Annotated in this window: 51 protein-coding genes (2 of these 51 running past the window's edge); 34 read left to right on the top strand and 17 right to left on the bottom strand. The window is 55.9% G+C overall.

What is annotated here, in order from left to right:
* From Q0835_RS14590 to Q0835_RS14560, 7 genes are all read left to right on the top strand, one after another.
* On the top strand, nt 1–2,492 hold the 3' portion of the coding sequence (locus Q0835_RS14590) for a 2-oxoglutarate dehydrogenase E1 component (RefSeq protein ID WP_298962373.1). The gene continues 496 nt to the left of window position 1, outside the view; only the last 2,492 of its 2,988 coding nucleotides appear in the window; the start codon falls outside the window, past its left edge; it ends in the stop codon at nt 2,490–2,492.
* A gap of 73 nt (nt 2,493–2,565) precedes the next feature.
* Nucleotides 2,566–4,074: a 2-oxoglutarate dehydrogenase complex dihydrolipoyllysine-residue succinyltransferase gene (odhB, locus tag Q0835_RS14585; protein WP_298818822.1), complete on the top strand. Its 1,509-nt coding sequence runs from the start codon at nt 2,566–2,568 to the stop codon at nt 4,072–4,074.
* 37 nt (nt 4,075–4,111) lie between these two features.
* Nucleotides 4,112–4,726, top strand: coding sequence for a LysE family translocator (locus Q0835_RS14580; protein ID WP_298962371.1), 615 nt, complete (start codon nt 4,112–4,114; stop codon nt 4,724–4,726).
* Between the two features lie 20 nt (nt 4,727–4,746).
* On the top strand, nt 4,747–5,163 hold the full coding sequence (locus Q0835_RS14575) for a hypothetical protein (protein WP_298962368.1): 417 nt from the start codon (nt 4,747–4,749) through the stop codon (nt 5,161–5,163).
* 26 nt (nt 5,164–5,189) lie between these two features.
* Nucleotides 5,190–5,948, top strand: coding sequence for an SDR family oxidoreductase (locus Q0835_RS14570; RefSeq protein ID WP_298962365.1), 759 nt, complete (start codon nt 5,190–5,192; stop codon nt 5,946–5,948).
* Nucleotides 5,949–5,991: 43 nt separating this feature from the next.
* Nucleotides 5,992–7,395 (top strand): dihydrolipoyl dehydrogenase, encoded by a 1,404-nt coding sequence (gene lpdA, locus Q0835_RS14565; RefSeq protein ID WP_298962362.1) that lies wholly within the window; start codon nt 5,992–5,994, stop codon nt 7,393–7,395.
* Nucleotides 7,396–7,566: 171 nt separating this feature from the next.
* Nucleotides 7,567–9,042, top strand: coding sequence for a hypothetical protein (locus Q0835_RS14560; protein WP_298962359.1), 1,476 nt, complete (start codon nt 7,567–7,569; stop codon nt 9,040–9,042).
* Here Q0835_RS14560 and Q0835_RS14555 read toward each other — a convergent pair.
* Nucleotides 9,036–9,455, bottom strand: a complete 420-nt coding sequence (locus tag Q0835_RS14555) for a helix-turn-helix domain-containing protein (RefSeq protein ID WP_298818834.1) — start codon at nt 9,453–9,455, stop codon at nt 9,036–9,038. The genes Q0835_RS14560 and Q0835_RS14555 overlap by 7 nt on opposite strands.
* Nucleotides 9,456–9,543: 88 nt before the next feature.
* On the opposite strand from Q0835_RS14555, the gene Q0835_RS14550 reads away from it, so the two are divergent.
* Nucleotides 9,544–10,182 carry a cation transporter gene (locus tag Q0835_RS14550; RefSeq protein ID WP_298962356.1) on the top strand — a complete coding sequence of 213 codons (639 nt, stop codon included), beginning with the start codon at nt 9,544–9,546 and terminating at the stop codon, nt 10,180–10,182.
* A 60-nt stretch (nt 10,183–10,242) separates the two neighbouring features.
* Here Q0835_RS14550 and Q0835_RS14545 read toward each other — a convergent pair whose 3' ends face one another.
* The 3 genes from Q0835_RS14545 to Q0835_RS14535 form a co-directional block, all read right to left on the bottom strand.
* Nucleotides 10,243–11,202, bottom strand: a complete 960-nt coding sequence (locus Q0835_RS14545) for a metallophosphoesterase (RefSeq protein WP_298962497.1) — start codon at nt 11,200–11,202, stop codon at nt 10,243–10,245.
* 162 nt (nt 11,203–11,364) lie between these two features.
* Nucleotides 11,365–11,598: a hypothetical protein gene (locus tag Q0835_RS14540; RefSeq protein ID WP_298818839.1), complete on the bottom strand. Its 234-nt coding sequence runs from the start codon at nt 11,596–11,598 to the stop codon at nt 11,365–11,367.
* 118 nt (nt 11,599–11,716) lie between these two features.
* Nucleotides 11,717–12,121: a serine/threonine protein kinase gene (locus tag Q0835_RS14535; RefSeq protein WP_298818841.1), complete on the bottom strand. Its 405-nt coding sequence runs from the start codon at nt 12,119–12,121 to the stop codon at nt 11,717–11,719.
* Between the two features lie 142 nt (nt 12,122–12,263).
* Between Q0835_RS14535 and Q0835_RS14530 the strand changes: the two genes are divergently transcribed.
* Complete coding sequence (locus Q0835_RS14530; protein ID WP_298818843.1) at nt 12,264–12,767, top strand: GNAT family N-acetyltransferase; 504 nt, start codon at nt 12,264–12,266, stop codon at nt 12,765–12,767.
* Nucleotides 12,768–12,788: 21 nt separating this feature from the next.
* Here the strand turns inward: Q0835_RS14530 and Q0835_RS14525 are convergent, their stop codons facing one another.
* The gene (locus Q0835_RS14525) at nt 12,789–13,748 is read right to left on the bottom strand and encodes a tyrosine recombinase XerC (RefSeq protein ID WP_298818845.1); all 960 of its coding nucleotides are present in this window, start codon (nt 13,746–13,748) and stop codon (nt 12,789–12,791) included.
* A gap of 143 nt (nt 13,749–13,891) precedes the next feature.
* On the opposite strand from Q0835_RS14525, the gene Q0835_RS14520 reads away from it, so the two are divergent.
* Nucleotides 13,892–14,839, top strand: coding sequence for a sterol desaturase family protein (locus Q0835_RS14520; protein WP_298962353.1), 948 nt, complete (start codon nt 13,892–13,894; stop codon nt 14,837–14,839).
* A 14-nt stretch (nt 14,840–14,853) separates the two neighbouring features.
* Here the strand turns inward: Q0835_RS14520 and fsa are convergent, their stop codons facing one another.
* Nucleotides 14,854–15,507 carry a fructose-6-phosphate aldolase gene (gene fsa / locus Q0835_RS14515; RefSeq protein WP_298962350.1) on the bottom strand — a complete coding sequence of 218 codons (654 nt, stop codon included), beginning with the start codon at nt 15,505–15,507 and terminating at the stop codon, nt 14,854–14,856.
* 132 nt (nt 15,508–15,639) lie between these two features.
* Here fsa and Q0835_RS14510 point away from each other — a divergent pair, with 132 nt between their 5' ends.
* Complete coding sequence (locus tag Q0835_RS14510; RefSeq protein WP_298818850.1) at nt 15,640–15,792, top strand: hypothetical protein; 153 nt, start codon at nt 15,640–15,642, stop codon at nt 15,790–15,792.
* The gene (locus Q0835_RS14505) at nt 15,782–17,980 is read left to right on the top strand and encodes a primosomal protein N' (RefSeq protein WP_298962348.1); all 2,199 of its coding nucleotides are present in this window, start codon (nt 15,782–15,784) and stop codon (nt 17,978–17,980) included. Before Q0835_RS14510 ends, Q0835_RS14505 begins: the two co-directional genes overlap by 11 nt.
* A gap of 21 nt (nt 17,981–18,001) precedes the next feature.
* Here the strand turns inward: Q0835_RS14505 and Q0835_RS14500 are convergent, their stop codons facing one another.
* Nucleotides 18,002–18,448: a MarR family transcriptional regulator gene (locus Q0835_RS14500; RefSeq protein ID WP_298962345.1), complete on the bottom strand. Its 447-nt coding sequence runs from the start codon at nt 18,446–18,448 to the stop codon at nt 18,002–18,004.
* A 74-nt stretch (nt 18,449–18,522) separates the two neighbouring features.
* Here Q0835_RS14500 and Q0835_RS14495 point away from each other — a divergent pair, with 74 nt between their 5' ends.
* The 6 genes from Q0835_RS14495 (at nt 18,523) to Q0835_RS14470 (ending at nt 24,178) form a co-directional block, all read left to right on the top strand.
* Nucleotides 18,523–18,882 (top strand): DUF1428 domain-containing protein, encoded by a 360-nt coding sequence (locus Q0835_RS14495; protein ID WP_298962342.1) that lies wholly within the window; start codon nt 18,523–18,525, stop codon nt 18,880–18,882.
* A gap of 338 nt (nt 18,883–19,220) precedes the next feature.
* On the top strand, nt 19,221–19,781 hold the full coding sequence (locus tag Q0835_RS14490; protein ID WP_298818858.1) for a F0F1 ATP synthase subunit delta: 561 nt from the start codon (nt 19,221–19,223) through the stop codon (nt 19,779–19,781).
* On the top strand, nt 19,781–21,310 hold the full coding sequence (atpA, locus tag Q0835_RS14485) for a F0F1 ATP synthase subunit alpha (protein WP_298818860.1): 1,530 nt from the start codon (nt 19,781–19,783) through the stop codon (nt 21,308–21,310). Before Q0835_RS14490 ends, atpA begins: the two co-directional genes overlap by 1 nt.
* A gap of 33 nt (nt 21,311–21,343) precedes the next feature.
* Complete coding sequence (locus Q0835_RS14480; RefSeq protein ID WP_298818863.1) at nt 21,344–22,228, top strand: F0F1 ATP synthase subunit gamma; 885 nt, start codon at nt 21,344–21,346, stop codon at nt 22,226–22,228.
* Between the two features lie 16 nt (nt 22,229–22,244).
* Entirely contained in the window at nt 22,245–23,678 is a 1,434-nt protein-coding gene (gene atpD / locus Q0835_RS14475; RefSeq protein WP_298819161.1) for a F0F1 ATP synthase subunit beta, read from the top strand.
* Between the two features lie 92 nt (nt 23,679–23,770).
* On the top strand, nt 23,771–24,178 hold the full coding sequence (locus Q0835_RS14470; RefSeq protein WP_298962339.1) for a F0F1 ATP synthase subunit epsilon: 408 nt from the start codon (nt 23,771–23,773) through the stop codon (nt 24,176–24,178).
* Between the two features lie 73 nt (nt 24,179–24,251).
* Here the strand turns inward: Q0835_RS14470 and Q0835_RS14465 are convergent, their stop codons facing one another.
* From Q0835_RS14465 to Q0835_RS14435, 7 genes are all read right to left on the bottom strand, one after another.
* A complete protein-coding gene (locus tag Q0835_RS14465) occupies nt 24,252–27,611 on the bottom strand; it encodes a PAS-domain containing protein (RefSeq protein WP_298962336.1) in 3,360 nt (1,119 codons plus the stop codon).
* A 397-nt stretch (nt 27,612–28,008) separates the two neighbouring features.
* The gene (locus tag Q0835_RS14460; protein ID WP_298818869.1) at nt 28,009–28,218 is read right to left on the bottom strand and encodes a hypothetical protein; all 210 of its coding nucleotides are present in this window, start codon (nt 28,216–28,218) and stop codon (nt 28,009–28,011) included.
* A 255-nt stretch (nt 28,219–28,473) separates the two neighbouring features.
* Nucleotides 28,474–30,084, bottom strand: a complete 1,611-nt coding sequence (locus tag Q0835_RS14455) for a molybdopterin-binding/glycosyltransferase family 2 protein (RefSeq protein ID WP_298962333.1) — start codon at nt 30,082–30,084, stop codon at nt 28,474–28,476.
* Entirely contained in the window at nt 30,081–30,776 is a 696-nt protein-coding gene (locus Q0835_RS14450) for an XdhC family protein (protein ID WP_298962330.1), read from the bottom strand. Before Q0835_RS14450 ends, Q0835_RS14455 begins: the two co-directional genes overlap by 4 nt.
* A gap of 4 nt (nt 30,777–30,780) precedes the next feature.
* A complete protein-coding gene (locus tag Q0835_RS14445) occupies nt 30,781–31,410 on the bottom strand; it encodes a LysE family translocator (protein WP_298962327.1) in 630 nt (209 codons plus the stop codon).
* 14 nt (nt 31,411–31,424) lie between these two features.
* Nucleotides 31,425–31,757 (bottom strand): XdhC family protein, encoded by a 333-nt coding sequence (locus Q0835_RS14440; RefSeq protein WP_298818877.1) that lies wholly within the window; start codon nt 31,755–31,757, stop codon nt 31,425–31,427.
* A gap of 197 nt (nt 31,758–31,954) precedes the next feature.
* Nucleotides 31,955–33,565: a phosphoenolpyruvate carboxykinase gene (locus Q0835_RS14435; protein WP_298962324.1), complete on the bottom strand. Its 1,611-nt coding sequence runs from the start codon at nt 33,563–33,565 to the stop codon at nt 31,955–31,957.
* Between the two features lie 512 nt (nt 33,566–34,077).
* On the opposite strand from Q0835_RS14435, the gene Q0835_RS14430 reads away from it, so the two are divergent.
* The 16 genes from Q0835_RS14430 (at nt 34,078) to Q0835_RS14355 (ending at nt 55,724) form a co-directional block, all read left to right on the top strand.
* On the top strand, nt 34,078–34,776 hold the full coding sequence (locus tag Q0835_RS14430; RefSeq protein ID WP_298818881.1) for a response regulator transcription factor: 699 nt from the start codon (nt 34,078–34,080) through the stop codon (nt 34,774–34,776).
* 39 nt (nt 34,777–34,815) lie between these two features.
* On the top strand, nt 34,816–36,636 hold the full coding sequence (locus tag Q0835_RS14425) for a sensor histidine kinase (RefSeq protein ID WP_298962321.1): 1,821 nt from the start codon (nt 34,816–34,818) through the stop codon (nt 36,634–36,636).
* On the top strand, nt 36,633–37,100 hold the full coding sequence (locus Q0835_RS14420) for an HPr kinase/phosphatase C-terminal domain-containing protein (RefSeq protein WP_298962318.1): 468 nt from the start codon (nt 36,633–36,635) through the stop codon (nt 37,098–37,100). The genes Q0835_RS14425 and Q0835_RS14420 overlap by 4 nt, the downstream gene beginning before the upstream one ends.
* 136 nt (nt 37,101–37,236) lie before the next feature.
* Nucleotides 37,237–37,641: a PTS sugar transporter subunit IIA gene (locus Q0835_RS14415; protein WP_298818887.1), complete on the top strand. Its 405-nt coding sequence runs from the start codon at nt 37,237–37,239 to the stop codon at nt 37,639–37,641.
* A 10-nt stretch (nt 37,642–37,651) separates the two neighbouring features.
* A complete protein-coding gene (locus tag Q0835_RS14410) occupies nt 37,652–37,936 on the top strand; it encodes an HPr family phosphocarrier protein (RefSeq protein WP_298818889.1) in 285 nt (94 codons plus the stop codon).
* A gap of 57 nt (nt 37,937–37,993) precedes the next feature.
* Nucleotides 37,994–39,298 carry a class I SAM-dependent methyltransferase gene (locus Q0835_RS14405; RefSeq protein WP_298962315.1) on the top strand — a complete coding sequence of 435 codons (1,305 nt, stop codon included), beginning with the start codon at nt 37,994–37,996 and terminating at the stop codon, nt 39,296–39,298.
* A gap of 12 nt (nt 39,299–39,310) precedes the next feature.
* Entirely contained in the window at nt 39,311–40,405 is a 1,095-nt protein-coding gene (locus Q0835_RS14400; RefSeq protein ID WP_298818893.1) for a serine hydrolase domain-containing protein, read from the top strand.
* Between the two features lie 217 nt (nt 40,406–40,622).
* On the top strand, nt 40,623–42,011 hold the full coding sequence (gene ahcY, locus Q0835_RS14395) for an adenosylhomocysteinase (protein ID WP_298962312.1): 1,389 nt from the start codon (nt 40,623–40,625) through the stop codon (nt 42,009–42,011).
* 248 nt (nt 42,012–42,259) lie between these two features.
* Entirely contained in the window at nt 42,260–44,770 is a 2,511-nt protein-coding gene (locus Q0835_RS14390; protein ID WP_298962309.1) for a PAS domain-containing sensor histidine kinase, read from the top strand.
* Between the two features lie 21 nt (nt 44,771–44,791).
* Nucleotides 44,792–46,318 carry a tRNA (adenosine(37)-N6)-threonylcarbamoyltransferase complex ATPase subunit type 1 TsaE gene (gene tsaE, locus Q0835_RS14385; protein WP_298962306.1) on the top strand — a complete coding sequence of 509 codons (1,527 nt, stop codon included), beginning with the start codon at nt 44,792–44,794 and terminating at the stop codon, nt 46,316–46,318.
* Nucleotides 46,319–46,364: 46 nt separating this feature from the next.
* Nucleotides 46,365–47,099, top strand: a complete 735-nt coding sequence (locus Q0835_RS14380) for a nucleotidyltransferase family protein (RefSeq protein ID WP_298962303.1) — start codon at nt 46,365–46,367, stop codon at nt 47,097–47,099.
* Between the two features lie 3 nt (nt 47,100–47,102).
* On the top strand, nt 47,103–50,249 hold the full coding sequence (addB, locus tag Q0835_RS14375; protein WP_298962301.1) for a double-strand break repair protein AddB: 3,147 nt from the start codon (nt 47,103–47,105) through the stop codon (nt 50,247–50,249).
* Entirely contained in the window at nt 50,246–53,755 is a 3,510-nt protein-coding gene (gene addA, locus Q0835_RS14370; protein ID WP_298962298.1) for a double-strand break repair helicase AddA, read from the top strand. The genes addB and addA overlap by 4 nt, the downstream gene beginning before the upstream one ends.
* An 85-nt stretch (nt 53,756–53,840) precedes the next feature.
* Nucleotides 53,841–54,161, top strand: a complete 321-nt coding sequence (gene trxA, locus Q0835_RS14365) for a thioredoxin (protein ID WP_298962295.1) — start codon at nt 53,841–53,843, stop codon at nt 54,159–54,161.
* Nucleotides 54,162–54,300: 139 nt separating this feature from the next.
* Nucleotides 54,301–54,939, top strand: a complete 639-nt coding sequence (gene grpE / locus Q0835_RS14360; protein ID WP_298962292.1) for a nucleotide exchange factor GrpE — start codon at nt 54,301–54,303, stop codon at nt 54,937–54,939.
* A 173-nt stretch (nt 54,940–55,112) separates the two neighbouring features.
* Complete coding sequence (locus Q0835_RS14355) at nt 55,113–55,724, top strand: trimeric intracellular cation channel family protein (protein ID WP_298962289.1); 612 nt, start codon at nt 55,113–55,115, stop codon at nt 55,722–55,724.
* A gap of 352 nt (nt 55,725–56,076) precedes the next feature.
* Here the strand turns inward: Q0835_RS14355 and Q0835_RS14350 are convergent, their stop codons facing one another.
* From Q0835_RS14350 to ihfB, 3 genes are all read right to left on the bottom strand, one after another.
* Nucleotides 56,077–56,985 (bottom strand): ornithine cyclodeaminase, encoded by a 909-nt coding sequence (locus Q0835_RS14350; protein WP_298818913.1) that lies wholly within the window; start codon nt 56,983–56,985, stop codon nt 56,077–56,079.
* Between the two features lie 15 nt (nt 56,986–57,000).
* On the bottom strand, nt 57,001–57,366 hold the full coding sequence (locus tag Q0835_RS14345; protein WP_298962287.1) for a LapA family protein: 366 nt from the start codon (nt 57,364–57,366) through the stop codon (nt 57,001–57,003).
* 64 nt (nt 57,367–57,430) lie between these two features.
* Nucleotides 57,431–57,671 carry the 3' portion of an integration host factor subunit beta gene (gene ihfB, locus Q0835_RS14340; RefSeq protein ID WP_298818917.1) on the bottom strand. It continues 59 nt past the right edge of the window, so the window shows 241 of its 300 coding nt (coding positions 60–300); its start codon lies beyond the right edge, outside the window; its stop codon occupies nt 57,431–57,433.

Genomic DNA, 57,671 nt, shown 5'->3' with positions numbered 1-57,671 from the left:
GGGACCGGCCGATCTTTATCGACCACGTTCTCGGGTTGGAACACGCCACAATCCGCGAGATGCTCGACATCCTGAAGCGGACCTACTGTTCCACGCTCGGTGTCGAGTTCATGCATATTTCCGACCCGGCGTCCAAGGCCTGGTTACAGGAGCGCATTGAGGGGCCGGACAAACAGGTTGCGTTCACCTCTGAAGGCAAGAAGGCCATCCTGAACAAGCTTGTCGAGGCGGAGGGCTTCGAAAAGTTTCTCGACGTCAAATACACCGGCACCAAGCGTTTCGGTCTTGATGGCGGCGAAGCGCTGATCCCTGCGTTGGAGCAGATCATCAAGCGTGGCGGCCAGATGGGCTTGAAGGATATCGTCTTCGGCATGGCGCACCGAGGCCGCCTGAATGTGCTGTCCCAGGTGATGGGGAAACCGCACCGCGCCATCTTCCATGAGTTCAAGGGCGGGTCCTATGCGCCTGATGAAGTTGAAGGCTCAGGCGATGTGAAATATCATCTCGGGGCATCTGCTGACCGGAATTTCGACGGCAACAATGTTCACTTGTCGCTGACGGCGAACCCGTCGCATCTGGAGATCGTCAACCCGGTCGTTCTGGGCAAGGCTCGCGCCAAACAGGATCAGCTGGCCGCCGACGAAAACGGCAATTTCATCGAAACCACCGAAGTTGATCGCGACACGGTATTGCCGCTGCTGTTGCATGGCGATGCGGCCTTTGCCGGCCAGGGTGTTGTTGCCGAGTGTTTCGGCCTCTCGGCGCTGCGCGGTCACCGCACCGGCGGTTCGATCCACGTGATCATCAACAACCAGATCGGCTTCACGACCAATCCGCGCTTCTCGAGGTCCTCACCCTATCCGTCGGATATGGCCAAGGTCATCGAAGCGCCGATTTTCCACGTCAATGCGGACGATCCAGAAGCGGTCGTCTTTGCCGCCAAGATCGCAATCGAATACCGCCAGACGTTCCATCGTCCGGTGGTTATCGACATGATTTGTTATCGCCGCTTCGGCCACAATGAAGGCGACGAGCCGGCGTTCACGCAGCCGATCATGTACCGCAAGATCCGCAAGCATGCGACGACACTTCAGCTTTATTCCGAACGTCTGATCAGCGAAGGTCTGCTTTCGCAGGAAGACGTCGATCAGATGAAGGCGGAATGGCGCAAGCATCTGGATGAGGAATTCGACACCGGTCAGGCCTTCAAGCCCAACAAGGCGGACTGGCTCGACGGCAAATGGGCCGGCATGAAACGCGCGGGTGATGAAGACGATCCCCGGCGCGGTCAAACCGGGCTGCCGCTCGAGGAGTTGAAGGATATGGGCCGGGCTCTGGCACATGTGCCGGACGGCTTCAACATCCACCGGACCATTGCCCGCTTCATGAACCATCGTGAGCGTATGATCGAGACCGGTGAAGGCATCGATTGGGCAACAGCTGAAGCACTTGCTTTCGCGTCGCTCCTGAAAGAAGGGCACCCGATCCGTCTTTCAGGTCAGGATTGTGAGCGCGGAACGTTTTCTCAGCGTCACTCTGTTCTTTATGACCAGGAAAACGAAAGCCGCTATATCCCGCTCAACCATATTTCTCCGGATCAGCAACGCTACGAAGTCATCAACTCGATGCTTTCCGAAGAAGCTGTGCTCGGGTTTGAATATGGTTATTCGCTCACCGAGCCGCGTGCACTGACCATGTGGGAAGCGCAGTTCGGCGACTTTGCCAACGGTGCGCAGGTCTTGTTCGACCAGTTCATTTCTTCAGGCGAGCGCAAGTGGCTTCGCATGTCGGGTCTGGTCTGCCTGCTGCCGCACGGGTACGAGGGCCAAGGTCCGGAGCACTCATCAGCGCGGCTGGAGCGTTATCTGCAGCTCTGTGCGGAAGACAACATGCAGGTGGCGAACTGTTCGACACCGGCAAACTACTTCCACATTCTGCGCCGACAGCTGCGCCGTGACATTCGCAAACCGCTGATCCTGATGACGCCGAAGTCCCTTCTGCGCCACAAGAAAGCCGTTTCGAAGATCGAAGAGCTTGGCCCGGATTCAACGTTCCACCGTCTGCTTTGGGATGATTGGGGTCCGAACCTCAACGCCGAAAGCAAGCTGGTTGCGGACGACAAGATCCGTCGTGTCGTGATGTGTTCCGGCAAGGTCTATTACGATCTGTTTGAAGAGCGTGAGAAGCGCGGCATCAATGATGTCTATCTTATGCGAATTGAGCAGCTCTATCCGTTCCCGAAGAAGGCTCTGATGCTCGAGTTGGCGCGCTTCCCGCAGGCTGAAATGGTCTGGTGTCAGGAAGAGCCCAAGAATATGGGTAGCTGGTTCTTCGTTGAATCCTACATTGAGTGGGTGCTCGGTCAGATTGATGCCAAACACAAGCGTCCGCGCTATGCAGGGCGGGCGGCGATGGCTTCGACGGCAACCGGCCTGATGTCGGCCCATCTGGCACAGCTGCAGGCATTCCTCGAAGAGGCACTAGGAAACTAAACGTATCCCGTTCGGGAGGGCCTTCGGGCCCTCTTCTCAAGACTTGGCCAGGTAATTTTAAGAGAAGGCGACCATGGCAACCGAAATTCGCGTGCCCACGCTGGGTGAATCCGTTTCTGAAGCAACAATTGCACAATGGTTCAAGAAACCGGGGGATGCCGTCAGTCAGGACGAGCCGCTGGTGGAACTGGAAACCGACAAGGTGACGGTTGAGGTTCCGGCTCCAGCGGCAGGCACGTTGGAAAGCATTGTGGTCAACGAAGGCGATACGGTTGAAGTCGGAGCTCTTCTCGGCCAGATCGCCGAAGGCGCGGTCGCTGCAGCTTCGGCACCAGCCAAGAAAGAAAGCTCTCCGGCGGCAAAATCCTCTGGTGCCGCCGAACTGGTCGACGTGGTTGCTCCAAGCGCTGGCGAATCCGTGACGGAAGCCGAGGTGGGAGAGTGGAGCGTCAAGGTCGGTGACACGGTCAAGGCCGATGATACGCTCGTCGAGCTTGAGACAGATAAGGCTGCTCAGGAGGTGCCGGCTCCTGTTGGAGGCACTGTGGTCAAAATTGCGGCTGAAACCGGTGCAACCATTCAACCCGGTGTTCTTCTTTGCCAGATCGATCCTTCTGGCGCGGGTGCCGCTGCAGCACCGGCTGCTGCTGCGGCTGCGGCCACCTCAGCTCCTGCGGCGGTTTCCGGCTCATCCATGCCGGCTGCGCCTTCTGCTCAGAAAATGATGGCAGAAAACAACCTTTCTGCCGATCAGGTTGCCGGGTCCGGCAAACGTGGTCAGGTTCTGAAGGAAGATGTCATCAACGCGATCTCGTCGGGTGCAACGGCTGCAGCGCCAGCTGCTGCTGCCATTCCGCGTGGTCCGGTTGCAGCTCAGGACGATGCGCGCGAGGAGCGGGTGCGTATGACCAAACTGCGCCAGACCATCGCCCGCCGCCTGAAAGACGCCCAGAACACGGCTGCCATGCTGACCACTTACAATGAAGTGGACATGGGCCCGGTGATGGAGCTTCGGAAGCAGTACAAGGACCTTTTCGAAAAGAAACACGGTGTCAAGCTCGGGTTCATGGGCTTCTTCACCAAGGCGGTCACGCATGCGCTGAAGGAAATCCCGGCAGTAAATGCCGAGATCGACGGCACCGATATCATTTACAAGAACTTCTGCCACATCGGCGTTGCAGTCGGCACAGACAAGGGTCTAGTGGTGCCAGTTGTGCGTGATGCCGATGAAATGTCCATTGCCGAAATCGAAAAGGAAATCGGCAATCTTGGTCGCAAGGCCCGGGACGGCAAGCTCGGCATGGCAGACATGTCCGGCGGCACCTTCACCATCTCCAACGGCGGGGTGTATGGTTCGCTTATGTCGTCACCGATCCTGAATGCTCCCCAGTCGGGCATATTAGGAATGCACAAGATCCAGGAGCGCCCTATGGCCGTTAACGGTCAGGTGGTGATCCGCCCGATGATGTATCTGGCTCTGTCCTATGACCACCGCATTGTCGATGGCAAGGAAGCTGTAACCTTCCTGGTCCGCGTCAAGGAAAGCCTGGAAGACCCGCAGCGCCTGGTTTTGGATCTGTAATCCGGACCGGCCGACCCCGAAGAAAAGGGACCGCATCATGAGTCTGGAGTTCTTGATAACCGCCCTGATCGTGGTGCTGGTTCCCGGAACAGGGGTTGTCTATACCGTGGCCGTTGGCCTTGGTAAGGGGCGGCAGGCTTCCATCGCCGCCGCCCTCGGGTGCACTTTCGGAATCGTTCCGGCTATTCTGGCATCGGTTATCGGCCTTGCGGCTTTGATGCACACCAGTGCGCTGGTGTTCACAGCTGTCAAATATGCTGGCGTTGCCTACCTGCTCTATCTGGCATGGCAAACGTTGAGAGACAGCGGACCAATGGATCTGAAGGCCGACAAAAGCAAGGCCAAGGGTTTTGCTTCAACGGCCTGGACCGGTTTCCTGATCAACATCCTCAATCCCAAGCTGACGGTCTTCTTTCTGGCATTCCTGCCTCAGTTCGTCAGTCCGGCTGCAAGCAATCCGACCTTGGAGATGCTCTTGCACGGGGGTGTCTTTATGGTGATGACATTCGTGGTTTTTGTCGTTTACGGCATGTTTGCATCGCTCGTTGGCGAACGGATCTTGCGCAGCGACAGGGTGCTCGTCTGGATGCGCCGTACCGTCGCTGCAACATTTGCAGGCTTTGGTTTGCGACTGGCCATGGCCGAACAGTAATTCTGACAAGGAGGCGACTGATGGGCATAAGGACACCGAAAGCTTCACTGCTGCCACTCTTTAGAAAGCTTGCTGCCGCTCTGATTGTGGCTGTAATGGCCCTCACCTCGTTGCCATGGCTATCGAACCCGGCCCCTGCTGCGCCTAAAGCCGTCTTTGCACCGCAGATTGAAGGCACCTATACGGTTCAGGGCACCAATCCGAGCGGGGCCTCTTATCAGGGCCGGGCCACCATTACTGTGAGAGACAACACGGCCTATATCCGCTGGGAAATTGCTGGCGACACATTCCACGGCCAGGGGCCTGTCAAGGGAAACCAGCTCGTTGTTAACTGGGGAGAGGCCGACCCTGTGATCTATCAAATCAACCCCGATGGTTCTCTCTTTGGCACTTGGGCCAAAGGGCGAGCGACGGACAATTTGCGTCCGATCAGGTAGCAAGAGGGGTCTCAGCCGGAGACAATATGACCGATCAAGTTCTTATCGTCACAGGCGGCAGCCGAGGTATTGGCGCCAGTGTTTGCCGCAAGGCCGGCGCTTTGGGCCATGCCGTAGTGGTGAATTATGCCGGCAACAAGGCGGCTGCAGACGCCGTGGTCGCAGACATTGCAGCGGCTGGTGGAAAGGCTGTTGCAGTTCAGGCTGATGTGTCACGTGAGGCTGACATTCTTGCTCTCTTCAACGCAGCCGATGAACTTGGGCAGCTGGCCGGGCTCGTCAACAATGCGGGTGTCGTCGATTTTTCTCAACGTGTCGACGAAATGACCGCCGAACGTTTGACCAGAATGTTCTCCATCAACGTGGTCGGTTCGTTCCTCTGTGCGCGCGAAGCGATCAAGCGAATGTCGACGCGGCATGGCGGCAATGGTGGTGCCATCGTGAATCTCGGTTCGGCGGGCTCCAAGCTTGGGTCTCCGTCACAATATGTCGACTACGCGTCCTCAAAGGGCGCGATCGACACAATGACGGTTGGCCTGGCTTTGGAAGTCGCTGACGAAGGCATCCGCGTAAACGCTGTTCGGCCTGGCATTATCGATACGGAACTGCATGCGTCTGGTGGCTTGCCGGATCGCGTTGCGCAGTTGCAGTCGAAGCTTCCAATGAAACGTGCCGGATCTGCGGACGAGGTTGCAGAAGCCATCATCTGGTTGCTTTCAGACAGTTCCAGTTACACGACCGGCGCCATTCTCGACGTTTCCGGCGGCCGGTCGATCCTCCCATGAATTTGAATTCCAACCAGAAGTGAAAGAGGCAAAGGCGACCAAAATGTCCCAATATGATCTCGTCGTCATCGGAACCGGCCCGGGCGGCTATGTGTGCGCAATCAAGGCCGCACAGCTTGGCCTGAAGACGGCCGTCGTTGAAAAACGGGCGACCCTCGGTGGCACTTGCCTCAACATCGGCTGCATTCCGTCCAAAGCGCTGCTTTATGCATCGGAAATGTTTGACGAAGCCGGACATGGGTTTGAAAAGATCGGAATCAAGGCGGGCAAGCCGAAACTCGATCTGCCGGCGATGATGAAACACAAATCTGATGTGGTGGACGCCAATGTCGGCGGCGTTGCGTTCCTCATGAAGAAGAACAAGATCGATGTGCATACCGGCACTGGCAAGATCCTGGCCCAGGGCAAAGTCGAGGTTACGGCCGATGATGGCACGGTTTCCGTGGTCGAAACGAAAAATATCGTGATCGCCACCGGCTCCGATGTCATGCCTTTGCCGGGTGTTGAGATTGACGAAAAACTGATTGTCTCCTCGACCGGTGCTCTGGAGCTGGAGAAGGTTCCCGGAAAGATGGTCGTCGTCGGGGGCGGTGTGATCGGACTGGAACTCGGTTCGGTCTGGAACCGTCTCGGGTCCGAAGTCACCGTGGTTGAGTTCATGGACAAGATCCTTGGCCCGATGGATGGAGACGTGTCGAAGAACTTCCAGCGGATGCTGAAAAAGCAGGGCATGGCATTCAAGCTTTCCTCCAAAGTCACCGGCGTTGAGAAAAAAGGCAAAGGCCTAGCCGTGACCGTGGAGCCGGCAAAAGGCGGTGACGCGGAAACCATTGAAGCGGACATCGTCCTGGTCGCTATCGGCCGCCGTCCCTATTCGGAAGGACTTGGACTGGACAGTGCAGGCGTTGCGCTCGACGAGCGTGGCCGGGTTCAGATCGATGCGCACTACAAGACGAATGTCGACGGTATCTATGCCATCGGAGATGTTGTTGCCGGCCCCATGTTGGCCCACAAGGCCGAGGACGAAGGCGTGGCCATTGCAGAGATCTTGGCAGGCCAGGCAGGTCACGTGAACTACGATGTCATTCCAGGCGTCGTTTACACCCAGCCGGAAGTGGCTTCTGTCGGCAAGACCGAAGAAGAATTGAAGGCCGATGGCGTAGAGTACAAGACCGGCAAATTCGCGTTCACGGCCAATGGCCGCGCACGCGCCATGAACCAGACGGATGGCTTTGCCAAGGTTTTGGCTGACGCCAAAACAGACCGCGTCGTTGGCGTTCACATAGTAGGCTTTGGCGCTGGTGAGATGATCCACGAGGCTGCAGTTCTTATGGAATTTGGTGGGTCCTCGGAAGACCTTGCCCGGACATGCCATGCTCATCCGACCATGTCAGAAGCGGTCAAGGAGGCAGCACTCGGTGCGTTTGCCAAGCCGATACATTCCTAAAAGAACCGTCGGTTTTTCGGCCAATCAGAACAGCGGTGCAGAATAACGGTTGGAAGCCGGGGGCTCTTAAGTGAAAAGAGCTCCCGGTTTTTTGTTGAAACAGTCAGGTGACAATTGGCACTTAACGAACCTGCAAATGGATTGAATAACAAAGCAGGCATACTTTTTTTTATGGCTGTGATGGGGCTGCCTTTGCTTTGCGGCCTGGTTTTCTTCTGGCCAGACCGCAGCATTGCCAATGTGGATGACCTTTTTTTCGTTCCCTGGGCAATGGAATTTGCCGAGAGCGGGCGCCACTGGAACAGTCTGCTCGCGGTCCAGTTTCCCGGCCTTGAAAACTACCATTTGCAGCCGAGGCTGCATCTGATCTTCGCCGGACTGTTTTTTTCAGTTTCTGGAACCGACACCACGGCGCTGCTTGCATTTGAGTTTTTGTGCTTTGCGCTGACCAACCTGGTTTTCGTGATCATCTGTTTGCGATTGGATTTGCGGCTTGCCGCGCTTTTCACACCGCTCCTTTTTGCCCCATTGTACGTTGTTACCGGATTTCGCCTGGAGCTGACGGGTGCCTTGATATTCGTGTCGGGCTTGAGCGTGTCTCTTCCGTTGTTGCGCGCTGAGGCTTCCCGTGCCAGGGGGCAGGCAGGACCGCGCGCTGTAATGAGCATATTCAGCAAGTTTCTTTTCGGCATTGCGCCTCTTGCAGCGCCTTCGCTTTTTGCCTGGAGCCTCGGTGCTATTGCGGTGTTGGAGATCTGGCGCCTGGCAACGCGTCAGGCAAGACTGTTGCGAATTATCTGCGAAGGTCTTGCAGCGCTCTTGTTGGCGCTCGCGGTGTTTGCACTGTCAATTGATTTCGAGTTTGCCGAGTTTCTTGAGCAGTTCACCTTCCATGCCGGCCGATCAACGGGTGGTGGCTTCAATGACGAGGCGATTCTTCGCGCGGTCCTGTTCGCTGGGGCTTCAGCGCTCGTCTTTCGTCACAACCACGCCGCTGCTGCAATTTGCACTGCACTGGCGGCAGGTCAGTTTTTGGCGGCCTTCCTCCACGACAAAGCTTTGATCCGGAACCTCGCGGCTTCAATGGTTTTCCTGATCGCGTTGGATGCTGCTGTCGGAACCAGGTGGCTCAAAGTGAAGGCAACTCTATTTGCCACCCTTTTTCTGGCCCTATCGGCCAATTTCTTCAGCTTCTATTTTATTTCAGAACGAGTGGAGAATTCTGAAGCGGTGATAGCTGCCTATGAGAAGGATCTGTCAGATGGTCAGCGCGTGTTTGTCGATGAAACCATGGCTCAGCACTATCTGAACCAAAACACCCTGGGCGCACTCGCCTGGACGTGGGGCGGAACCTTTCCCAAGGGGCGTCCGACAAGTTTGTACGACCTCGAGGAAGGCGATGTCTGGTACGTGAGCGAGTACACGATTTTAGGATATCTCAAGGGTCGGCATGACATTGCTGAAAAAGTGTGGTCGGACCCGGACTATCGGCGGGTCCCGCAATTTTCTTGTGTATTGGGTCGGCAGTCCTGCAATCTTCCCGTTGAACGGTGGCGGATTCTGCGACTGGAAAAACTGGATGAGGGCGTGTCGGTCAAAATCTTCGGTGACGAAACAACGTCGCGAATTCTCCCTCATGCTCAGTGATCATCTTTGCAAAGCCCATGATCTGCGAATGCTCTGAGAACGTTGCACTCTGTGACTGTGTGATCACCCTGGCAGCTGTCGGCAATACGGGTTAGCTCGGACTCAAGTCTCTGCAGATGCGTGATGCGTTGCCGGACAGCCTTGAGCTGTTCCACCGCAATCAGGTCCGCTTCGGCACAAGGTTTGTCGGGGTGTTGGCTGAGTTCGATAAGATCCCGAACCGCTGGCATCGGTAACCCCAGGTCGCGGCAGTGTCTGATGAAGCGCAACCTTTCAAGATCCGAGTGGCGGTACCGGCGTTGGTTGCCTTCGGTCCGCAAGGGCGCTTCCAGCAAACCTTCTTTTTCATAATACCGGATCGTTGGCACCTTCACCCCGGTTTCGCGGGACAGCTCTCCGATTGAAAAATCCATCAAAAACCTCTTGAAGCTCTAGTCGCTATAGGAATTAGAAAGGTCAAAAGACGGAAATTCAAGTGGCCGATTCGGCAAGGAGTGAACCATGGGCGCGTGCTGCGGCGCTTCAAATCAACGTTTTGACGGCATGTCGCAAGATTACCGCCGTCGTCTTTGGTTGGTGATTGCGCTCAACGGGGCAATGTTTGTCGTGGAAATGGCAGCAGGTCAGGCGGCCGGGTCCAAAGCTCTTCAGGCCGATGCCCTGGACTTCTTTGGCGATGCCGTGACCTATGGCATTTCACTTGCTGTGATTGGCGCCTCCCTGAAGACGCGCGCGCTTGCTGCTCTCTTCAAGGGAAGCAGCCTTTTTCTCATGGGTCTTTGGGTTGCGGCGACAACGCTTTACCAAGTGTTTGTTCTTGGCGTTCCACGGGCTGCGGTGATGGGGTCAATCGGCTTTCTTGCCTTGGCAGTTAATCTCTTCAGCGTGTTGTTGCTTGTGCGATACAAGGATGGGGACGCAAATGTTCGGTCCGTCTGGCTTTGCTCGCGAAATGATGCAATCGGCAATGTGGCGGTTATGTTGGCGGCTTTCGGCGTTTGGGGCACGGCAACCGCCTGGCCTGACCTGATTGTTGCTGGATTGATGGCGGGTCTGTTCCTGAGCTCTGCAATCCAGATTTTCGTGCAGGCTATTCGGGAGTACCGTCAAGACAGCTCGCAAACCCACCCGGCAGTGTAGTGACCGCTGGTTTCTGCTGAAAGTTAGCGCTCAAGCACCTTTCGATGACATCACGGCATGTCAAGAAGCTGTTTTGGCAGCGCCGAGGTGAACCAACGTGATTTCCGGCGGTACGCCGAAGCGGACCGGCAGGATCGAGCATCCAAGACCGCCGGACACGATCAGGTGTCTTGGGTTCGTTCTGAGGCTCAAATGGCGCATCAGAGTTGTTCCTTCGGTCTCGATGATATGACCATAGATGTGGTCTTTCCCGTGTTTCTTGGGGAATGCGGGCTTGTAACCCATGACATCGATCTGACCACCATGTGTGTGACCACTGACGGTCAGGCTCACGCGAGAAGGCACCTTTCGGATTATGTCTGGCTCATGCGCCATGAGTAGCACGGGCGCGTCGTCAATCACCTGGTCAAGGGTCCCTGTCAGGTCGTCCATGCCACGCCAGTATTTCCGCTTTCGCTTGCGGCTCGGAAAAAGGGCAAGCTGGTCATCAAGTCCGGCCAGCCAGAAGGCTTTGCCGTCTTTGGTGAAACGTTCAGCGCGGTTCTGGTAGAGCGGTATTCCGGCGTTGAGGAGGGCCTGACCGTACTTCGTTGGGCCTCGGCCGGTCAGTTGGGCTTCATGGTCATCCCACCAGTCGTGATTCCCAAGGATGGCATGTGTGCCGAGCGGCGCATTCAGGTCGCCGAAAATGTCTGCCCACTCCTGCGGTGGAATTGCATCGTACTGCCATTTGTGGCTCGCCACGTAGTCCCCTAGCATCAGGATGATATCCGGTTTGAGGGCGTTGGTGCGGCCAACCACGAATTTCAGCCGCTCCAAATTCATCCATGGGTCACAAATATGAGGGTCGGCGATCAGTGCGGCCGTGAGCTGGAGGTCTTTGGGCCAGCGGGGCGGTGTCAGTCGATACTCTTTGACCGTCAGGCGAAAGGGTTCAACTCCGATCGCATAGGCGGGTGCCGAAATCGCGCCAAGAACGGCGCATCCAAGCCCTTTTAAAAACAATCGCCTTGAAATCATGAGATACCGCACCCCGATACTTGGTTGCTGCCAATATGAGCTGTGGTGCATCCGCTTCGCGGCGCCTTGAGGGCCGATTTCAGCAGAAAATGTGCAAGGCTTCTGCAAAAAGTCCCGCTGCAAGGCAGCGGGACATGATTGGAGCTCTTTAGAGGAGCCGGTTCACTCGGCTGGTTTGTCGCCTGGAACCGGTAGAACGATTGCTTCTTTTAGTGTTTCGTCGCTCAGATCATTGGTCGCGATGGAAACATCCGTGTCAACTTCGGGTATGACGGTCGTGTCCGCGACGGTCATGTTTTTCGACTTTGCGGTCTTTCCCCAGGAACAGGCATTTGCAGGAACAACTGCAAATGCTGTCAGGGCGAGGGCCGCAACACCGGTGCTTAATAGACGCATGCTCTGCCTCCGTCTTCTGGCCGCGTTAGAACGACGCGACTTTACGTAGGGTAAGAAAAAACGACGATCTGGCAAGGAAAAAACGGGGATCGATTGTATTTTGCTGCGCAAAACAGCATCACTTTCGCCTGAGATTGTAAGTTACTTCACGTCGAGGTTCCGACAAGTCATTGACGATATTCACGACATGGGTGTCGAGAAGATCCCCGAAAGCTTTCAAGGTAATCTGCTTACTGCTGAGAAAGCCGACCAACAATACCACGACAGCACCATCTGAACGCAGCTCCGCTTTGGTCCAACCCCATTTGCAGTCTCGCGGAATGCAGGACGTAAAGGCTCGGACACGCACGTTCACCTGTTCATTTTCGCAGCGGCTCTCCACTTCGATACGCGAGATTTGTTTGGGCTCGGCATCCGGATTGACCCAGGTGCCATCTTCTGGGATCGGGCAGTAGATCCGCTGTGCAAGAGACGGGGCCGCGGACATCATCAATAGGGCGATTGCGAGGATCACCATGCGCATGTCTGTTCTCCCACGTGCCTTCGGTGAAAAAACGTCGAGTGATTGACTTCAACCTAACCGATTACCGCCGCACCTGCTAGAATTGCATTTGAAAAGTGACAGTGTCGTTAAAAAATCCCTCCAAGTAAAACAGAGAGTTAGTATGCAATCACTCAGCAGTGAGCGATTTCTGCTTCGCCCACCCGAGGCGCAAGACCTAGCCGTATACCGCGCCTTTTTTTCAGATGCCGAAGCATCCCGTTTCTACGGTGGACCGCTGCGGGATGATCAGTCCTGGCGGGCCCTTGCTGGGCACGTCGGACACTGGCACCTGCGCGGCTATGGACTTTGGATGATCGTGCCGAAACAAGGCGGGCCTGCGATCGGTGGTTGCGGATTTGTCTGGCCGGATGGCTGGCCCCGGCGCGAGCTGACCTGGTGGCTGCTGCCCGAAGCCCGGGGGACTGGCGCGGCCGTCGAAGTTTCAAAAGTTGCGATCAAGCACGCCTATGACAACTATGGTTGGCCTTTGGTGGAAACGCATATGGATGATGCCAATGCAGCGGCCCGCAAACTCGTTCAAAAGCTGGGTGGTGAGGTGATTGCGCGGGAAGTCTTTCCTGATGACAAAACACGTTCGGTGTATGTCTTGCCAAGACAGGAATGACTCACTGAAACAGGTAATATTTTACCTTCTGGGGTGGGCCTTGTCGTAAGCTTTCAGAAGGTGCGCACTGTCGATCTCTGTGTAGATCTGCGTCGAGGCAAGGCTGGCATGTCCAAGCAGTTCCTGGATGGTTCTGAGGTCGCCACCGCCGGCCAGCAGATGGGTCGCAAAGGAATGGCGCAAGGCGTGAGGCGTCGCGCTGTCTGGCAGACCGAGTGCTCCACGCAAGCGCTGCATGGCCAGCTGGACCATACGGGGATTGAGTGGCCCGCCACGTGCGCCGAGGAACAGCGGGCCATTTGCACTGACCGCGTATGGACAGAGTTTCAGATATTGCTCGATGGCTTCGCTGACGGCGGGCAGAATTGGCACAATTCGTTCTTTGCCACCCTTTCCGATGATCCGTATCGTCTTTGTTACACGTTTCGGCGCCGCGCCGCCTGTCAATGATAACGCCTCTGAAATGCGTAATCCGCAGCCATAAAGGAGCGTCAGTACCGCAGCGTTCCGGGCCTCGATCCAAGCCTCTGATTCCATCCCGAAATCGCCGCTGGTGATATCGACGGCATCTTTCGAGGAAACGGGTTTGGGCAGAGAGCGGGCCTGGCGGGGTGGACGCACTGCTGCCGAAGCGGCCGCATTGACCTCTCCGCGTCTTTCCAAAAACCTCAGAAAGGACCGAATCCCGGCAAGTCCACGTGCCAGAGAACGGCTTTGCACACCCTGGCGGCGGCGGTTTGCCAGAAAGCTTCGAAAATCAACCGGGCGCAAGGCCGCAATGTCCTTGAGGGCCGGCGCTCCACCCAAGTGCATTGTCAAGAACCGCAGAAACTGACGCAGATCCCGCTCATAGGCCAGGAGAGTCTTGTCCGAAAGGCGCCGCTCGTCTGACAGGTGATCCAGCCAAAGTTCCAGCCGGTGATTAAGATCAGGCTGGGCCGTGGTCAGCAAGGCATTTTGTTCGTCAGAATTCGTGCGCATGATCCTCATTTACACTCAGAACAGGCAACTGTTCCGTTAACGATGGAACGGATTTTGATGCGATGAATAGACAGCGGCGACTTTACCGTCACTTAAGCAAGGGTTGCTAAAACGCTTGTTGAGTTTTGTAAGGAGTTGCCCCGGTGGACGTATTGGCTGACTTTGCCCAACGGCTACAGGAACTGTTTTTGTTTCTGGTCAACAACCGTCTTGAAAGCCTGACTTTTGCAGCAACCATCGCTTTTCTTCTTGTGGTTGTTTTGGTTGATCTGCATCGGCGTGGTTATAGGTTCTCCTGGCCACGGCGGCTGCTGAAAAGTGTTGGTGCCAATATTGCTTTCTGGTGGGTCAGCCTGCTGTTTGCACCTGCGGTGCTGCTGCTTACCTACCCGGTAAAGCAGTTTTATGACGCAATTGGTCTGCCCGGCATCGACGAGAGCTTTTGGCAAGGCGTTCCGGCATGGCTGCTCGTTCCACTGGCGATCGTTTGCTACGATTTCGCCAACTACTGGAACCATCGATTGATGCATCACAGGTGGTTTTGGCCCATCCACGCCATTCACCATTCCGACCCGGATATGAATGCACTTACGGCCTATCGGATTCACTTTCTTGAGTCTGTCGTGATGGGCCTGTCTTACATCCTGCTCCTCAGCTGGTTGGGTTTCCCGACAGGATCGATGGGAATGGGAGCCGTTCTGCTGACGCTGCACAGCATGTATGTCCATCTCAATGTCGACTGGGATCACGGACCGTTCAAATATGTGATCGCATCGCCGCGCATGCACCAATGGCACCATGCCGATTTTCCGGAAGCCTACGGCAAGAACCTCGCAAATATCTTCCCGATATTCGATCTTGCCTTTGGCACATATTTTGTTCCCGGTCCTTGCCATGAACCGTTGGGTGCGAAAGGCGTTCCGGAAAACGATGTCGTGAAACTGATCCTTTATCCATTTGCCGTGTGGGGCAAGATGGTTCTGAACTTGGTGCGCCCTTCACGCAAAGTTCGAGCGTCCGCACCCGATGACCCGGCAAAACCAGAAACGCACCGGACCGTTGAGCCCGATGCGTCCACTGCAGCGTCGTAACGTTTCGTATTTGCCTAAAGAATGCTCTGCCCGGTCTTCGCCCAATCGGCGAGGAAAGCTTCAAGACCCTTATCGGTCAGAGGGTGCTTGACGAGGCTTTTCAACGTTGCGGGGGGAACGGTTGCAACATCGGCGCCGATGATGGCGCAATCCTTTACGTGGTTCGGTGTGCGGATAGATGCCGCCAGGATTTCGGTTTCGTAACCGTAGTTGTCATAGATGACGCGGATTTCCCTGATCAGCTCGAGACCGTCCGCATGAATATCATCAAGACGACCGATGAACGGCGAGATGTAAGTTGCACCGGCCTTGGCGGCAAGAAGAGCCTGGTTCGCGGAGAAGCACAGCGTGACGTTGGTCTTCGTGCCTTCCTCTGTCAGCTTCTTGCAAGCTTTCAAGCCGTCGAAAGTCAACGGAAGTTTGATGACCACATTATTTGCGATCGCGCGAAGCACGTTGGCTTCCTTGATCATTGTATCGAAGTCGGTTGCAGCAACTTCTGCAGAAACATCGCCTTCTGTGATCGAGCAGATTTCCGCGATCACTTCCTTGAAATCACGGCCGGATTTGGCAATCAGCGACGGGTTCGTTGTCACACCGTCCAGTAGACCGGTGGACTCCAGTTCCTTGATTTCCGTAACGTCGGCAGTGTCGACAAAGAATTTCATGAATTCGTACTCCCTGTGAGGCGCCCGTTTAGTCGCCGGATGTCTTTTCCCGGTAGCGGGGCAAAACGTTTGCGTGGTCAGCTGCGCTCTCTTTACCCTAGGATGATGACAAGAAGAACCCCTGATTCTTCGGTGGATGAATTTTTTGCGGTACGTACCTCAAGACTAACGGAGCTTGCGCTTGAGCGAGACGGCGGCATTGTTTTTTTCAATTTCGAGGTGTTGCCACATGTACTGGACAAACTGGCAAACGACGGTGAGGACCTGAAACCCGGTGCTGTTTGACGACCCAGAACTGCCTGAAACGATTGCCAGTGTTCTGGTGCCCATTGCCGTGCCGGATGCCTATACCTACAAGGTGCCGCCTGGTGAGACTGTGGTGCCAGGCACAATCGTCAAGGTGCCTCTAGGTCCTCGTGAAGTGATCGGGGCTGTCTGGGACGATCAGCCGGACGCAGCAATTAATCCCAAAAAGCTGAAATCCATTTCAAGGGTCTATGACAAAACACCCCCACTTGATGAGGAATTGCGCCGTTTCGTTGACTGGGTCGCCTCCTGGACGCTCGGAGCACCCGGAATGGTGCTGCGTATGGTGCTGCGTTCCGAGGAAGCCCTGGAACCGGAAGCGCCCGTTCCGGGCGTTCGACGCATTGACGGCGCTGAGCCGGACCGGATGACGGCAGCTCGCGGGCGTGTCCTTGCCACGATGGAAGATGGTTTTGCCTGGACAAAAAGCGGATTGTCCCACGCAGCAGGGGTTTCTCCATCGGTCATCGACGGTCTGATCAATCAGGACGTTTTGGAAGTGGTCATGATGCCGGCGGCCTTGCCGCTTCCCAAACCACAGATCGATTATTCACAAAAACCTTTGACGTCTTCTCAACAGGCTGCTGCGGAAGGCTTGATCAGCGGCTTCTCCAAACAAGGCGGTAGTGTCGCGCTGATCGACGGCGTAACCGGATCGGGAAAGACGGAAGTCTATTTCGAGGCGATTGCAGAAGCGTTGCGACGGGACCGGCAAGTATTGGTGCTTTTGCCGGAAATAGCACTGACCGAACAATTCCTGCGTCGGTTTGAACAACGGTTCGGCGTTTATCCGGCTGAGTGGCATTCGGAAATTACACCTCGCAATAGGGCACGTGTCTGGCGCGGCGTAGCCTCCGGCGATGTCAGGGTTGTCATCGGCGCTCGCTCGTCTTTGTTCCTGCCGTTCAAGGAACTCGGCTTGATTATCGTAGATGAGGAACATGACGCAGCATTCAAACAGGATGACCGGGTTCCCTACAGTGCCAGGGACATGGCAGTCGTCAGAGGACACATATCGAAGTTTCCCGTGGTTCTGGCGTCCGCAACGCCTTCGGTTGAAAGCATCGTCAATGCGCAACAGGGACGGTATGATCTATACGAGTTGCCTGAACGCGCGTCAGGCGCGTCGCTGCCGGACCTGCACGCAATTGACATGCGTCTGGATGGTCCGGAGCGCGGCCGATGGCTTGCGCCCGCTCTCATCAACGGGATTCGCGAAACGTTCGGCAGCGGCGATCAGTCGCTTTTGTTTTTGAACCGGCGTGGCTATGCGCCGCTAACGCTCTGCCGAACGTGTGGTCATCGGTTCCAGTGCGCGCATTGTAGCGCATGGTTGGTGGAACACCGGTTTCAAAAAAAGCTCGTCTGCCATCATTGCGGTCATTCCGAACCGGTTCCGCATTCCTGTCCGTCCTGTCAGAGCAGTGACAGCCTTGTGGCGTGCGGACCTGGAGTAGAACGGATTGCCGAAGAAATCTCGGATCTTTTCCCCGAGGCGCGCACGCTGGTGCTTTCCTCCGACATTGCCGGTGGGCCCGAGCGACTGAAACGGGAAATGAAAATCGTCGAAGAAGGCGGTGCCGACATCGTGATCGGTACGCAGCTTGTCGCCAAAGGGCATAATTTTCCAAAGATGAAACTGGTCGGCGTTGTCGATGCCGATCTGGGTCTCGCCCATGGGGACCCGAGAGCGGCTGAAAAAACATTTCAGCTGCTTGCGCAGGTGACCGGCCGGGCGGGCCGGGTAACCGGAGGCGGAAGGGGCTATCTTCAGACCTATAATGCTGATCATCCGGTGATCAAGGCGTTGTTGTCGAGCGACAAACATGCCTTTTATCAGGCGGAAATCGAAGCAAGGCGGTCAGCTGGATTGCCTCCTTTTGGAAGGTTGGCAGCGCTCATTGTGTCCGGACCAGACAAGTCATTCGCTGAAGGCTACGCCAGAGCGCTGGCGCGGGCAGCTCCCCACGATCAGGCAGTGACATTGCTCGGCCCGGCAGAGGCAGCTCTCGCGATGGTGCGCGGAAGATATCGGTTTCGATTGCTGGCGATGGCCCCGCGTCAATTTGACCTACAGACGTATTTGCGGCGTTGGCTCGCGGAGGGCCCGAAACCGACAAGGGGTTTAAGGGTGCAGGTGGACATCGATCCGCAGCACTTTCTCTAATGAGGTGGCAAAGAGGTCATCTCAATCGAAACTGAGAGCTAGCAGTTGCTTCCGGATAGGTGCGCTGTCGACCGATGCCAGTTCGGCATCAATCGCGTCATGAACAGCGCGCCAGACAGGCATGGCGTCGATCAATAGCTTTCGACCCTTGTCGCTAAGCAGCAGCCTGCGGCTTCGCCGGTCCGAGGGGTCCGGTTCTATCGTCAACAGGTCACGGCGCACCAAAGGCTTCAGATTTGCAGTCAACGTGGTGCGGTCCATGACCAGTAAAGTGGCGATTTCTCCCAGTTTTGGCGCGCCGGGCCGGTTCAGCGCCATGAGTAAGGAGAATTGCCCGTTCGTCAGCTGGAGTGGCCGCAATGCCTCATCAAACCGGCGTCCAACGTGACGCGCAGCGCGCTGAAGATGAAGGCAAAGACAGCGGTCGCGGACTTCATGTGTTGTAGAAAGTGGCAGATCTGGGTGCATCGCATATGATTACGTTGATATCAACATAATCATATGCGATGCTTGCGTCTGTTTCCAGCCAGGAGGGCAAGTGAATGACCTATGTTCAGGGGTTTTTGTTACCGGTGAAGACGGCGCGAAAAGCAGATTACAAAGAAATCGCAGAGAAATCGTGGGTTCTCTTCAAGGAATACGGCGCCTTGAATTGCTGTGAGGCATGGGGCGTGGCGGTGCCGGACGGAAAAGTCACGTCTTTTCCGATGGCTGTTAAAAAGGAAGACGATGAGACTGTAGTGTTTTCCTGGATTGTCTGGCCGGACCAAAAAACGGCAGATGCCTGTATGGCCACGATGGAATCGGATCCCCGATGGGAGGAGGTCATGCCGAATGCCAACGAAATCATGAGCATGAAGCGCATGATCTTCGGCGGTTTTGAGCCTCTTGTCAGCTATTAAGGCTGCCGCGAGCGGATCCTCGACGATGCCAGGAAGCTTTAGGGCCGTGCGTCCCAAAAAAATCGCAGCCGCAGGAAAACCGTCTAAAGGTTTAGACGGGCGTGGAGACATTGATCTTCATGGCTTTTTAGGCCTGCCTATCAAAAAACCCCTATGAATCGTCAAAAACAGTCTTTTGGCGAAGTTGCACACTGGGAAACCCTGTGCTAATTGAGGCGCGGCTTTGGGGGAACGGTTTAACCGTCATACCTTCTGACCTCGAAATCATTCATTTTTTCAATACCTTGCGAACGCTGGCCGTTTTGCGGGTCTGGAAAAAGTCAGAGAGCACGGACCTGGTGACTGACAACGTATCTCTCGTATCCGGCGTGGCACAGCGTTACGCGTCCGCCCTTCTCGACCTTGCAGAGGGCGAAGGCGTAACGTCTGACGTGGAACGGGATCTCGCCGCTTTCGAAGGCATGCTTGCCGAAAGTGAAGATCTCGACCGTCTAGTGAAGAGCCCGGCATTTAGTGCTGAGGAGCAGCTAGCAGCGCTCACTGCACTTCTCGAAAAAGCAGGCATTTCCGGCCTCGCTGCAAATTTTGTGAAGTTGGCCGCCCGTAACCGGCGCCTCTTCGTTCTTCCCGGCATGATCAAGGCATACCACGCACTGCTTGCAGACAAGCGAGGCGAGGAAACGGCTGAGGTAACCTCCGCAGCCCCATTGTCCGACGAACATGTCGCCGCCCTGAAGGAAGCATTGTCTTCTTCCACGGGCAAATCTGTAAACGTCGTAGCGGAAGTTGATCCTGCTCTGATCGGTGGCCTCGTGGTCAAGGTCGGCTCACGTATGATCGATACTTCGCTGCGTACCAAGCTCAATTCACTCAAGTTCGCGATGAAAGAGGTCGGCTGATGGATATTCGGGCCGCGGAAATCTCCGCAATCCTCAAGGACCAGATCAAGAGCTTTGGCCAGGAAGCCGAAGTTTCTGAAGTTGGTCAGGTGCTCTCCGTCGGTGACGGTATCGCCCGTGTTTATGGTCTGGACAAAGTTCAGGCTGGTGAAATGGTCGAATTCCCAGGTGGAATTAAGGGCATGGCTCTTAACCTGGAATCCGACAACGTCGGTGTCGTTCTGTTCGGTTCCGACCGTGACATTAAAGAAGGCGACACCGTCAAGCGGACCGGCGCCATCGTTGAGGTGCCGGTTGGCAAGGGTCTGCTGGGCCGCGTTGTTGACCCGCTCGGCAATCCGCTTGACGGCAAGGGCCCGATCGAAGCGACCGAACGTCGCCGTGTGGACGTTAAGGCGCCTGGCATTCTGCCGCGTAAATCCGTTCACGAGCCGATGTCGACCGGCCTGAAGGCAATCGACGCCTTGATCCCGGTTGGTCGTGGTCAGCGCGAACTTGTCATCGGCGACCGTCAGACTGGCAAGACAGCGATTATTCTCGACACTTTCCTGAACCAGAAGCCGTTGCACGCTTCCGATGATGAAGACGCCAAGCTATACTGCATCTACGTTGCGGTCGGGCAGAAGCGCTCCACTGTCGCTCAGTTCGTTAAGACTCTGGAAGATGCAGGCGCACTGGAATATTCCATCGTTGTCGCCGCAACAGCTTCCGATGCAGCCCCGCTGCAGTTCCTTGCACCGTTCTCCGGTTGCGCCATGGGCGAGTACTTCCGTGACAACTCCATGCACGCCGTGATCGGTTACGACGATCTGACCAAACAGGCTGTTGCCTATCGTCAGATGTCCTTGCTTCTGCGCCGCCCGCCCGGACGTGAAGCGTTCCCGGGTGACGTTTTCTACCTGCACTCCCGTCTGCTGGAGCGTTCGGCGAAGCTCAATGAAGAGCATGGCCGCGGTTCCCTGACAGCGCTTCCGGTCATTGAGACCCAGGGCAACGACGTTTCCGCGTTTATTCCGACCAACGTGATTTCGATCACTGACGGTCAGATCTTCCTGGAAACCGACCTTTTCTATCAGGGTATCCGTCCGGCAGTGAACGTCGGTCTGTCGGTTTCCCGCGTTGGTTCTTCCGCGCAGATCAAGGCGATGAAGCAGGTTGCCGGCCCGATTAAGGGTGAACTTGCTCAGTACCGCGAAATGGCAGCATTTGCGCAGTTCGGCTCCGATCTCGATGCCACCACGCAGCGCCTGCTGAACCGTGGCGCGCGCCTGACCGAACTTCTGAAGCAGCCGCAGTTCTCGCCGCTGAAAACGGAAGAGCAGGTTGCAGTGATCTACGCTGGCGTGAACGGCTATCTCGATACGCATCCGGTCGACCGGGTGAAGGATTTCGAAGAAGGCCTGCTGTTGTTCCTGCGTGGTGAACACCAGGATCTGCTGGACGCCATTTGGGAAAAGAAGGCTCTCGACGACGAACTGACCGGCAAGCTGAAAGCTGCCGTCGACGCGTTCGCCAAGAACTTCGCTTAAGACCACACGCCGGGATAAGGAGCAGGGGCGGCCATGCCGAGCCTGAAGGACTTACGAAACCGCATCGCTTCCGTGAAGGCGACGCAGAAAATCACCAAGGCCATGCAGATGGTGGCCGCGGCGAAGCTGCGTCGTGCACAGGAAGCTGCGGAGGCTGCACGCCCCTATGCGGAACGCATGGACGCCGTGCTGGCCAATCTCGCGGTGGCTTTCGAGGGCCGCGACGACGCTCCAAAGCTGATGTCCGGTACGGGCAGCGATCAGGTGCATCTCCTGGTCGTCGCTACGGCTGAACGTGGGCTGTGCGGGGGCTTCAACACCAATATCGCCAAGCTCGCACGTGAAAAGGCGCGCAGCCTGATCGCCGACGGTAAAACGGTCAAAATCCTTTGCGTTGGCAAGAAGGGTTATGACGCGTTGAAGCGCGAGCTTGGGCAGTACGTTCTTAAAACCGTGGATCTGCGCAGTGTGAAATATGTCGGTTTCACCGATGCTGACGAAATCGGTCGCGACATTCTCGGCATGTTCGATAATGGCGAATTCGATGTCTGCACGCTCTTCTATGCCAAGTTCAAATCGGTAATTGCTCAGGAACCGACTGCCCAGCAGTTGATCCCTGCAAGCTTTGAAGTCGAGGAAAACACAGGCAACAACGGCGCGCAGCCGGTTTATGAATATGAGCCTGACGAAGGCGAGATCCTTGCGGATCTTCTGCCGCGTAACATCTCCGTGCAGGTTTTCAGGGCTCTCCTGGAAAATGCTGCGTCTGAGCAGGGTGCCCGCATGTCCGCTATGGACAATGCGACCCGCAACGCTGGTGAAATGATCGACAAACTGACGATCAGCTACAACCGCCAGCGCCAGGCTCAGATTACGACGGAATTGATTGAAATTATCTCGGGCGCAGAAGCGCTCTAACGGGATCGATACGAGGATTAGGGATATGGCTGACAAAAAAGTCGGACGGGTCACCCAGGTCATCGGCGCCGTTGTCGACGTCAAGTTCGATGACCATCTGCCGTTCATCCTGAACGCTCTTGAAGTTGACAACCAGGGCACACGCCTTGTGCTTGAAGTTGCGCAGCATCTCGGTGAGAACACGGTTCGCACCATCGCGATGGACTCCACCGAGGGCTTGGTCCGCGGTCAGGAAGTGGTCGATACGGACGCTGCCATTATGGTTCCCGTCGGCGACGGTACGCTGGGCCGCATCATGAACGTGATTGGCGAGCCGGTCGATGACGCCGGCGAGATCAAACACGAAACCAAGCGCGGCATTCACCAGGAAGCTCCGGAATTTATTGAGCAGTCCACCGAAGCTGAAATCCTGGTTACGGGCATCAAGGTCGTTGACCTGCTGGCACCTTACGCCAAGGGTGGTAAGATCGGCCTGTTCGGTGGTGCCGGCGTTGGTAAAACCGTTCTGATCATGGAATTGATCAACAACATCGCTAAGGCGCACGGTGGTTACTCTGTGTTTGCCGGTGTTGGCGAGCGTACCCGCGAAGGCAACGACCTTTACTGGGAAATGATTGAATCCAACGTGAACAAGGAAGGCGGCGGAGAAGGCTCCAAGGCGGCACTTGTTTACGGTCAGATGAACGAACCTCCCGGAGCTCGCGCCCGTGTTGCTCTGACCGGTCTGACGGTTGCGGAACACTTCCGCGATGAGGGCCAGGACGTTCTGTTCTTCGTCGACAACATCTTCCGCTTTACGCAGGCTGGTTCCGAAGTGTCCGCGCTTCTGGGTCGTATCCCGTCTGCTGTGGGCTATCAGCCGACATTGGCGACGGACATGGGCTCGATGCAGGAACGCATCACCACCACGACCAAGGGTTCGATCACGTCCGTGCAGGCCGTTTACGTCCCGGCCGATGACTTGACTGACCCGGCACCGGCCTCAACCTTTGCTCACTTGGATGCAACAACGGTTTTGAACCGTGCCATCGCTGAAAAAGGCATCTACCCGGCTGTGGATCCGCTGGATTCCTCGTCCCGTATGCTGGATGCCCGGATCATCGGTGACGAGCATTACAACACTGCATATTCAGTTCAGGTCACGCTGCAGCGGTACAAGGCGCTTCAGGACATCATCGCCATCCTTGGCATGGACGAGCTGTCTGAAGAAGATAAACTCACAGTGGCCCGCGCACGTAAGATCGAGCGCTTCCTGTCACAGCCGTTCTTCGTGGCTGAGGTCTTCACCGGCTCTCCGGGCAAGCTTGTTGCCCTGGAAGACACGATCAAAGGCTTCAAAGGCCTGGTTGAAGGTGAATATGACCACCTGCCGGAAGCAGCGTTCTACATGGTCGGTTCCATTGATGAAGCGATCGAGAAGGCTCAGCGTCTGGCTGCAGAAGCAGCTTAAGGCTCTTAAAATCTCCGGACACCGTGCAAGGTGTCCGGTTCTTAGTCTGATGGGTTGCCCATCTGAGTTTTGACTGACAAGGAAGACGCCAAATGGCCGAACTTTTCCAGTTTGAGTTGGTCTCGCCGGAGCGCCAGCTCCTCTCCGAACAGGTGTCTGAAGTTGTTGTTCCAGGCACCGAAGGCGAGTTTGGCGTCCTGAAAGACCACGCCCTGTTCATGTCGACGATCACACCCGGCATCCTGAAAGTGCGCCGGGAAGGCGACAGTTGGGACGAGTATTTCGTGCGTGGCGGTTTTGCTGATGTTGCAGCGGGTGGCCTGACTGTTTTGGCAGAACAGGCCGTGCCTGTGGGCGAAATCAGCCGGGAACAGCTTGATCAGGCGATCAAAAACGCTGAAGAAGACGTGGCTGATGCCAAGGACGATGCGACGAAACAGCGTGCTGAAAACACTCTGGCACAGTTGAAAGATGTGGTTGAGGCCTTGAGTAAGGCTTGAAACCACTTTCAATCGGCCAATCTGATTGATGACGCGGTCCGGAAACGGGCCGCGTTTTTTCATGGACACGGTGTCAGTTGACTGTGGGGCCCCCGGTCAGATTGCCATCGAAAAACCGAAAACCGTTGCGGCCGTTCTTCTTCACCTCGTAAAGAGCGATGTCAGCCTGCTTGATGATCGGGCTCACATCTTCGGTTTCGCCGAAGATTGGTGAAATTCCGACGCTAACGCCAATGGAGACGGTATGTCCCAGAGCCGAAAACGGCCGCTCGATGTTACTGACAATGCGCGCGGCAATTTCGGCTGTATGTTCTCCGGTGCAGTTGAGAATAATAGCGAATTCGTCGCCGCCGAGCCGAGCAATGAGATCGGTTGAGCGCACGCACGCCTTCATTCGTTCCGCGACCTGTTTGAGAATTTCATCTCCGACATCGTGGCCAAAGGTGTCGTTGACGGGTTTGAAACGGTCCAGGTCCAGCAACAGCAGATCGCCTGTGTGTTCTGAAACGATGGCGCGGTCGAGTGCTTCATCCAGCGTCTTGTTGAACAAAGTTCTGTTGGCAAGACCGGTGAGCATATCGTGATGTGCTGCATATTCGATCTTTTCAGCAGCCAGTTCTTGCGAAGTGACGTCTTCATGGGTGCCAATCCATCCACCGCCCGGCATGGGAGCATGAACTGCACTGACCACCCTGCCACTGGGGTGTTTGAATTTTGAACGGACGACGTCGCCGGCAGACAGTTGGATCATCAGGTCCATGACATGAGCCTTGACATCACCTTCAAATTCACCGCGCGCTTTTTCTGCTTCAATCAGTTCGACAAGGCTCGCACCTTTGCGGACTTCACCCTCTGGCTTGCCGAAAATCTCAAGATATTGCTGGTTCCAAAGGGACAAACGCCCCGTTTTGTCGAAGACGCTGACGCCTTGGCGCATATTGGCAAGAATGGCTTCAAGCTCGTCATTGCGAAGATGCGCCTGGCGCTCGCTTTCTGCGATCTTTTCTTCCATGCGTCGGCGCTCGGAAATATCGAAGAAATTGTAGATGAAGCCGCCACTTGGCAGTGGCGTGCTCCTGATGTCGAGATAGCGACCGTCTGATGTTGACCGTTCAAATGCGTGGGGTTGATCTGGCGGATACGCCTTGAACCTTTCTAGAGCAAGAACTTCCGGGTCGCCGGGGCCATAGTCACCGCGTTGAGCATTGAACTTGAAGTAGTCGAGCAGGTGCAGCTTCTGTTCGAGGAGATCGCGAGGTACCTGCAGTGTTTCGATCAGTTCGTCATTGTAGAAGGCCAGTTGATAGCTCGCATCGAAATAGGCAAAACCACCGGGCACATTGTCGAAGATCGTTTGAAGCTGGTCAGCCTGCGCCTTCGTCTCCGTAATGTCCGCCATCGAAACGACAACGCCCTTCAGGCCGAACTCTTCTGAAGGGTCGATTGACCTTGCGTTCACACGCAGCCAGATGCTGGTCTTGCTATCATGCGGCGTCACGTTGGCAATCAAGTCCGTGACGAAATCAGGATCATCCACTGCAAGAACGAACGGGTCGCAGTCCAGGTCATTGAGGCTGCATTGAATATTGATGTCCAGATCCTGGACCGCCATTCCGGCCAGCTCGTCTGCCCGGTACCCGACCATGCCGGCAGCCGCAGGATTGCAGACCTGAATGATGCCGTTTGAATCAAACAACAAGATGCCTTCGGAAACAGCTGCCAAGGTGGCACGATTGACGGCTTCCGAAATCTTGAGCGATTGTTCTGTCCGCTTGCGCTCCGTGATGTCGAAGATACTTGTTACCAGGCCACCGCTGGGCGTGGGATTTCCCCGAATCTCAAGCGTCGTATCATCTGGTCCGGCGCGCTCGTAAACATGCGGTTCCGGATTGTCAAAGACGGAGAAGCGCTCTTTGACGAGCTTGTCAGGATCGCCTGGCCCGAAATCTCCTCGACGTGCCAGGAAACCGGCCACATCTTGAAGCGATGCTTTTCTGTCAATAAACTCCTTCGGCAACTTCAGAAGCTGCTGAAAGTATTCGTTGTTGGCTGCAAGTCGACGGTCTTCATCATAGTAGACGAGCCCACCGTGTATATTGTCAAAGACAACCTGCAGCGTTTCAGCCTGGAGTTTCGTCTCGGTTATGTCCGCGAGCGAAACGACGGCGACATCCAGTCCGGCACCACCGGTGCCCGCAGTGGCATTTGCATCAATTCGAAGCCAGACCGATGAAGATACATCGGGACGGTTCATCTTGACGATGTGATTGTTGACCTCGTGCGGCAGCTTTGCAGCCCTTGCCAGGACATCATGGTCCACCTTGCCGTCTTCTGTGTGAAACTGGATACCTGCAATCAGGTCCTGGATCTTCTGACCTGCTGCAGCCTCATCTGCCAGTCCGAGCAACTTGGCTGCTGCAGGATTATATGACTGGATCCGGCCGCTTGCGCTCAGAACCAGTATGCCCTCGCGAAGGGTTTCCAGCGTTGTGCGCTGCACGGCTTCAGAACGCCGGACCGCTTTTTCGGACACGAGCCTTTCGGTGATGTCCTGAAATGCGCCGACCAATCTGCAAACACGGCCGTTGTCAAGAATGGGTCGTCCTGCGGCCCGAACCCAGAGTTCATTGCCCTTTGCGGTTATGAAAGGCAGCTCGACATCCCACCCGATACCTTCTTCAATGCCACGGGCAACGGCAGCACTGATGATTTCACGCCCTTCGGGTGCATAAAACGAAAGTGCGGTATCGACGCTCGGAACAAAGTCGGCATCAACTTCGTGCAATTCCCGGGTTTTGTCTGTCCAGATCAATTGGTTGGTGTCGAGGTCCAGTTCCCAACCGCCTACGCCGGATACAGTCGCAATTTCTTCAAGGAGTTCACTTTCCTGCGTGGCGAGCCTACTTTCCGCTTCGGCCCTATCGAGTGCATCCTGCACCTGAAGTTCTGCCCTGTGCGACTTGATCAAACCCTCGACAATTTTTCCGAACCGTTTGAGCTGCGTCAGCTGGTCCTCGCTCGGCGATCTTGGGTCGCGATCGATGACACACAAGGTCCCCAGTCTGTTTTCACCATCGATGGATATCGGGCAGCCGGCATAAAAACGAATAGAGGGATCGCCCACGACCAGCGGATTGTCGCGAAAGCGCTCATCTTTTCGTGCATCTGGAATGACGAATAAGTCGTTGGAATGGATTGCGTGCTGACAAAAGGACACATCTCGTGACGTGCTGTCGGCATCAAGACCGCATTTGGCTTTGAACCACTGCTCATCTTCACCAACAATGGATATCAGCGAGATCGGGCAATCAAATACGGTAGCAATAGCTTCAACAACGGCATCGAACTCCGGCAGTCTTTCAGAATGCAGGATCTGCAAGGCATGAAGCGCCTTGAGCCGATCGGATTCATTTGGCGGTTGCGAGACTTCCATACAGGACTCGCCCTTTGTCGATTGGTCTGCCTGGATTGAATATAGACCATTCTAACGTACATGAGCATTCGGAATAAAAGATTAATGTTTACAACTTTAAGAAAACTGACTCCGAAGACTTTAGTGTTGGCGTTAATTTTGCAGAAGTAAGAGATGTTGAGAATAATTAAATACAGAAAATAAGTAGAATTTACATGCTATCTAAATCTTTAATAGAACAGGTCTGTTCAATGTGCAGCTTTGGTTGTGCTGGTTCTCTTTTTTGCCGATCAGTTTTGAATAGCTCAGAGGTATGTTGCAAGCAGACAATAAAAAACCCGGCCACAGAGGCCGGGTCTAAAGGTACGTGGGTGACCCACGAAAGAACTGCTATTGTTTCTAAGCAGCTTGAATTCAGTTATGCCGCGCGGCGGAATGACAGGCTCATGCCACCGCCACCGGAACGGTTGCGGCGACGCTCTTCCGGCGGGATGTAGACGATTGCGCTGTGTTCCGAGCAATAAGAAACACCTGCTTCAACGCGGGTGTTGCACGGGAAGATGTAGTTACCAGCATCGCCTTCTGCCCATTTGCAGCAGCCCGGACGCGGGAGAGACAAGTCAGCCATGTCGTTTTCCTTTATTCTCGCCAAGCAACAAAAGCGCTCGACCATCCTCGGGAGGAGAGGATCCGAACAGCTCTTGTTAGAAATCGGATTTATAGGCGCTTCAGACCACAACCAGGCCCAGCCCGCAAAGGGCACCCTTCAGCAAGCGCAGGCATTACATAAGCGGCATGTCACAAAATTGCAATAGTATACCTGGCATTGCGGACCTGCACTGAGTGCATACCGGGTTAATCTTTGGTAAGAATGTGCTCCGCACTAGTCTTCCGGAAGAACGCCACCGGCCTTTTGCAGTGCCTCGGGTGTATCGAGATCCAGTCGGGCAGCGGCACCGATTTCAACTTCGGCCACAAAGCCCGGATTGTCCGCAATCAGGTGACGCGCACCAACATCACCGCTCAATGACTTCAGCGCCGAGAAATAGCGCCTGTCCCAAAGAACGGGATTTCCGCGCTTTCCATCTGCGGTCGCAGTGATGATCAGGTTGTTCTTCTTCGCACCATATGCGGCAATGAGAGTGTTCAGAACCTTCGCATCAATGCGCGGCATATCACCAAGGAGAATGATCACGGCATCCGTATCGGCCTCCAGAGCGTCCATTCCGGCGCGTATTGAACCTGCCATGCCGTCAGAAAAGTCCGGATTGTGAACCACTGTGACCGGCAAATCGACAATAGGCGCAGAAACGTCATCGGCGCGATGACCCGTCACCAGAATTGTCTGGGTCAGGTCGGAATTCGTGGCGGCTTCCGCCGCGTGCCGAACGAGGGCTTTTCCGTCCAGTTCGGCAAGCAGTTTGTTGGGTCCACGCATGCGTGAGGATTTTCCGGCGGCAAGTATGACTGCAGCAATCTTCGTTGCTTCGCTTGTGCGTCTTGCCTCGCGTGGCTGTGGTCTTGTTCCGATTTCCATCAGCAAGCCTCCAACTCCCATCGCCGTAATTTCATCGGAACCCACCTCCAGGCCCGCGATCAATCGATCAAGCACCCAATCGAAGCCATTTTCCTTCGGGCTGCGGGCGCATCCGGGAGCTCCAAGCACAGGTTTGCCATCAAACTCTCCAAGCATGAGCAAATTGCCGGGATCAACCGGCATCCCAAGATGCTTGACTTTCCCTCCGGCCAGGTCCAGTCCGGCGGGTAGAACATCATGACGATCAACCACGGCTGAGGCTCCGAAGAGCACCAGAAAATCGGCCCCTTTGTCCGCCAGAGCTTTGATAGCCCGCGCCACTTCCGGCTCTGAATGGGGCACGCGTATTTCTTCAAGGATTTCGCTTTGGCTTGGTCTCAGGCGTTGTTCCAGCACCCGCCTTGTCTTGTCCATCGTCGCTGATTTGAGGTGAGGCAGCTCCGTCGCAACAAGACCGACCTTGTAGGATTTGAAGGGACGGATCCGAACAGCCTGGCGTACTGCCTCAGCAGCTGCTGCCACCTTGGCCTCGGGAACAGCGAATGAAATGATTTTCGCTGTTGCGACCATACGACCGTCTGCGACCTTCGTGTGATTGGCGAGCGTTGCGAATGTGATCGCCGGATCAATCCTGTTGGCGTTTGTTATTGCCTGTTCGTCAATCACCAGAATGCCATCCTGCTCCGCGTATAGGTTCATGCGGCCTGTCACGGCAGTATCAACGACGAGCCCCTTGCCTCTGGCTGCAAGTCCAAGACGTGTTGCGGCTTCGTCTTCGCCGATATCACCGGCTTCAAGACGGGCGACGACAACCGTGCTAACTCCGGCTGCAGACAGCTCTTTGCAGTCTTCCAGAGTAAGCACATGCCCCTTTTTCAAGGTGCGCTCGCCCAGTTTGGTCTTGTGCGCCAGAATGCAACCAGCTGCCTCTTCCGGAGGGCAAGGCCCGAATTTCATCTGGCGGTCTCCGGAGCTTTACGCAGTGCAAGAATGATGGACCCGAGCACGGCAACTGCAATTTCCTGAGGCGAGGCCGCGCCGATATCAAGTCCGATGGGGGCATCAATGCGGTCGAAATGACGGTCGGTCAGTCCGACTTCTTTAAATCTCTCAAGACGCTTGCCGTGTGTTTTTCTGCTGCCGAGTGCGCCCACATAAAAACATTCGGTCTTCAAGGCTTCGATCAACGGGAAATCGTCTATCTTCGGGTCGTGAGTTACGGCAGCCAGGGCGGTGTAGGCATCCAAGGGCGCGTCTTTGAGAACGTTTTCCGGCCAGTCAGCCTTCAATGAACTGCCTGGAAAACGGTCTTCTGTTGCAAACGCGGTCCTCGGGTCGATCACGGTAACGTCGAGACCGGCCATTTCGGCCATTGGAACAAGCGCCTGGCTGATATGAACGGCCCCGATGATCACAAGGCGGGGGGCCGGTACAGAAACCGTCAGAAAAAAGTTGCCGTGATCTGTTTCGACAGTTCCGGATTTGCCGGATCGAAACCTGCGCTCAAGTTCTTCGGCAAGCGGATCGCTGGAAAGTTTGTCATCCTTGTGCACAAGCCGCTGTGTGCCATCCGACATGTGTGTAACAAGGATCGCCGCGCAGCGGTTCTCCCGGTCTCTGTTCAACTGTTTGAGAAGAGAAAGATCCATGGTGTCACGCGCGGTCCGTTGCCAGTTTGAGGCCAAGTCCAACCAGCAGCGACCCACCTAGCCAGCGTGTGAGATCCTGAACTTTCGAGGACTTGGTCAACCGTTTTTTCACCTCGCTTGCGAACAGAACCGTCACCACGTCCGCAGATGTGAACGCGCAGTTGACGAACGTGCCGAGGATCAGAAACTGAAGCCAGATTGGAAAGCCGGCGTCCGGGCTGACGAACTGAGGAAGGAAGGCGATAAAGAAAATTGCCACTTTGGGATTGAAGACTTCAACCAGGATGCTGTCGACAAAGGCTCGGCGAACCGTTTTTTGAGGCAGGTCGGGCGTTGATCCGGCAACCATTCGTGTACGGATCATCTGCACGCCCAGGAACACCAGGTAAATGCCTCCGAGGAGCTTCAACGCAAAATAGAGCGTTGGAACGACGGTAAAAATCGCCGAAAGGCCGAAAGCTGCGGCAAAAACATGTACATAGCAGCCCAGATGTATGCCCAAAGCCGCCATGAAACCGGCTCTCTTGCCGCGTGCGATCGTTTGCGCAGCGGTATAAAGCAACGCGGGACCTGGCATATAGGCAAAGAGGGCAGTGGCGGCAGCAAAAGCGAGAAGAGTTTCAATATTGAGCACGACAGGTCCTGAAGTCAGTTGACAGGTTCAACGTAAACACGAATGCGGCCACCGCAGGAAAGCCCGACTTGCCATGCGGTTTCATCGGCAACGCCGAACTCAAGGGTGGTCGGCCGGCCGGTATCGATCACATCGATTGCCTCTGCAACGACAGCGCCTTCCACGCACCCTCCCGAGACGGATCCCTCGAAATTGCCATCTGCGTCGATCACCAGATGCGAGCCAACGGGACGAGGAGCTGAGCCCCAGGTCTCTATCACTGTGGCCAGCGCTACCGGCCGACCGGAATTCCGCCAGGCCTCCGCGGTTTTCAGAGCGTCGGGTATCGAGGATGTTTCGGTGGTCATGAAAAGCGCTCCTTCGTGAGCCCGGTTCAGTCGCGGGGCCTCCCAATATAGGCTTTTCTGACAGCTAAGAAAGTGCGCTTAAGTCCTAGTTGGCCTTGGGCGATGTGCGCGGCCTTGAATGCTAGTGGATCCCAAAGAAAAACGGCGCCGGTAGGCCCGGCGCCGATCAAGTTGGGTGGGACAATATTGTTGGGCTTTTATTCAGCGGCGACCCTCAAGGCGGGGGCAGCGCTCAGCACAGCGCCGTCGACATGGGCTTCAAAAGTCTCAAAATTGTCGACGAACATCTGAACGAGTTTCGATGCCTGAACGTCATATGCGTCCTTGTCGGCCCATGTATCCCGTGGCGTGAGCATTCTTGTCTCGACACCGGAAACTTCAACAGGAACGTCGAAACCGAAATTGGGATCCGTTCGGAATTCAGCGCCATTCAGGTTTCCGGAAAGCGCGGCCTGCAACAAAGTGCGTGTGGCCTTGATCGGCATGCGATGGCCGGTTCCGTGAGCGCCTCCTGTCCAGCCGGTGTTGACCAGCCAGCAATCGACATTGTGCTTGGCGATAAGCTCTTTCAACAAGTTGCCATACTCTGACGGATGGCGGGGCAGGAATGGTGCGCCGAAACAGGTAGAGAATGTCGCCTGGGGTTCGGTGACGCCTTTCTCGGTTCCAGCAACCTTCGCCGTGTATCCGGACAGGAAGTGATACATGGCTTGTGCCGGTGTAAGGCGCGCGATGGGCGGCATCACGCCAAACGCATCTGCCGTCAGCATGATGATGGTTTTTGGCACCGGCGCGCAGCCGGTTTCGCTTGCGTTGGAAATGAAGTGGATCGGATAGGCGGCACGTGTGTTTTCGGTCTTTGACCCGTCGTCAAAATCCGGTACCCGCGCGGCATCGAGCACGACATTTTCAAGGACTGTGCCAAAGCGCTGTGTCGTGGAATAAATCTCCGGCTCGGCTTCCTTGGACAACTTGATGGTCTTGGCATAGCAGCCGCCTTCGAAATTGAAGACACCGCTTTCGCTCCATCCGTGTTCGTCATCGCCAATCAGCGTTCGGCCAGGATCGGCTGAAAGCGTCGTTTTACCGGTGCCTGACAAACCGAAAAAAACCGCGGTGTCACCATCAGCGCCGACATTCGCCGAGCAGTGCATTGACATAATGCCCTTTGCCGGCAGCAGGTGATTGAGCATCGTGAAGACCGACTTCTTCATTTCACCGGCATAGGACGTACCCCCGATCAGAACGATCTTTCGGGTTAGGTCACAGGCAATAACAGTTTCCGAACGGCAGCCGTGTTTGTCGGGATCGGCTCTGAAGCTTGGCAGATCGACAATTGTCATCTCAGGATCGAAGCCGTCGAGTTCGCCAAGTTCTGGGCGCAGCAAAAGGTTGCGAATGAAGAGCGAATGCCAGGCATATTCGGTGAAGACGCGTACCGGTAGACGATGTGTCGCGTCGGCGCCCCCATAAAGGTCCTGTGCAAACAGCTCCTTTCCTTCCGCGTGCTGAAGAAAATCTGACAGAAGCTGATCAAACTGCGTCTTGGACATTTGTGCATTGTTGTCCCACCAGACCGTATTTCTGGTGCTTTCGTCATTCACGACGAATTTGTCTTTCGGGGATCGGCCAGTGTGAATGCCGGTTTCGGCAACGATTGCACCACCGGCTGCAAGCCGGGTTTCACCGCGAGAAAGAGAATATTCGTAAAGTGTAGGCGCGTTCTGGTTCCAATAGAGCGCTTTCAGGCCCTTGAAACCAAAAATATCGCAACCTTTGGAAGGATTCCTGACACCGACTTCTTTCATGTTCCCGCAGTCCTCGTGATGTGGGCGTGTTTGTCGCTGCCGGACAAGCAAAAAAGTGAACAGATCCGGCGTTGAGGGCTGCGAACCTAGTGGAATGCCCAAGGGGCAGCAAGACCACCAAAAGTGCTATGTCATTGTTTAATCGATTAAAATCCTACGTTTATTTTCCAATGTTTAATTTGGAATGCGAATAAAAAACCGAAACCTTCGGAATGTTCGGATTGGCGGAAAATTCGAAAGAAAACGCGCCAAACTCGCGTATCAATGTTCTCGAATCTGCGTCCGTACTCTTTGCCTGGTCGCGTCTAAGTCCTTTATTGGCCACGTCGTCCGCGACATCTTGAATTTTCTCGGCGCGCACTCCATCAATGCTTTCGATTAGGGCGACTTTCAAATTTTCAACGCATCTCTTCATGCGGTTTGCCTTAATTTATGCGCATTTAGCAGGCCAAACGCTGTGTGATACACTAAAGCTTGCCATCGGTGCGTAGCCGGAAATGGAAAAACAAAGCATGCCGACAATTGCCTTGGTCGATGACGACCGTAATATTTTGACTTCAGTCTCAATTGCGCTGGAGGCGGAAGGTTATCGCGTCCAGACTTATACCGATGGAACATCGGCTTTGGATGGATTGCAGACCGACCCGCCGGAGCTGGCGATCTTCGATATCAAGATGCCGCGCATGGACGGGATGGAGTTGCTTCGCCGGCTTCGCCAGAACTCCGATTTACCGGTTATCTTCCTGACATCGAAAGATGATGAGATCGACGAGTTGTTCGGTCTGAAGATGGGCGCAGACGATTTTATCCGCAAACCGTTTTCGCAGCGTCTACTGGTCGAGCGTGTCCGCGCGGTGTTGCGCCGGGCGCAGCCAAAGGATGCCTCCGCCCCGCGTGACGACGCCGACAAACTGCTGGAACGCGGCCAGCTTGTTATGGATCAGGAGCGGCACACCTGCACCTGGAACAACAAGCCGGTCACGCTAACGGTCACCGAATTCCTGATCCTGTCCGCCCTGGCGCAGCGCCCGGGTGTCGTAAAAAGCCGAAACGCTTTGATGGATGCAGCCTATGATGATCAGGTCTATGTCGACGACCGGACCATTGACAGCCACATCAAACGACTCCGGAAAAAGTTCAAGGTTGTTGACGACGACTTCGACATGATCGAAACACTTTATGGTGTTGGCTACCGGTTCCGGGAAGCCTGACTGGACGGTGAAGGTCCAAATACCTTAGAGCGAGCCTGAATGGCGGTTGAAAGCGAGAGCGTCGAAGTCGGCACGGCAACTGAACCTGCAAACGGTTCGGAGCGCTCGCGCTTGCGCCGGCTCGGCAACAAGCGCATCCGAAGACGTCTTCTCAATCAGCTGGGCCGAATCTTCGGAACTTATGTCCTTTCGTCTCTGACGCGCCGGATCATCGCGATCAACCTTGTCGGTCTGCTGGCGCTCGTGATCGGCATTTTGTACCTCAATCAGTTTCGCGCGGGTCTGATTGATGCCCGTGTTCAAAGCCTGCTCACACAAGGTGAAATCATTGCTGGCGCGATTGCAGCCTCGGCCACGGTCGATACAGGCACAATCACCGTAGATCCTGAGCGCCTGTTGCAGCTGCAGGCCGGCGAAAGCATTACGCCGACAACGGATGATCTCGACAGTCTGGACTTTCCGATCAATCCCGAACGTGTTGGCCCGGTACTGCGCCGTCTGATTTCGCCGACAAAGACCCGTGCCAGGATCTATGACCCTGAAGGCATCCTGATCCTTGATTCCCGGCATCTTTATTCCAGCGCTCAGATCCTGCGTTTTGACCTGCCGCCGCCAACGGCCGAGGAAGAAGGCTTCTGGAATGCGCTCTGGCAATGGACCAAGCGCTGGCTTCAGCAGGGTGACCTGCCGCTTTATCAGGAAGTTGGGGGAGGCGACGGTCGGGCGTATCCGGAAGTCGAAGCGGCGCTTGCCGGGTCACCGGCGAGTGTGACGCGAATCTCCCAAAGGGGGGAGTTGATTGTCTCGGTTTCCGTTCCGATACAGAGGTTCCGTGCGGTCTTGGGAGCATTGCTGCTCTCCACACAGGGTGGCGATATTGATGCCATCGTACGGGCCGAGCGAATAGCGATCATCAGGGTCTTCCTGTTTGCGGCTACCGTGACGATCCTGTTGTCTATCCTGCTGGCAGGAACGATCGCCGGACCGGTGCGCCGCCTCGCCGCGGCAGCCGACCGCGTGCGGCGAGGGTCTTCGGCTTCGCGCGAGGAGATCCCGGATTTTTCAGATCGTCAGGATGAAATCGGCCATCTGGCTCGTTCATTCCGTGAAATGACAAATGCACTCTACGACAAGATCGATGCAATTGAGCGGTTCGCGGCGGATGTTGCGCATGAATTGAAGAACCCGCTGACCTCTCTGCGCAGTGCCGTTGAAACGCTGCCGCTGGCAAAGTCGAAAAACTCCCAGGATCGGCTGATGGAGGTCATTCAGCACGATGTCCGCCGTCTCGACCGGTTGATCAGCGATATTTCCGACGCCTCGCGTCTTGATGCTGAGCTTGCCAGGATCCAGGCCGAAACCATCGACATCGCGGAATTGCTGCGCAACATGGCAGACGCGGCCAATCAGATGGCCGGTTCTGAAGGTGCCAGTGTCAAGTTGGCGGTCGCAGATGCACAAGGGGTCAAGCCTTATGAAATGCAAGGCCATGATATTCGCCTGGGTCAGGTCATGAGCAACCTTCTTGACAATGCTCGTTCGTTTTCACCTCCAAGCGGAACAGTTCGGGTTGACCTCAGCCGGGAGGGGCGTGGGTTCAAGATCATGGTCGATGACGACGGCCCCGGCATCCGCGCAGAAAACACCGACCGGATTTTTGAACGCTTCTATACCGACCGGCCAGACGGGGAAGGGTTCGGAAACAATTCAGGTCTCGGCCTGTCGATTTCACGGCAGATCATCGAGGCGCATGGCGGCACCTTGACGGCGACGAATCGAATTGAGCAGGGCGCGGATGGCAGCCAGAAAATCGCCGGAGCAAGGTTTGCTATTTATCTGCCGCTTGGACCGGGTAAGTGACAGCCGGTGCAGTCCATGCGAATTGCGCCATTGTCGGCACGATCGGATTGCTGATCCGGGGAGATGCCGGAAGCGGCAAGACGTCGCTGTGTGACCTCTTGATAGAAGTGGCCTTGTCGCGGGGAAACTTCGGGCGCCTCGTCTCTGACGACTACGTTCATTTGAGTGTGCAGGGTGCGCGGCTTATCGCTGAAGCGCCAGAGACGATCCGCGGGCGAATGGAAGTGCGTGGTTTCGGACTTGTCGAACAGGCTTTTGAACGCCGAGCACAGGTGCACCTTGTTATCGACCTTCAGCCTTTGCAGGAACTGGAACGTTTGCCTGAAAGCTGCCTGGACCATGTGGTGCTGGAGGGCATCCAGCTTCCGGTCCTCAAATGTCCAGCCGATCAGCCTTTCAACAGCATGCGCATGATACGCTGGGCCCTTCGCAAGCTGCTTCCCGGCAACCTTGATTATATTTAAGGGATCGAAGGTCTTTTTTGCTTGCATGTCTGCAAACGGTTGAAGAGAGTGCATCAGACTGATAAACGCCCGGCGCGTTCCGGGTTCTGACCGGAACTCTGAGCAGATAACACACGATAGTCAGGCCGAACGACACATGATTGGACTAGTACTTGTGACCCACGGGCGTCTCGCCGAGGAATTCAAGGCGGCGCTGGAGCATGTTGTCGGGCCCCAGGAACAGGTCGAAACCATTTCCATTGGTCCGGATGATGATATGGAACAGCGTCGGCAGGACATTTTGACGGCGGTCGAAGCGGCCAATTCCGGCAAGGGCGTGGTTTTGCTGACCGATATGTTCGGCGGAACACCCTCAAACCTGGCAATCTCGGTCATGGACAGTAAGTCTGTTGAAGTGGTTGCGGGGGTCAATCTGCCCATGCTCATCAAGCTGGCCAGTGTCAGGGCAGACCGCGAGTTGGCAGACGCCGTCGATGAGGCCCGCCAGGCAGGGCAAAAATACATTTCCGTTGCAAGTCAGGTGCTGTCGGGACAGAACTAATAAAAAAAACATGACAACAGACACACCGTTGGAAAGAGATCTCACCATTGTCAACCGACGCGGCCTTCATGCGCGGGCTTCGGCTAAACTTGTGAAACTGGTCGAAACCTTCGAGGCTGATGTCAATGTGTCCAAAGATGGTCAGACCGTCGGTGGCACGTCGATTATGGGATTGATGATGTTGGCTGCCAGCCCGGGGTGCTGCATCAAGGTCTGCGTTGCCGGTGTTGACGCTGAAGAGGCTTTGACTGCGATTTCAGAATTGGTTGAAAGCGGCTTCGGCGAGACCGACTGAACTTATTGCCCATTCCGCAACTTCGGGCCATTCCCGTCAGCTTTATTGAGGAGAACGATGGCAGGTAACTCCGAAGACCGATTGATTTCATCTGCAACGGCGGTTTTGACCCATATTCACGAAGCGCTCGAGCTTGAGTTCGGATTTGAACTCTGGGACGGAAGCCGCGTGCCTGCAGGAATGCCGGAAGATGGAATGCGGATCGCACTCGGTCAAACGGCGCTGACGCGATTGTTGCGCCGTCCCGGCATCAAGACAGTTGTAGATCTGTACTCGGAAGGCAGGATCGATCCGCGCGGTGGCACGATTTTCGATTTCGCGGACAAGAGGCCCAAGGTCAAAGGCCGAGAAATTCGGAAGCGGCTCAGGAAGAGGTTGCTTTTGAAAAACGCATTGCCACTGCTATTGGGCGGCAATGCCGGTAAGGGGCAGACCGACGGTTTGGACGCTGGGCGTGCAGCAGACCGCAGCTCAGGCAGTCGAAAGGACGACATTGCCTTTCACTATGATGTTTCCAATGACTTCTATCGGCTCTTTCTCGATCCGGAGATGGTCTACACTTGCGCCTATTTCACCGACTGGTCGAACGATCTGGCGACAGCGCAAAGAGACAAGCTGGACATGATTTGCCGCAAACTGCGGCTGAAGCCCGGTGAGCGCATGCTCGATATCGGCTGTGGTTGGGGAGCGCTTATCTGTCACGCTGCCGAACACTATGGCGTCAACGCTGTTGGGGTCACGTTGGCCGAAGAGCAGCTGAAACTCGCCGAGGAACGGATCAAAGAGCGCGGACTGGAAGACAAGGTCACGGTCAAGCTGATCGACTATCGCGAGATGGAGGGCAAGTTCGACAAGATTTCTTCCATCGGAATGTTCGAAGCTGTCGGTCTCGACAACTATGACAACTATTTCCAGAGCGTGCATCGCCTTATGAAGCCGCGCGGACTTTACCTCCACCATGCAATCACCAGGCGCGGCAAGAAGGATTTGAAGGCCTTTCGCCGCAAGAAGCCGGAATATCAGGCGCTTGTGCGTTACATCTTCCCTGGTGGCGAGGTTGACCATATCGGTTGGACTTTGACCAATCTCGAGGCTCATGGCTTTGAGGTGCACGATGTGGAAGCCTGGCGCGAGCACTACGCCAGAACCACGCGGCTGTGGGCCGAGAACCTGATGGCGGTGAAGGATGCTGCCATAGCGGAAATTGGCGAAGAGAAATACCGTCTTTGGTTGGCCTATCTGATCGGCGTTTCGCTGGGATTTGAACGCGGCTCGATTGGAATTTTTCAGACGGTGACCTCCCGGCGAACCAAAGGCCTGTCCGGCATGCCGCCGACACGTGAAGACCTCTACCGAAATTAAGGTCAGTTCGTCATGTGCAGCCCGTCCCGTCTCGCATGTCTTTTGTCGATTGTCAGCGTTGTTTTCCTGCAGCCACTGCAGGCGCACTCAACAGACGATCTGGAAGAGCTACTTCGTGACATCTACGGGCCGGACTGTTCGGCGCTTGGCCCGGCTCGGGTGCTCTATGTCCAGACACCTGATGCGAAGGCTTGGCTGACCTGTGGCGAGGAACGTCCATCTGGTCCACCGACCACGCCGGACAGTCGCTTTCTGACCGCTTCGCTCGGCAAGCTGTTTTTGTCCGTTGCCCTGTTGCAGCTCAACGAAAAGGGCCTTCTGGATGTTGATGACAAAGTGTCAAAATGGCTGCCGTCTGACATTGCTGACGTTCTGGATGGCAAGGATCATCTGACCATTGCTCATCTGCTCACCATGACGAGTGGGCTGCCGGACTATCTGGATGAAGCGTATTATCTGGAAAGCCTGAGAAGGGTCGTGGCTGGCGAGACCGCCAAAGAGGTTCTTCACTGGGCAGCTGGAACGATCGCGGATGAGAAGCATCTTTTTGCTCCTGGGAACGCGTATGACTATTCGAATACAAACTATCTGCTGGCGCAAATCATTCTTGAAGAGGCAACCGGCTCTTCGATGAACAAGGTTTTCGCTCAAAACATTTTCTTACCGATCGGTATCAAAAATGTGCAGGTACTCGGGTTCGGTTTAGGGCCGGAAGACTTTGTTCAGGGCAATGAGGATTTCGGCGGCGGCCTCCAGTCTGTTGATGACTTGCTCTTAGGTTTCGGGTTCGGCGATGGTGGACTGGTAGCAAGCGCTGAAGACATCGCCGCATTCTATTTTGCCCTTTTTAACGAAAGGGACGTCTTGAACCAGGAAAGTGTCATGCGTCTGCTGCAAGACCCGATCGGTGAGGGCTATGGCATGGGAATTGAAATTGAAACCGAGCCTGATCTGGGACAGGTGGTAGGCCACTCGGGCGGAGATGTCGGGTTTTCCGCTGATGTGCGCCATGTTGCGGACCGTGGTGTGACAGTCGTTTACCTTTCTGCTGAAGCCAATGATGATGTTTCCGTAACCTTCGACATTCTCACTGAACTGCTGAACTGAGATCAGGTAAGGAAATTTAAATGATATAAAGAATTCTTTATATCTTTATTGCGTCATGTTCGTGAGGCGGGTATAAACCGCCGCAGGATTTCCGGAAGGTTTTCCGGAAATCAGCCTGGGGCTGCCGCCATGCTTGTCTCGTTTCAAGTAATCGGCTGGTTCATTGCCCTTCTCAAGGCCTGGCCTTTAACGCTGGCTCAAACAGCAGGACACATTTATGACCGACTACATTGTCAAGGATATGGGGCTCGCCGACTGGGGCCGCACCGAGATTGAAATTGCCGAACACGAAATGCCGGGCCTGATGGCTTGCCGTGCTGAATTCGGTGAAAGCAAACCGCTCAAGGGCGCTCGTATCGCCGGGTCATTGCATATGACCATCCAGACAGCGGTATTGATCGAAACGCTGGTCGCACTGGGTGCTGAAGTTCGCTGGGCGTCCTGCAACATCTATTCCACGCAGGACCAGGCAGCAGCAGCCATTGCAGCAGCAGGTGTTCCGGTTTTCGCCATCAAGGGCGAAACGCTGGAAGAATACTGGGATTATGCCGACAAGATCTTCGACTTCCCCGAAGGTGCGAACATGATCCTCGATGATGGCGGCGACGCAACGCTGTACATCCTTCTTGGCGCGCGAGTTGAGGCCGGAGAAACAGGTCTCATTGAAAATCCGACTTCTGAAGAAGAAGAATGCCTCTTTGCGCAGATCAAGAAGCGCATGGCTGCAAACCCGGGCTGGTTCACGAAGCAAAAGAGCCTGATTCAGGGCGTTTCGGAAGAAACCACAACCGGTGTTCTGCGTCTTTACGAAATGCAGAAAAACGGCTCCTTGCCGTTCCCGGCGATCAACGTCAATGACAGTGTCACCAAATCCAAGTTCGACAACCGCTACGGTTGCCGCGAATCTTTGGTCGACGGTATCCGCCGCGGCACCGACGTCATGATGTCCGGCAAGGTTGCCGTGGTCTGCGGTTATGGCGATGTCGGCAAGGGTTCTGCCCAGTCACTGGCTGGCGCGGGTGCACGCGTGATCGTCACTGAAATCGACCCGATCTGTGCATTGCAGGCGTCCATGGACGGATTTGAAGTCAAGACCATGGAGCAGGCGCTGCCGGAAGGCGACATTTATGTTACCGCAACCGGAAACAAGGACATCATCACCTTTGACCACATGCGTGGCATGAAGGACATGGCGATCGTCTGTAACATTGGCCACTTCGACAACGAGATCCAGGTTGCCGCTTTGAAGAACACAAAGCTTCGCCCGGTCAAGGATCAGGTGGACATGTACGAGTTTCCGGATGGCAAGCGGATGATCCTTCTGTCGCAGGGACGTCTGGTGAACCTCGGCAATGCAACCGGCCACCCGAGCTTCGTGATGTCTGCAAGCTTTACCAACCAGGTTCTGGCGCAGATCGAGCTCTTCACCAAAGGCAACGCGTACAAGAACGAAGTTTATGTGCTGCCCAAGCACCTGGACGAGAAGGTCGCTCGCCTGCACTTGGAAAAACTTGGTGTCACGTTAACTGAATTGTCCGACGAGCAATCCCAATATCTGGGGATTAATAAGGCTGGTCCGTTCAAGTCAGAACACTACAAGTACTGATTTTCGATTGGAGATACACTAGATGTAGTGATCGCCTCGATTCGGTGCTGTGAACAAAAAAATGCAGGACCCTTCAATTTGAAGGGTCCTGTTAACTTTTCAGCAACGGACTCTTCTGCGTGATTCTCAAAAAGGTTATGGTTTAAGCGAATCAAAGGCCAAGAGGCAGATGTCTTTGATTTGCTCCCAGAATCCGGGAGCTGCAGCCCGCAAAAAACGGGTCAAGGCGGCACTAAGGGGATCATAAGATGCCGAAAGGCAGCAGGGACGGCGCGCGATCACGCGCGACGTGGCGAGATTGGAGTCCGAAAACAGTTGCGCTTGGTGGTACGGCGTTGACGGCCTTTGGCTTGTCCAGCGTTCCGGCCTCAGCCGACATGCTCGCCGACACCGCCGCTGCAATCAATCCCGGTGCAATGATCCTGTTTGGTGCATTTGGTGGCATCTGCGCATTTGCCGTAACCGCTGCCATCGCACTTGTCCGCCATCGTAAGCAGTCGGCCCAGATTACCAGTGCATTGGAAAAGGAAAAGAGCGACCTCAAGTTCCGGGTAGACCGGCTTGAAGCCATGCTCAACACCGATGAACAGCGGGTGATTGTTTGGACCGGCAATGGTGCAATGCCTCAGATTTGGGGCATCCTCCCCGAAACATCCGGTGTTCCGCGTCCTCCGGCGCAATTGCTGGCCTTCGGCAGTTGGCTGACAGCCAAATGCGCGGGTGATCTGGAAAGGCATCTGGATCTGTTGTTCCGGACGGGAGAAGCCTTCACCACGACATTGAAGACCCGGACCGGCAGCTATGTCGAGGCGCTTGGCCGTACGACGGGCGGTGCTGTGGTGCTTCGGTTACGTGATCTGACAGGCGAACGGCAAATGCAAGCCGAGCTTGCTGCACGCAACGCCAAGATTTCGGGCGAGCTGCATATGCTGCACGCATTGCTTGACGCCATGCCGGCACCTGCCTGGCAAAGAGATGCCGAGGGCAATCTGATCTGGGCAAACGCGGCCTATGCAGAGGCGGTCGAGATGCCGACGGCAGATGCAGCCGTTAAGAAGGGGGCCACTTTCCTTGATGCGGCAGCCCGCACCGCTATGGCTGTGAAGCGAACAGAGGACGGTTGCTTTTCAGCCCGCATTCCAATTGTGGCGTCTGGTGAACGCCGCGTCTTCGAAGTTACTGATGTCAATGCGAATGTCGGTGGGGCCGGTATTGCCGTGGACATCAGTGAGCTGGAGCAGTCCCGCAAGGAAATGGGCCGTGCCGAAGAATTTCATGGCCGGACACTTGACCAACTGGCGGCCGCTGTCGCGATATTCAGCAGCGATCGAAAACTGCAATTCTACAATGCCGCGTTCCGTCAGCTATGGGACCTGGACCCGTCCTTCCTGGAAGGCCAGCCGGAAGACGGTGCCGTACTCGACGCACTCCGGGCCGCACGCAAGCTGCCCGAACAGGCCGACTACCGGGTCTGGCGCAACAAGATGCTGGAGAGCTACCAGTCTCTTGAAGCGCGGGAAAGCTGGTGGCACCTGCCCGATGGACGCACCTTACGCGTGATCGCCAATCCGCATCCGCAAGGCGGCGTCACTTATATCTATGAGAACGTGACTGAGCAGCTGGATCTGGAAAGCCGGTACAATGCGCTCACAAGGGTTCAGGGCGAAACGCTCGACAATCTGTCTGAAGCTGTTGCCGTGTTCGGCTCGGACGGGCGCCTTCGACTTTGGAACCCTGCATTCGGCCGCATTTGGGGCCTTGAAGAAGACCAACTGGCGGAACTTCCACATGTGAAAGAAGTTGTTTCAGCCTGTGTTCTGAGCGACACGGAACAAGAGGCTTGGGATCTGCTTGCCGGCAACGTCACCGGCCTTCTGGACAACCGCACTCAAAATGTCAGCCGTCTTGAGCGGCACAATGGTGACGTTCTGGATTACGCCACGGTACCTCTGCCGGACGGTGGCACGCTTGTCACTTTCGTCGACGTGACCGATAGCGTGAATGTCGAGCGGGCGCTGCTTGAAAAGAACGAGGCTCTGCAGCAGGCAGACCAGATCAAAAACGCCTTCATCCAGCATGTGTCATATGAGCTGCGTTCGCCGCTGACGAACATCATCGGATTTGCCCAGCTTCTGGCCGATCCGAAATTTGGCGAACTTTCCGAAAAGCAGGGCGAATACGCGGAATATATCCAGTCTTCATCCTCTGCACTGCTCGCCATCATCAACGATATTCTTGATCTGGCTACGCTCGATGCCGGTATCATGGAATTGGACCTCGGTGAGGTTGACGTCGCCTCAACGGTCTCTGCGGCGGTTGAAGGGTTGAAGGACCGGATCGCCGAAGCAAAGATCAATCTGCGGACGCAGGTCCCTGCCGACATCGGCATGATGATCGCCGACGAAAAACGGCTGCGTCAGGTCCTGTTCAATCTGATTGCCAACGCCGTTCGCTATTCTGAGGAAAACGGTGTCGTCGATGTCAGCTGCAGCCGTGAAGACGATACGGTGAAATTCATCGTCAAGGACCATGGCTACGGTATTCCGGCCGAAATCCTGACACAGGTCTTCAATCGGTTTGTCGGTCACGACACAGGCGCACGGCGACAGGGTGCGGGCCTTGGTCTTGCCATCGTCAAGAGCTTCGTGGAACTCCACGGAGGCTCTGTTGAGATCGATTCCGATGAAGGCAATGGCACGACGGTCACATGTGCTTTCCCGGCTCGGCCTGAACAGGCGGACCAGGCCGCTGCCGAATAGATCGCTGGCCAGAGAGCAAACATGGCAGATCACCAGCTGCGGTCCATTCCAGACTTTTTTCTTGAACTGACGATTGCCGACGAAGCGAATACGCAGCGCCTGGCAAATGATCTGGCCGTGGTCTTGGGAACCGGCGATGTTGTCTGCCTCTCAGGAGACCTGGGGGCTGGCAAGTCGACGCTGGCGCGCGCACTTGTCCGTTCCCTCGCAAACGATCCGGAGCTGGAAGTACCAAGTCCGACTTTTACGCTCGTTCAGACATATGAGTTCGATCGGTTCGACCTGTCACATTTTGATCTTTACCGCCTTGAAGAAGCCGAAGAACTTGAAGAGCTGGGTCTCGATGATCTTTTGGAAACCGGGGCGGCATTGATTGAGTGGCCGGAGAAGGCAGGGGAACTCTTGCCGGAAAAAGCCCTATGGATCCAGATCACCCAGCCCGATGAGGCCGAGGACAAACGTGTGTTCCGGTTTCACGCCTCGGACCCGTCCTGGCAGGATCGAATTCGGGAAACGCACGAGATCAGGGCTTTTCTGGAACAGTCTTCGTTCCCAGGCGCTGAACGGCGGTTCCTGGCTGGCGACGCATCGTTACGGACCTTCGAAACGGTTACCACGAATGACAGCTCGGCTGTGCTGATGCGCTGGCCGTTTCACCAGAACACGCTCGCTCAAAGCGTCTCCAACTATATGGAGCGAGTCCACTTGGCACAGGATTGCCGCTCTGTTCTGGCGATTGGAACGGAACTCAGTGACCGCGGTTTTCGGGCGCCAAGGGTCTACAAAGCTGAGCCTGAAAAGGGGCTCGTCCTGGCTGAGGATCTGGGCCGCGACACCATTGTCATGAACGGTGCTCCAGTCTCGGAACGGTATTACGCCGCCGTTGAAGTTCTGGCACGAATGCATGGTGAGACTTGGCCAAGATCAATTCCGGTTGAGGGAAACCGGACCTACCAGGTACCTGGCTATTCATCCGAGGCATTGATCACCGAAGCGTCGCTCTTTCTGGATTGGTATGTTCCCGAAAAGACCGGCCGGGCGATTGACGACACCGTGCGGGCGTCATTTGAAGGCCTATGGCGCAAGACGTTGCGATCCATATCCTCTGCGCAACTTGGTTGGGTTTTACGCGATTTTCATTCGCCCAACCTGCTTTGGCAGCGGGACGCAAGCGGAACCGACCGGATCGGCCTGATCGATTTTCAGGATACGGTCTTCGGTCCGGTGGCTTATGATGTTGCGTCACTGCTGCTCGATGCCCGAACGGATATCAGTCAAGATCTGGAATCAGCCCTATTTGATGCTTATGTCTCGTTGAGGGAAAATCAGTCGCAGGGTTTTGACAAGGTTGGGTTCTCCGCCGCTTATTCGGTGCTGGCAGCACAGCGGATTTCCAAAATCATCGGCATCTTCGTCAGGCTGGCCAGGCGGGACGGCAAGCCGGCTTATTTGAGCCATTTGCCGCGTATGCTAGGCTATCTCGACCGGGTGCTCGACAGGCCGAATCTGTCGGAATTGAAAGACTGGTACAACGGTTTCCGGCATTGAACCTGCAATGGTGCGATGCCGGCCTACTATCAATTGAGCATGATCCATGACCAACACACGGTTCCGTCCATCGAAAGCCATGATCCTGGCAGCAGGTCTCGGCAAACGCATGCGTCCTTTGACGGCAACGACGCCGAAACCGCTCATTGAGGTGAATGGTCAGGCATTGATCGATCATGGCATGGACCGGCTGTCGGCAGCAGGTGTGAAGACATGTGTCGTCAATGTCCATTATCTGGCTGATCTTGTCGAGGTGCATGTGCGCCGACGCCAGGATATGGATATCCTCATTTCCGATGAACGCGAACAACTCCTGGAAACGGGAGGCGGCATCAAGAAAGCCTTACCGCTGCTTGGCGAAGAACCGTTTTTCCAGTTGAATGCCGACACCTGCTACTGGATTGAAGGGGTAAAACCCAACCTGGAACACATGATCGATGCCTGGGATGAAACCCGCATGGATGCGTTGCTGCTTGTCGCCGAAACGGTGAAGTCGGTCGGATATGGCGGGCGCGGTGACTTTGACATGGCGAAGGATGGTGCGTTGACCCGCCGTCTTGAAAAGGGCGTGACTCCCTTCGCTTATGCCGGCGCTACCATCCTGCATCCGCGTCTCTTTGAAGGTGCACCGGAAGGCCCGTTTTCGATGAACAAGCTCTTTGACCGGGCCATTGAAAATGGTCGTCTGTTCGGTGTGCAGATGGAAGGGCTCTGGCTTCATATCGGAACGCCGGAAGCGATCCATGCGGCGGAATATGCAGTGCGCGAGAGCGCGGCTTGACGAATGGGTGAAAGACCGCGCCTCTTCACCGTTCCATCCTCCGTTCCATTTCTGAAAACGCTGGTAGACACGCTCGTCGACGGATCTCTTTTGCCTGGATTTCTTCCGGTTGATGACCCATTGCTTCTGCCCAAGGTCACCCTCTACCTGCCAACGCGTCGTGCGGCCAGGCTCCTGCCGGAACTGTTTCAGCAAAAATTTGGCGGCAAACCTGTTCTCTTGCCTGTCATCCGTCCGGTTGGAGATGCTGATGAAGACGTCCAGGGCCTGAGTGGTGATGCCGATCTGGAGCCGTTGCCGCCCGCCATGCCGCTCCTGGAGCGGCATCTGGCAATGACGCGGCTGGTGAAAGCCTGGAAGGGCATGCTGCGCCGGGAGGCGCTGAGCTTGCGTTCCGATGAACCGCTGGGTTTGCCGGCATCGACTGCCGACGCGGCCTGGCTCGCCGCAGATCTTTTGACATTGATGGACGAAGTGGAAACGGAAGAGGCGGACTGGTCCGGACTGGGTGGGCTGGTTCCAGAGGATCATGCGCGTTACTGGCAGATTACCCTGGACTTTCTTCAAATCGTTCAAACGGCCTGGCCGGCACTTCTGGCAGAGTTGGGCAGAATGGACCCGAAAGCGCGCCGCTCGACACTGATCAGGAGAGAAGCCGAACGCCTTAGGTCGACTGTGCAAAAGGGGCCTGTCATTGTTGCTGGTGTCACCGGCTCAGTACCCGCAACCGCGGAACTTCTGAAAGTCGTCGCAGGACTGGACCAGGGTGTCATTGTGCTGCCTGGCCTCGATCATCATCTTGATGAACGATCATGGGCAGCACTCGGGGAACGTCAGGCACCGGCGCTCGACCGCAGCGGGGCTGCCAAGCCTGCATCGATACTGCCGTCTCATCCGCAATATTCGCTCAAGCAACTATTGATCCGGCTGAAGGCGTCACGGGCCGATGTAATTCCACTGCGCAGCGCCAGAACACCAGAGTTGCAGCTGCGCGAAGAGCTGGTCTCCGAGGCTCTCCGTCCAGCGGATACATCTGACGGATGGACACAATATCTTCAGCAGCGACCAGAGCAAGAGCGGGCGAAAGCGTTGCGGGACGTCGCAATTCTGACCGCTCGCAATGAAGCCGATGAAGCCTTGAGCGTTGCCATTGCCTTGCGGGAAGCGATTGATCTTGGTCATAAAGCGGCATTGATTTCTGCGGACAGGATGCTGACCCGGCGCGTTGCCGCCGAGTTGGCACGCTGGAACGTTCAGGTGGATGACAGTGCGGGCCGGCCCCTGGACCAGACTGCGCCTGCAGTATTGGCGATCCTTGCGGCAAAACTGGCGTTGGAGGGGTGCGATCCGATCGACCTTTTGGCTCTTCTCAAACACCCTCTTGCGCGGCTTGGCTTGAAAGCGAAGGACATTCGTTCCGCTGCACGCGCGCTTGAACGTGGTGTTCTGCGCGGACCAAGAGCGCGCCCCGGCACTGCGGGTTTGAAGCTTGCCGTTGAGGTCAGTCGGAAAGCGGCTGCCAACGCATCGCATGTGCCGCGCTGGAAGAAGATCCATGATGAAGACTGGGACGTCATCGCGGGCCTGGTGGATCGTCTCTCCACAGCTCTTGAGCCGCTGGAGGAGATTGCAAACAGCTCCAAACCGCTGGACGTCACAGAACTTGCCAGAAGGCATGTGGATATTTTGCAGGCAGTTGCCGTGGATGAAGCCGGGTCTGTAGATGAATTGTTCGCCGGCGAAGCCGGGGAAGCGCTCGCCGGATTCTTGACAGGCTTGCTGGACGCCGGATCAAGCGGTCTTGAAATCGTGCCGCGTGAATGGTCCTCCGTGCTGCCTGCGCTGATGTCTGGCGAAGCTGTCCGGCGGCGCGTGCCCGGCGATCTGCGCGTTCAGATTTTGGGTCCGATGGAGGCCCGGCTGCAGTCATTCGATTTTGCCGTTTTAGGTGGCTTGAACGAAGGTGTCTGGCCGCAACGGACCAGAAACGATCCTTGGCTGAATCGGCCGATGAAAAGAGACATGGGGCTGGAACCGCCGGAGCGCCGGCTAGGTGCCGCAGCCCACGATTTTTCGCAAGGACTTGGGGCTGGACGTGTCCTTCTGACGCGCGCCGCCAGAGCCGACGGGGCACCGACTGTTGCGTCTCGCTGGCTCCAGCGGCTGACGACTTTGGCCGGGCCCAATATTGCCCGTGTCATGGAGCAGCAGGGCGCTCGCTATACGTCCCTGGCAGGCCGTCTTGATCGACCGCCGGGAAACGTCACACCCGCCGCAAGGCCAAGGCCATGCCCACCGCTCGCTGCGCGGCCGAAGTCTCTTTCGATCACCGAGATCGAGCGTCTCATCCGGGATCCCTATGCGGTTTTCGTCCGTCATGTACTGGATCTCCAGCCCGTAGAGCCGATTGGTGGTGAACCGGGAGCTGCGGACAAAGGCAATCTTGTCCACGATGCCTTGGCGAACTTTCTGGCGAGCTGGAAAGGCCCCTTCGACAGCAGCGCCATCGAGGCCCTTCTGGAGATTGGGGAAGAACTCTTCCAGCCGCTGGATGCATTTCCTGCCATACGTGCTCTGTGGTGGCCGCGGTTCCAGCGCATCGCAGCGGGATTTGTCGGATACGAAGCAATCCGGTCTCAGACATTGGAAAAACGGTATCTGGAAATTGGCGGTGGTGTTGACCTGAAGCTTCCAGGGTTTGAGTTCCGGTTGCGTGGCCGCGCTGACAGGATTGACCTCCTGGAGGGAGGAGGTCTGGCCGTCATCGACTACAAAACCGGGCAGGTGCCGTCGCAGAAGCAGGTTGATGCGCTTCTGGCTCCGCAATTGCCTCTTGAAGCCGCGATGATCAAACGTTTCGGGTTCAAGGATGTTCCGGCAGACGCGCCGTTGACCGAATTGCTTTATCTGCAGCTGAAGGGTGGCCTGGAACCGGTCATAGAAGTCCTGCGCAATCCGAAAGACCTTGAACTGGCAGATCTTGCGGAAGACGCATGGATGCGCCTTGAACAGCTCATTGCGCATTATGCCGATGAAAAGACGGGCTATCTGTCACGCGCAAGAGTGATGCGCGGCCGACAGATGGACGGCGATTTCGATCACCTGGCGCGCACGCAGGAATGGGCTCTCGGCGGAGACGATCCGGCATGAGCGGCGTTGACATCCCCCAGCTGACGAAAGAGCGGCAGGACCGCGCCTCGAGACCCAGGGCCTCGGCCTGGGTGAGTGCCAATGCCGGTTCCGGCAAGACCTTCGTGCTTTCCCGCCGTGTTGTTCGATTGCTGTTGGACGGTACGGATCCAAGCCGCATTCTTGCGCTGACCTTCACCAAGGCAGCGGCTGCCGAAATGGCGACACGCGTCTTCAAGATCCTTGGAGAATGGGTAACAATCGAAGACGAAGCGCTTGCGCGTGAACTTGAGGAGATCGAGGGCCGAAAGCCCAGTGCCGCGCGCCTGGCGCTTGCACGCAGGTTGTTTGCCAAAGCACTGGAAACGCCGGGCGGTCTGAAAATCCAGACCATTCACGGCTTTTGCGAAGCGTTGTTGCACCAGTTTCCGCTTGAAGCCAATGTTGCCGGGCATTTTGCGGTTTTGGACGACCGGATTGCCAGCGAGTTGATGGCCGAAGCCCGGGCGGTTGTTCTGCATAAGGCCGAGATGGAACCGGCAAGTGCGTTTGGGACCGCCCTGAATTCCGTCATTGACCTCATGAGCGACGGCGGGGCTCAGAAAGCTCTGGATGAACTTATTCAGAACCGGGACGCTTTTCGTCGCTGGACGGTTGATGCCGGGGATCTTGAAAAGGCGATCGCGGAATTAGCCGGTTTGCTGGAGGTGGATCCAACTGCACGGCTTGATCTTTTTGACCTTCGGTTCAAGAGCGAGTGCAGTCTCGATTTGAATAGCTGCCTCAGTTATGCCGAAGCGTTGAACACCGGTGCAAAGACAGATCAGGCACGCGCTGCGGATATTGTTGCTGCGGCAAGGCTCGAAAACACGTCCGCTTTTCGTGAAGCCTGGTTGCCTGTTTTCCTGACGGCCAAGTTTGAGCCGCGCAAGTCCCTCGCCACAAAGAAGATCACAGCTGGTTTTCCTAACGTGATTGATGCCTTGAATGCGGAGCAGGCAAGACTTCTGTCGCTTCTGGCCGAGCGCCGCAAGGTGGCGACCTATGAGGGGACCAAGTCCCTTTTGCATCTTGCCGATGCCGTGATCCGCCACTACGAACTTGCAAAAACGGCCAGAGGGTATCTCGATTTCGAAGATCTTGTGGTCAAGACGGCGACGCTTTTGAGGAAGTCGGACGCCGCCCAGTGGGTACAGTACAAGCTGGATCAGGGTCTTGATCACATCCTTGTCGATGAAGCACAGGATACCAGCCCGCGTCAGTGGGAAGTCGTCCAGGAACTCGCATCGGAGTTTTTTGCAGGCAGCGGCGCTCACGAGAGAACGCGGACGCTCTTTGCCGTTGGTGACGAAAAACAGTCCATCTATTCGTTCCAGGGTGCGGTTCCTGCCTATTTCGATGCAATGCGCCGGGCATTTTCGCAAAAGGCAGCGGCGGCAGAGCAGGAGTTTCATTCAGTCAATTTGCAGCTTTCCTTCCGTTCCACACCGGACGTGCTTGGCGCGGTCGACAAGGTGTTTGACGAGGAAACGGCCTACCGGGGCCTTTCACAGATAGCCGAGGCCCCGAAGCATGAGGCGATCCGCAGGGATCCGGGCATTGTCGATTTATGGCCGCTGGAAGCAGAAACGGAGATTGCAGAACCCGATGATTGGCGAAGGCCTATAGACCATGTCGGTTCCGACAATCCGATGCTGAAGGTCGCCGGCCGAATTGCCGGTGAAATTTCCGGGTGGATGCGCGACGGGACCGCAGATCCCGGCGATGTCATGATCCTTGTGCGCAAGCGTGGACCCTTTGTTGAAGCACTCAACCGAGAACTGAAACGACTGGGCATTCCGGCGGCCGGTAGCGACAGGTTGGTTCTGACGGATCATATCGCCGTCAAGGATCTTTCGGCGCTCGGGCGTTTCTTGCTTTTGCCGGAAGACGATCTTTCGCTTGCCGCGGTACTCAAAAGCCCACTCTTTGGTCTTGTCGATGAGGATCTTCTGGAAATTGCCCGGGAAAGTGCGGCAGATATTCGCCCCGGTACACTTTGGCAGATGCTCGTCAAACGCTCTGACACCTCGGAAAAATGGCAAGGTGTGCGAGCTCGCCTGGAGGAGTGGCGTTCGCGGGCCGACTTCGTTCCTCCTTATGAATTCTATGCCAGGCTTTTGGGTGCTGACGGAGGCCGTCAGGCCTTCCGAGCGCGGCTGGGGGTCGAAGTTGATGATGTGCTTGACGAGTTTCTGGCCCTGACAGTTGCGTACGAACAGGCGGCGGCGCCCGGACTGGAAGGTTTTTTGGCCTGGATGGCTGCGGCCCCGACCGAAATCAAGCGCGAGCTGACAAACACCAAGGGCATGGTGCGGATCATGACGGTGCACGGTTCAAAGGGACTGGAGGCGAGGATTGTTATTCTGGTTGATCCGGGTGCTGCGCCCGTCAGTGCCATTCACGACCCAGCGTTTTTGCCGCGCAAACGTCTTGGCAACGACCTGATGCCACCTGCCCTGGTCTGGTTGCCCTCGAAAGCCGATCGAACAGCCTGGCACGACGAGGCAATCGACGACCTCAGGCAGGCGCAGGAAGAAGAATACCGGCGCCTGCTTTACGTCGCCCTGACGCGAGCAGAAGACCGATTGATCGTATGCGGCTGGGAGCCCAAACGCGGTGCTCACGAAAACTGCTGGTATTCGCTGGTCAGCAGGGCCTTGAAACCTGATGCGCGCGAATTGGTCGATGCATCGGGTGAGACAAGCGGGTGGCGTTGGCAAAAAAGCAAGTCGGAACCGACAGCTGACAACAAGACTGGGCAGGCCAAAGCGGACGAGGAGGCTGCGACAGGTGAGGAGCTTCCCATTTGGCTGACGACGCAGGTCCGCGCGTTGCCGAAAAAAAAGAGGCTGCAGCCATCTCGCGCCTTTGAAGCGATGGAAGAAAAACAGGGGATTGACCCGATCCCGGCCCTGGCACGTCTTCAGGCAGGCCGGCAGCCACAATCCTGGCCGCTGGAGCGGGGACGGCTCATCCACCGTCTGTTGGAACTGCTACCTGACCTGAATAGGGAAGACCGGCTACCGGCTGCGGACAACTACCTTAACCAGGCGCTGAAGCCTGAATTTGCGGCTTTTCGAAACCGTCTGCTCAACGAGATCGATGACATTCTCTCCAACAGCGACTTCGAACCTCTGTTCGCCGGCAGTGCACTTGCCGAAGTTCCCCTGGTCGGGACGATTCGCGCTGCGAACGGAACGGAAGTGGAGATATCCGGACAGATCGACCGATTGCTGGTTGAGGATAACAGGGTCGTGATTGTGGATTACAAAACCAACTTCAATCCGCCGGATCGGGTCGAGGAAATTCCACTTGAATATCGCGCACAGCTTTGTGTTTACAGGGAAATGCTGAAACAGATTTATCCGGAAACAGTCGTTTCCGCGTGTCTTCTCTGGACATCAAAACCCGAGTTGATGGAGATTCCGGCCCACATACTCGATGAGACATTCGCCGGTTTGCGTCCCGATGGCACATCCGCTTGACGGAGGCCGCATCGCTTCCTACGTTCTTGCCAACTGATACACCTGCATCGTGTAGGTGTTTTGCTCCGAACCACGAGATCCTGTTATGGCTACCACTCAAGTTACCGATGCTTCCTTTGAAACCGAAGTTCTGAATTCCGACGCGCCGGTTGTTGTCGACTTTTGGGCCGAATGGTGTGGCCCTTGCAAAATGATTGCCCCTGCACTTGAAGAAATCTCCGAGGAAATGGGCGAACAGGTCAAGATCACCAAGCTCAATATCGACGAAAACCAGGACATGGCGATGAAGTACGGTGTCCGTTCGATCCCGATGCTGATCCTGTTCAAGGGCGGTGAGCCGATGGCGACGCAAGTTGGTGCCGCTCCGAAGGCCAAGCTCTCCGACTGGATCAAGAGCGCTCTTTGAAACCACCACTTTGCGGACAGGCCCGGGTTCCCTGGGTGCATTTGGCGGATAAGCTGATGCTTGTCCGCCAAAACGCTTTGAAATGGGCGGCAAGTGGTTCTATAAGCATCCGCAAACAGTCAGAGCAAACGGAACATCCATGAGCGACGAAAACAAAACCCCGGAAGAACAGCCGGAAGAGGCGTCACCGGGCGCCGAAGCTGCAGAAAAGCAGTCTGATACGGTCGAAGAGACTGCCGCAGATCCGGTCGAAGTTCTGAACGCTGAAAATGCCGAGTTGAAAGACCGGGCTCTCAGGACGATGGCCGAGATGGAAAATCTACGCCGCCGGACCGAAAAAGAGATCAAGGACGCCCGGCAGTATGCAGTATCCGGCTTTGCACGCGACATGCTGACAGTGTCTGACAATTTGCGCCGCGCACTCGAGGCCCTGCCGGAAGAAGATCGCCGCAATGCAGATGCCGGTGTTGCCTCCCTGATCGAAGGCGTTGAGATGATCGAGCGGGATCTTCTCAATCAGCTTGAAAAGAACGGCGTCAAGAAGCTGACCCCTGAAGGTCAGAAATTCGACCCGAATTTTCACCAGGCCATGTTCGAGGTTCCAAACACGGAAGTACCGAACAACACGGTTGTCCAGGTCGTTCAGGCCGGATACGTGATCGGTGAAAGGGTCTTGCGCCCTGCTATGGTCGGGGTTTCCAAAGGTGGTCCCAAGGACGTCGCCCAGGCGGCGGCTGCCTCTGAAGAAGCAGGCCAAACTGTCGACAAGAGCGCCTGAACGCGACATAGATGCAGAATGAATGAGCCGTTCCCAAACCTGGGAGCGGCTTTTTTCATTTCTTGCGCATTATGCGCTGCTGATGACCACTCCGGTCTGAACGGACCAAGCATCAGGTCTTGACGCCGCAGTGTCAAACCCGGAAGAAGTGAAAACCAACACCGGGGGCGTAAATGCTTTTTCAAATTCTGGACTATCTTGGCGTTGCCGTTTTCGCTGTAACCGGTGGTATTGTTGCGTCTCGCAAGCAGCTGGATTTCATTGCGTTTCTCTTCTTCGCAACGTTAACCGGGATCGGAGGCGGTACACTGCGCGACCTGTTGTTGGGTGTGCCGGTTTTCTGGGTGGTCAACGAAACCTACGTGTTGGTTTGCCTGATTGTCAGTGTCTTCGTCTGGTTCTTTGCGCACTGGCTCGAGCGGCTGAGCAAACCCCTCAGATGGGTTGATGCCGTCGGTGTTGCCGCCTATTCGGTCATGGGTGCAGCAAAGGCCTTGTCCGTCGGAGACACGATCCTGGTGGCGATCCTGATGGGTGTTTCAACGGCAACTTTCGGCGGTATTCTGCGAGACACGATTGCCGGGGAGCCGCCATCGATCGTCAAGCCTGAAATTTATGTCAGTGCAGCTTTTGCAGGCGCGAGTTGCTTTGTGCTCTTGGCTCAGTTCGATGTTCCAAACGCTTTGGCTGCCGGTTTTGCAGCACTTCTCGCCCTGGGCTTGCGCGGCGGCGCGATCCTTTATGGATGGAAACTACCAGGGTACAGAAGCAGCGCTGAGCGGTAAGACTGAAGGTGGATGACCACTACAGTACTTTACCATCGTTGCAGGCAATAGCATTTTTTTTTGGAAAATGAGCCCCTTAAAAAGGACAAAAGCCGGTTCCCACGAACCGGCTTTTCGCCTTGTGCCTAGTAAACAAGCCCGAATGTCGCGGAAACGTAAAAGATCGTTCCGAGCGCGACGACTGGGAGGCTTGCCGAATATGCAAGTGTCGTCAACATGTCTTGCTCCTTTGCAAAACGACAAATCGAAAGCGTGTCCGATTGTGAGTTTTCTACCCGTTTAAGGACACACGCTCCCAAGGTCTCCCCCTGCTGCGACTAGATTTGGTGTTCATTGGTTGAAGTTCCAGAGGTCACGACCTCAAAAAAATGTGTGTTGCCAGTGCATAGTCCGCAACGGCTGTCCGGTTGCCATGAAGAAACAGTGTTCTCTGACCGTAATACCGCCGTCCGGCTTTGTTGCCCTGGGTGAGATCCTTCAAGTCCGCTGCCCACTCCAAATGCGTCAGCGGCGGGGACTTCAGGTCTGTTGTGAACAGCCTGCCCTCCTCCTGCAGATCGGTTGGAAGGCTGGCATTTGCGTCAACAACATCTATGTGGCAGCCAGCCGGTGGATCCAGATAGGTCAGATGGTGATGGTTTCCAGTGTCCTTGTCCGGTCCCGCGATGCAGATCATGTCCGCGCCTTCCTGGGCGTCGTGGATCTCTGCTGTTGTTCCGATATGAACTTTCTTGAGTGCAGGCAAGCCGGACAGGCGTTTTTGCATGTCCTTCGACGCACCGGCGAGCAGGATAGAGGTAAAATTTCTGACCGCAGCATAGGCGCAGGCGAGCCGCGGGATGAGCGGACTGTCGCCTATGATCAGCAGGCGCGATGTGTCCTCGCGAGACAGGTAACTGGCTGCCAGGGCATGGAGCCCGGCCGTGCGCCAATCAGCAAGCCGGACGCCGTCGAGCAATGCGATTGGTTGTCCGGCAGAACCGGAAAAAAGAAGATACAGGCCTGACGACTGGCCGTTTTGCTCGGGAAGTGCCAACTCGATCGAACATCCGACATAGCCGCGGCTGACGTCGCCTTGCGACGCAAAATCTGTCCAGGCCGGTTGCCAGGAGATGTTGCCGTTTTTCTGGTTGAGACGGCCAATCGCCGTAGTGCTGATCTCGGGGGCAATTGTGTTGGAACGGAACGCGCGTCTCAGTGATTCCAGAACCTGCCTGTCTTCAAGACAGGCGTCAATTTCACCGCTCGAGATGATCCTCATCTGAAAAGCCGGTGCTTAGGCCGCTGATCGGTTGCCCGGTCCTGGCAAACCCTTAACGCCGGCTGCCGATTGTGCGGCGGTGTTCATTTCGCGGAGCTGGTCGGCTTCCTTGTGCCACTTGTCGGCTTCGCGGCGTTTGACGCGGGCTTCCTTGCGCCAGCGCCCCTGCTTGGCCCATGCCCCGAGGCCGCCGACCACAATGCCGACGGCAAGGCTGGCAAAAATCACCCAGAACAATGGAATGCCCTGAATGGTCATTGCTGGATCCTGCGGATCGAATGGATTCAGGGACAGGGAAACCGTGTGCCGGTTTGCGACTGAAAGCGGCACCAGAACCACTGCAATCACAAACAAAATCACATTCCTGATGAAACGGGTCACTGGGGTCTCCCGGAATTTTCCAAATCAGAACTTGATGTTAGATGGTCCGGTACCGGCAGCGCAATCAGTCGTCGCCGTGATCCACACCATCGTTCAATCGTATACGCATTTCTTTGCCGGTTTTGAAGAAGGGAACATATTTCTCGTCCACTTCCACTTTCTGGCCGGTGCGGGGATTGCGTCCGATACGGGCGGGGCGGTTCTTTACGGAGAATGCTCCGAAGCCACGCAATTCCACCCGGTCGCCACGCATCAGAGCTTCCGTGACCTCGTCCAAGATGGCATTGACGATGTTTTCGACATCG

Source organism: uncultured Roseibium sp. (assembly GCF_947499295.1).
In the GTDB taxonomy this organism is placed as follows: Bacteria; Pseudomonadota; Alphaproteobacteria; order Rhizobiales; family Stappiaceae; genus Roseibium.
This window is presented reverse-complemented; position numbering and strand designations above follow the sequence as displayed.

Excerpts from the sequence above, each read along its gene's own strand:
- addB (WP_298962301.1), top strand. The coding sequence starts at position 47,103 with ATGGGTGAAAGACCGCGCCTCTTCACCGTTCCATCCTCCGTTCCATTT.
- Q0835_RS14380 (WP_298962303.1), top strand. The coding sequence starts at position 46,365 with ATGACCAACACACGGTTCCGTCCATCGAAAGCCATGATCCTGGCAGCA.
- Q0835_RS14530 (WP_298818843.1), top strand. The coding sequence starts at position 12,264 with ATGCAATCACTCAGCAGTGAGCGATTTCTGCTTCGCCCACCCGAGGCG.
- Q0835_RS14480 (WP_298818863.1), top strand. The coding sequence starts at position 21,344 with ATGCCGAGCCTGAAGGACTTACGAAACCGCATCGCTTCCGTGAAGGCG.
- Q0835_RS14390 (WP_298962309.1), top strand. The coding sequence starts at position 42,260 with ATGCCGAAAGGCAGCAGGGACGGCGCGCGATCACGCGCGACGTGGCGA.
- Q0835_RS14550 (WP_298962356.1), top strand. The coding sequence starts at position 9,544 with ATGGGCGCGTGCTGCGGCGCTTCAAATCAACGTTTTGACGGCATGTCG.
- odhB (WP_298818822.1), top strand. The coding sequence starts at position 2,566 with ATGGCAACCGAAATTCGCGTGCCCACGCTGGGTGAATCCGTTTCTGAA.
- atpA (WP_298818860.1), top strand. The coding sequence starts at position 19,781 with ATGGATATTCGGGCCGCGGAAATCTCCGCAATCCTCAAGGACCAGATC.
- Q0835_RS14470 (WP_298962339.1), top strand. The coding sequence starts at position 23,771 with ATGGCCGAACTTTTCCAGTTTGAGTTGGTCTCGCCGGAGCGCCAGCTC.
- Q0835_RS14410 (WP_298818889.1), top strand. The coding sequence starts at position 37,652 with ATGACAACAGACACACCGTTGGAAAGAGATCTCACCATTGTCAACCGA.
- Q0835_RS14450 (WP_298962330.1), bottom strand. The coding sequence starts at position 30,776 with ATGGATCTTTCTCTTCTCAAACAGTTGAACAGAGACCGGGAGAACCGC.
- Q0835_RS14400 (WP_298818893.1), top strand. The coding sequence starts at position 39,311 with ATGTGCAGCCCGTCCCGTCTCGCATGTCTTTTGTCGATTGTCAGCGTT.
- tsaE (WP_298962306.1), top strand. The coding sequence starts at position 44,792 with ATGGCAGATCACCAGCTGCGGTCCATTCCAGACTTTTTTCTTGAACTG.
- Q0835_RS14495 (WP_298962342.1), top strand. The coding sequence starts at position 18,523 with ATGACCTATGTTCAGGGGTTTTTGTTACCGGTGAAGACGGCGCGAAAA.
- trxA (WP_298962295.1), top strand. The coding sequence starts at position 53,841 with ATGGCTACCACTCAAGTTACCGATGCTTCCTTTGAAACCGAAGTTCTG.
- Q0835_RS14560 (WP_298962359.1), top strand. The coding sequence starts at position 7,567 with ATGGCTGTGATGGGGCTGCCTTTGCTTTGCGGCCTGGTTTTCTTCTGG.
- lpdA (WP_298962362.1), top strand. The coding sequence starts at position 5,992 with ATGTCCCAATATGATCTCGTCGTCATCGGAACCGGCCCGGGCGGCTAT.
- Q0835_RS14570 (WP_298962365.1), top strand. The coding sequence starts at position 5,190 with ATGACCGATCAAGTTCTTATCGTCACAGGCGGCAGCCGAGGTATTGGC.
- Q0835_RS14435 (WP_298962324.1), bottom strand. The coding sequence starts at position 33,565 with ATGAAAGAAGTCGGTGTCAGGAATCCTTCCAAAGGTTGCGATATTTTT.
- Q0835_RS14465 (WP_298962336.1), bottom strand. The coding sequence starts at position 27,611 with ATGGAAGTCTCGCAACCGCCAAATGAATCCGATCGGCTCAAGGCGCTT.
- grpE (WP_298962292.1), top strand. The coding sequence starts at position 54,301 with ATGAGCGACGAAAACAAAACCCCGGAAGAACAGCCGGAAGAGGCGTCA.
- Q0835_RS14455 (WP_298962333.1), bottom strand. The coding sequence starts at position 30,084 with ATGAAATTCGGGCCTTGCCCTCCGGAAGAGGCAGCTGGTTGCATTCTG.
- Q0835_RS14575 (WP_298962368.1), top strand. The coding sequence starts at position 4,747 with ATGGGCATAAGGACACCGAAAGCTTCACTGCTGCCACTCTTTAGAAAG.
- Q0835_RS14425 (WP_298962321.1), top strand. The coding sequence starts at position 34,816 with ATGGCGGTTGAAAGCGAGAGCGTCGAAGTCGGCACGGCAACTGAACCT.
- Q0835_RS14500 (WP_298962345.1), bottom strand. The coding sequence starts at position 18,448 with ATGCACCCAGATCTGCCACTTTCTACAACACATGAAGTCCGCGACCGC.
- ahcY (WP_298962312.1), top strand. The coding sequence starts at position 40,623 with ATGACCGACTACATTGTCAAGGATATGGGGCTCGCCGACTGGGGCCGC.
- Q0835_RS14415 (WP_298818887.1), top strand. The coding sequence starts at position 37,237 with ATGATTGGACTAGTACTTGTGACCCACGGGCGTCTCGCCGAGGAATTC.
- Q0835_RS14540 (WP_298818839.1), bottom strand. The coding sequence starts at position 11,598 with ATGCGTCTATTAAGCACCGGTGTTGCGGCCCTCGCCCTGACAGCATTT.
- Q0835_RS14555 (WP_298818834.1), bottom strand. The coding sequence starts at position 9,455 with ATGGATTTTTCAATCGGAGAGCTGTCCCGCGAAACCGGGGTGAAGGTG.
- Q0835_RS14350 (WP_298818913.1), bottom strand. The coding sequence starts at position 56,985 with ATGAGGATCATCTCGAGCGGTGAAATTGACGCCTGTCTTGAAGACAGG.
- Q0835_RS14460 (WP_298818869.1), bottom strand. The coding sequence starts at position 28,218 with ATGGCTGACTTGTCTCTCCCGCGTCCGGGCTGCTGCAAATGGGCAGAA.
- Q0835_RS14430 (WP_298818881.1), top strand. The coding sequence starts at position 34,078 with ATGCCGACAATTGCCTTGGTCGATGACGACCGTAATATTTTGACTTCA.
- Q0835_RS14440 (WP_298818877.1), bottom strand. The coding sequence starts at position 31,757 with ATGACCACCGAAACATCCTCGATACCCGACGCTCTGAAAACCGCGGAG.
- Q0835_RS14545 (WP_298962497.1), bottom strand. The coding sequence starts at position 11,202 with ATGATTTCAAGGCGATTGTTTTTAAAAGGGCTTGGATGCGCCGTTCTT.
- Q0835_RS14355 (WP_298962289.1), top strand. The coding sequence starts at position 55,113 with ATGCTTTTTCAAATTCTGGACTATCTTGGCGTTGCCGTTTTCGCTGTA.
- Q0835_RS14405 (WP_298962315.1), top strand. The coding sequence starts at position 37,994 with ATGGCAGGTAACTCCGAAGACCGATTGATTTCATCTGCAACGGCGGTT.
- addA (WP_298962298.1), top strand. The coding sequence starts at position 50,246 with ATGAGCGGCGTTGACATCCCCCAGCTGACGAAAGAGCGGCAGGACCGC.
- Q0835_RS14580 (WP_298962371.1), top strand. The coding sequence starts at position 4,112 with ATGAGTCTGGAGTTCTTGATAACCGCCCTGATCGTGGTGCTGGTTCCC.
- fsa (WP_298962350.1), bottom strand. The coding sequence starts at position 15,507 with ATGAAATTCTTTGTCGACACTGCCGACGTTACGGAAATCAAGGAACTG.
- Q0835_RS14535 (WP_298818841.1), bottom strand. The coding sequence starts at position 12,121 with ATGCGCATGGTGATCCTCGCAATCGCCCTATTGATGATGTCCGCGGCC.
- Q0835_RS14525 (WP_298818845.1), bottom strand. The coding sequence starts at position 13,748 with ATGCGCACGAATTCTGACGAACAAAATGCCTTGCTGACCACGGCCCAG.